The organism is Rhizomicrobium sp. (assembly GCA_037200045.1).
Taxonomy (GTDB): Bacteria; Pseudomonadota; Alphaproteobacteria; order Micropepsales; family Micropepsaceae; genus Rhizomicrobium.
Map to the genome: position 1 here is coordinate 2,424,639 of JBBCHM010000001.1, position 54,519 is coordinate 2,479,157.

The window sequence follows — 54,519 nt, forward strand, 5'->3', positions numbered from 1 at the left end:
TCCTGGGCCTGCGAGATGTGGACCGGGTCGATGGCCCCGAAATCGGACACATAGGGGCGGTCGATCTCGGCCGAACGATAACGGTAGTCGAGGAACAACTCGGTCTCGGGGCTGAGCTCGTAGTTCAGGCCGGCAATGCCTTGCCACATGAACTCGGTCTTCTGGCCGCGGATGACCTTGAGACCCGGGAACAGGCTGTCCTTGATGGACAGGTCGAGCGCGCCGGCGCCGACGCCACCGCCGAGCGAGAGGCTCCAATTGTCGCCGAGATTCCAGTCATAGATGAAGTTCACCAAGGCCGACTTGAGCTGGTTCGTGCCGCTCAGCGTGCCGGCGAAGGGCGGGTTGTGCTCGTGCTGGTCGTGCCAGGAATAGCCCGCTTCGAATTCGAGGCGAAGGCCGCTGGTCCACTTGTAGCCGAAAGAGCCGGCGACCAGGCCCGAGTCCTGCTGTCCGAGATTGGCATGGGCCGAAAGCGGCGGAGCCGTAACCGCATGGATCGGATCCATGTGATCGTAGCCAACGCCAAGGCCGAGATACCAGCCCTGCGTATCATTGGCCATCGCAGGGGCGACGCTGAGCGCCGCCAGTGCCACGCCCGTCAAGGCGATCGAACGAAGTTTCATTTCTATCCTCGCTTCAAATACCGACGGGCGGGGACCCCCCCACCTAAACGTTCGGACGACAACGGACTTATAACGACGGCAACAGCCGATGTCTCCCCTGAACGATTTGGTATTCGGCCGTTTTCGGGTCTCGAAGGCCCGTTTGCGCGCGGGCTGTGACCGCCCTGCAACACGACTTGCCCGATTTCGGTCATTTGCCGTCGGACGATACATTTCTCAAGGCGGGCCAACACTTAACACCCGGTGATGCCGCGCACAATGTCGCGCCTGGGGACGCATCCGGCATGCGGCTTGCTCGCGCGCGCAAATGACGCTCGATCGGCGAATGCCGCCCCGGCCGGCGGCGCGGATGGTGGCCGCCGAAGACCGGCGGAAGCCCTTGTTCAGAAATGAATTTCAGACCGGTCCGTGATCGGCCGACCAGAATCCGTCGCTCCGCCCGGCGGTCCAGACGAAGGCGTAGCGTCCCGTGAGCAGTTCGAGACTGCCTTTGCCGCTGCCGGCCTCGATGCTGCGCAGGAGTTCTTCGCGCGGCGCCACGTGGAAGAGCGAGAGCCAGAAGCGCAGCAGGCGTTCGCCGAGCCGGCCGAGCCCCTTCAGGTCCCCGAAATCGACGACGTGTATCTTTCCGCCCGGCGCGAGCGCCGCCTGCGCCGCGCTGAGCGCCTTGCGCCAGTCCGGAATCATCGACAGCGAATAGGAGAACACGATGGCGTCGAACGGCTCGCCCTCTCCGAACAGGCCCGGGCCGAGGTCTTCGGCATAGGCCTGGACGAGCTTGACCCGTCCGGTCAGGCCGGCGCGCGCGATCGCCTTGGCCGAGGTCTCCAGCATCTCGGCGGAAGCGTCGAGACCGTAAAGGACCGTGCCGGGATAGGCCTGCGCGATCTTGACGAGGTTGCGCGAGGTGCCGCACCCGACCTCGATCACCCGCGCCCCGGGCTTCAGCGCCAGTTCGCGGATCAGCCTGTCGCGCCCGAAAAGGTAGTATTTGCGCGTGGCATCGTAAATGTAGCGCTGGTGCCGGTAGACCCGGTCCATCAGCGCGGCATGTTCGGTCATCGCGGTATCACGACGGCTTGCGGCGCGCGTAAACATGAAAGCCGCCATAGATCGAGGACCGGTCCTTGGCGTGCCAGGCGCGGCTCTCCGCCTCCAGATAGGTCCAGGGCGCGAGCACGTCGGGCGGCAATTTGCGCGGCAGTGGCGATTCGGGCCCCGCGGTGCGGAAGATCACGCGGGCATCGCGGATGTCGGCGGTGCGGTCGATCTCGCGCCACAGCGCGGTGATCTGGTCCTGGTTCATCCAGTCCTGCGCGTCGAGCAGGACATAGCGGTGCAGCGACCCCGGCGCCTGGGCCTGCAGGAAATCGGTCAGCGAGGCGTGATGCACCTCCACCTTGTTCGCGCGGGTGCGGATGAAGTCGTAGGTCTCGCGCTGCAGATAGGCCGGCACCGCCTCGCGATGCTCGACGTCATAGCCGCGGCCGAACGCCTGCCAGGCGAAATAGTTCTCCTGGATCGGGAAGTCGCAGGCCAGCCGCTCGACGCGCTCGCGCAGCACCGAGACCGGATCGCCGGCCGCGACCAGCTCGTCATACTGCGCCGGCGGAATGCCCAGCGCGTAGAGCGACACCGGGCTCTTGGACAGCAACTTGATCGACTTGTAGTCGAACAGGGGCGCGATATCGCGCTCGAACAGGCGGCGCTGTTCCTCCGGCGTGCGCGCCGCCAGGATCGGCTCGAGCTTCTTGCCGTGCAGCTTGGCGACGGCATGCAGGATGCCGATGAAGCGTCCCAAAAGGCCGTAGCGGTAGAGGTTCTTGCCGAACATGTTGATGCGCCGGCCGCGCAGGGGGCGATCCTTCTCCCAATATTTCCGCGTCTCGGCGTCCAGCTTCGGGCGCAGATATTTGTCGTAGGCCGCGCGGTTGGCCTTGTCGTTCGCCTGGCCGAAGAAGCGGAAGAAGGCGTCGTGGCTGGGAAGGCTCTCCAGCGCGGCGAGCTTCAGCTTGGTCAGGGCGATGTGATTGGGGTTGAGGTCGACGGCGATGATCTTGGCCGGGTCGGCCGCTAGATAGTTCAGGACGTTGCAGCCGCCCGACGCGATGGTGATCACCCGATGGTCGGATTTGAGCGCCAGAGCGGCCAGGTCGACGACCGGGTCCTCCCAGATTTGGTTATAGACAAACCCTTGAAACATAAGGGTAAAGAGCCGCTCCAGGGCGCCTCTCTTGGTGGTCGCGGGCTTCTGATGGGCCGCCTTGTCGAGAAGCAGATTTGCCATGGATGTCCTTTGGAACCTCCCGCGTCGCGGGGCGCGTGAAGGGAGTGCCTAAGATTTATGACGGATTGAAGGAGGCAGGCAAAGAATTTCGGCGGCCGGGTCCGCCTTGCACGCCGCGCCGCCCGACTTTAAGGGGAGCGCCATGACCAAGCCCGCCAAGACCGCCATCGCCGAAGTCCTCGAACTGCTCGACCTGGAAAAGATCGAGGAGAACATCTACCGGGGCCAAAGCCCGGAAGACCGCATGCAGCGCGTGTTCGGCGGCCAGGTGCTGGGCCAGGCGCTGGTCGCGGCGAGCCGCACGGTCGAGGGCCGCGTCTGCCACTCCTTCCACGCCTATTTCCTGCGCGCCGGCGATCCGAAAGTTCCCATCCTGTACGAGGTCGACCGCGCCCGCGACGGCGCGAGCTTCACCTCGCGCCGCGTCGTCGCCATCCAGCACGGCAAGCAGATCTTCCATATGTCGGCCTCGTTCCAGGTTCCCGAGAAGGGGCTGGAGCACCAGTTCGACATGCCGTCGGTGCCGGACCCCGAAACGCTCATCGACGAGCACGAGGCGCGCAAGCAGTGGATGGACAAGATGCCGGAGGAGCAGAAGGCCTGGATGAGCCGTCCGCGCCCCATCGAATTGCGCCCCGTCATCCTCGACGATTGGATGAACCGCGCGCCGCGCGCCCCGTTCGACAATGTCTGGATCCGCGCCACGGGTCCGGTGCCCAACGACGTCGTCGTGCAGCAATCGGTCCTCGCCTATGCCTCCGACATGTCGCTGCTCGACACCGCGCTCCTGCCGCATGGCCGCTCGTGGCATTCGCCGATGCAGATGGCGAGCCTTGACCACGCCATGTGGTTCCACCACGCCTTCAAGATGGACGATTGGCTGCTCTACGCCCAGGATTCGCCGAGTTCCTCGGGCGCGCGCGGCTTCAACCGCGGCTCGATCTTCTCGCGCGAAGGCAAGCTGGTCGCCAGCGTCGTGCAGGAAGGGCTGATGCGGGTGCGCGAGGCGCGCAAGAAGGATTAGGGGCAGCTCGCCGGGGCGGTGATCGTCGTGCTGCGGCGCGGGCGCGCATAAAACGTCTCGGTCATGTTGATCGTGCCGGTGATGTAGTCGCTCACCGGCGAACTGTAGGGATAGCTCACTTCCGCCAGGATCACGCTGCCGCCGCTGGAGATGACGCCGGTCGGAACGGTGATCGCGCTGCCCGCGGTGCGCGGCGCTGTGTTCTGCGCGCAGCTCCAGGCGACCTTGGTGGTCGGATTGGGGCCCGTTGTCTGGGCGATGCTGGTGATCACGATCTTCAGCCCCGCCGCCGGATAGGGATAGACGATCGAGTTCACCGCCGCGAAGACGTTCGAGATGTCGCCGTTGGTGGCCTGGGTCTCCTGGGCCACGAGATCGGCGGCGGTCGACGCCATGCCGGTGACCTTCTGCTGGCAGTCGAGCGCGTCGCACAGCTCGATGCTGCCCAGGAACAGGGCGACCATCACCGGAGCCAGTATCGCGAACTCGACCGCCGCGATGCCGTCCTTGGCGCGGCGGAAGCGGGCGATGAGGTTCAGCATCCGGCCACCGCGACGTTGAAGGGCTCGTTGCGGAACGCCGCGGTCGCGCTGATCAGGTGATAGCCGCCGGTGATGTTGGTGAGAAACACCGAAAGCCCCGGCGTCATCACCTTCCAGGTGTAGAAGGCGCGCACCAGCACGACGTTGCAGGCGACGCCGGGCTGGTAGTTGCTCAGATTGGCCTTGAGATTGCCATTGGCGTCGATCGGCGCGGCGAAGGTCGCGCCGCCATAGCCGGCATAGGCGTCCAGGTCGATCTGCAGATTGCCGTCACAGGCGAGAAGCGGCGCGATGTCGTTGCAGATCCGCGTGCGGAACTGCGCCTGGGTCAGGTTCGCGGCCTGCGCCTGGCCGGTGCGCACATAGCGCGCGGCGTTGTCGGTCGCGTTCTGCAGGGTCGAGGCGGCGAAGAAGATCACGCCGTTCTCGATGATGCCCAGGAGCAGGATGAAGAACACCGGCGCGATGATGGCGAATTCGATCGCCGCGGAACCCTTGCGCGCATCGCCGCGCATGCGGCGCGCGCAGCGGCGCAGGCGCCCGGCGGTTCTTGCGAATAGGGAAGATACGCCTGTCACGGCACTCGGTCTTAAGCCTCTTGCCCCGGCCGTTCTTAGGCCGGCGCGCGAATGTTCCGAACAACAAGCCGCAACCATGCTCTCCAAACGCTTAAGGCAATGCCAACACGGCGTGTCGAATGGTTACGACCGGGCCCGGGCGTTCATACATCGCTAATCTTTCTTTATTTCGACGGGAATGTCCGCCCGATCGCTAACGATCGCCTAACCATGCCGCGCAATCGCAACTTCATTTTCATACCGCCGGGAGGATGATGCGGCGCCGTCGAAAGTTTCGAGATGACCGACATGTTCCTGGCCGAGACATTCCGCGATGCATGGAAGCGCGCCAGCGCCTTTCTCCGCAACCGCAGCGCCAATGTCGCGATGATCTTCGCGATATCGAGCATCCCGGTGGTCATCGCGGCCGGCGCCGGTCTCGACCTCACGCGCGCCATGATCGTGAAGTCGGCGCTGAGCGAGGCGCTCGACGCGGCGGCGCTGTCGGTCGGCAGCGCGCCGGGCCTGACCCAGGCGCAGATGCAGACCCAGGCGCAGAACTACTTCAACGCCAACTACAAGGTCGATGCCGCCTACGGCACGCCGGCCGCCGTCACCGTGGTGCCGAACGGCCAGTCGGTGACGGTCTCGACCTCGGTCCCGATGCCGACGACGCTGATGAGCGTCGCGGGAATCCACAGCGTGCCGGTCGACGCGTCGTCCACCGTGGTGTGGGGCCAGACCAAGCTGTGGGTCAGCCTCGTGCTCGACAACACCGGTTCGATGTGCGAATCCGACGCCAATCGCAACGCCAGCAGCCCGTGCCCGCATCCGTCTTCCGGCGCCAAGATCGTGGCGCTGAAATCCGCGACCCACAGCCTGCTGACCATGCTCCAGGGCGCATCGGCCAATCCGGGCGACGTCCAGGTCGCGCTGGTGCCCTTCGTCAAGGACGTCAATGTCGGCACCGGCTTCTCCAGCGCGTCCTGGATCGACTGGGGCTATTTCGGCTCGTGCAACATCTCGGGCATCACCTATCAGTCGAAATGCCAGACCACGCACGGCACATGGACCACCTGGAACGGCAACGGCACCTGCAGCATCTCGGGAAAAACCACGCAGAACAGCTGCCAGAATGCCACCGGCACCTGGACGGGAAACAGCCACAGCAACTGGAACGGCTGCGTCAACGATCGCGGCAACGACGGCGGTCCCGACACGAACAACAACTACGACGTCATGAAGACGTCGCCCTCCACCGGAACGGTATCGAGCCTGTTCGTGGCGGAAAACTACAGCTCCTGTCCGCAGGCGCTCATCGGCCTCGGCTACAATTGGAGCGCATTGAGCACCGAGGTCGACGCGATGGTGGCGGACGGAACCACCAACCAGTCCATCGGCCTGGTCTGGGGCTGGCATGCGCTGTCCACGGGCGCGCCGCTGAACGCACTGGCGCTCCCGGCCAACACGGCGCGCTACATCATCATCCTGAGCGACGGCCTCAACACCCAGAACCGCTGGTCCAGCTCGCAGTCCTCGGTCGACGCGCGCATGTCGCTGGTGTGCACCAATGCCAAGGCGGACCACATCATCATCTATGCCGTGTTCGTCGATATCGGCGGAACCCAGGGCAACTCGACCGTCCTGCAGAACTGCGCGACCGATGCGACCAAATATTTCGATCTGACCAGCACCACCCAGATCGCGGACACCTTCAACAATATCGGCCAGCAGATCACCAACCTGCGCGTCGCGCGGTGACGCGCAAGGCTATGGCGGCGTTCGTCCGAAGCCGCCGAAACCGGCGGGATCGATAAGGGAAAGGCGCTACTGCGCCGTCTTGGACCCGAGGTCGAGATGTTTCTCGAAGTCGCCCATCACGTCGGTGAAGTGCGCGTCGCCCGGAAGCGGCGCCGTCTCGCAGCGCGCGCTCGAACAGGCCAGCGTCGTCTGCGCCGCGCCCCGGTTCAGCGTGACCGTGGAGCCGCGCGTGCCCGACACGGTGACGGAGGTGTTGGAGATCTCGCGACCCTGCGAATCGAGCGCGATGACATTGGTCGTGCCGAACGACTTGCCGAGCACGAAGGCGTGCCGCGAGTCGATGACGTTCACGTCGGCGATCGACGGGTTGCCGACATAGACGGTGGTGACCGGCCTGCCGAAGGTGACGGTGCGCACCTCGTCCATCGGAACCGACACGCCGCCGGCGGCGAACGCGGCCGTGCCGGCAAGGCTGAAGGCGAGGGCGGCAAGAATGGCGCGGCGCATTTGGGTGATCCCGGATTTCGCTGTTCGCCAGGGTATCGCGCGCGGCGTAAAAGAGGGCTTAACTTTTCTTCCGCCTTAAGGCGCGCCGCCGTCCCGAAACTGGACAACGGCATAGCGGTCGGCATGGAGGCGGCGCCAGCCCGGCGTCGCATCGAGCTCCGCGACGACCGGCGAAGACGGGCTGAGGATCGACCAGCGTATGGCGTACCGGCGAAGGGTCGCGCGCAGCACATCGGGCCGGCCCAGCGCGGCGTAATTCTCGAGCGCCGCTTCGCCATAGAGTTCCGCGCGTGAATCGATGAAGGGCTTCACGCCCGAGAAGATGAGATAGCCGCCGAAGGCGTAATCGTTGAGCACGGGCAGGGTGCGCAGCCGCGCCGGCACGTCGGCCAGCGCGCTCGCCGGCGTGACCGGGGAATCGCCGCGCGTGACGGGCAGCGAGAGGCGCAGCGCGCAAAGGGCCAGCACGCCGATCAGCGCAAGCGCCGCCGGCCGCCGCGAAGCTGCTTCGCGGCGCTCGCCCAAGGCCCGTGCCAGCGGCTGCGCCAGCAGCAGCGGCGCCGCCACGGCGAACACGATCTGATGGCGCGCATGCAGGAAGGCGAGGGCGGCGAGCGCCAGCAGCAGACCCGCGCGCACCGGCGCGATGCGCACCCGCCGCGTCGCCAGGACATAGATCGTCGCGGCGACGACCGGCACGATCGGCTGGAAGAGCGTGAGCGGCGTCGCCTGCCACTCGCCGATCGCGGCCAGCGCCGGCATCGCCATCAGCGTCAAGGGAAAGATCACGCCCTGGGCGAAATGCGGATTGATCAGCGCCGCGCCCAGCATGCCCAGACCGAAAACACCCCACCTCCGCAGCGTATGCAGGCTCCGCTCTTCCCATAGCGCCTCGAGCGCCAGTCCGGCGGCGAGCGCGAAGCCGAGCAGGAAACTCGCATGGATATTGACCCAGATCGTCATCACCGGCAGCAGCATGAGGCTGGGGCTGCGTTTCTCGCTCCTGGCCGTCACGAGTTCCGCGGTCCAGATCGCCAGCAAGGGCAGCGCCAGAAGATGCGGGCGCGCCAGCAGGCTTCCCGTCATGCACGCCATGGCCAGCACGGTGACGATGGCTTGCGCCTTGGGGGCAAGCCAGCGGCCGAGCGTATCGCTCAGCACCGCGGCGGCCGCCGCCGCGGCGGCGGCGAACAGCACGAGCAGCCCGCTCCAGCCGCCGAGCTTGTAGGCGAGCGCCATCACGATCTCGGCCAGCCATTCATGCGCCTCCCACGGTGCGCCGGCGAAGGTGTAGGAGAACGGATCGCGCAACAGGATCGCGTGATCGCCGAGCATCCGGCTTCCCGCCGCGATGTGCAGATAGGTGTCGCCGTCGTTCAGCACCTGCGGCGCGAAAGCGGTCACCGCGAAGGCAAGGATCGCGGCGGCGCCGGTTACCGCGCCGCGGTCCTTCCAAGTCGCGGTCCGCCGCCGCGCGCCGGTCGAAAAGGCGATGGTCATCGCCCATCGGTAGCGCAAAGCGATGAGGGAATGATTGACCGCGGCAAGATGCGCCCGGCGAACGTCGCGCCAAGACGGAACCTGAAAGAACCGCCGCGTTTCGGGCGAGACAGTTAACAATCCGAAAATATTAATCTTAGCGCGTGTTCCGGAGCGGCCTGTCCGCTCAGCATTGGCACACAATGGCGATAGTGAAAATTGCGCACTTAATTAGCCGTTAAGCCCACCGGCCTAGGCTCACGTCTGTCCAGGTTGGTCTCTCTCGCAATTGATGCCGGCCGGACGTCCTAGGGTGTCACTTTGTGGAGGCTTTTATGAACAACCTTTTCGCTCGCTTCGTGCGCGACGAGTCCGGCGCGACGGCCATCGAGTATGGCCTCATCGCCGCGCTTATCGCCGTCGTTATCATCGGCGCCATTCAGGTCGTCGGTACCGATCTGTCGACCACGTTCAAGACCATTGGCGACAAGCTCGGTTAGTAAGCACTCGCGTGTTCGCGCGGATGTTTCGTGTGCGGCCGCTTCCTTAAGGGACGCGGCCGTTCGCACGCCTCTCCAATTGGGACGCCGATGACCGCCGAGCTTCTCGTCCTGATCGTGCTGCCCGCGCTTCTCGCGCTCGCGGCCGGCTGGGACCTTGCCAGCTTCACCATCCCCAACGCCCTGCAGATCGCCCTGATCGGCGCCTTCGCCGTGTTCGCGATCTCGGTGGGCCTGTCGCCGGCCGAGATCGGCGGCCATCTCCTGGCCGGCTTCGTCGGGCTCGCGATCGGCTTCACGCTGTTTGCCTTGGGCTATGTCGGCGGCGGCGACGCGAAGCTGTTCGCCTGCGTCCTTTTGTGGATCGGATTTCGCAATCTGCTCGACTACACGCTCGTCGCCGTGGTGATGGGCGGCGGATTGAGCGTTCTCATCCTGGCGATGCGGCGCGTACCGCTCCCGGCCTCGCTGGGATCGCAAGGCTGGATCGCGCGCCTGCACGACGCGAAGGGCGGCATCCCCTACGGCGTGGCGCTGGCCGCCGGCGCCGTCCTGATTCTTCCGCAGACGGAAATTTTCAAAATGGCGGCAACGATCTAGGGGCGCGCGGTTTTCTCGCGCCGTAGTTTCGGTTGCACAGCATTTTGTTAAGCAAATTCTAAAGGGTTCGTGGTCGGATCGGACCCAAAGGAGTTGGGTTCATGAACATGCCGCGCATGCTGGTTCTCGGTCTCGCCGTCGTCGCGGCGGCGGTCGCCGTGCTGATCGTGCGCGGCCTCATGGGCGGCGGCACGCCCCAGGTCGCGGCGATGCTGCCCAAGCCGCAGGTCGTGACCGGCGAAGTGCTCGTCGCGTCCGAGCCGTTGCAGCCCGGCCAGACGCTCGCCGCCTCGCTGGTGCGCTGGCAGGCGTGGCCGAAATCCAGCATCGATTCGAGCTTCATCACCCATGACGAGACGCCCAATCTCGACGCCGCGCTCGCCGGCACGGTGGTGCGCGCCCCGATGGTGGCGGGCGAGCCGCTGACGGCCGCGAAATTCGTGCGCAGCGACGCCGCCGGCTTCATGGCCGCGACGCTGCAGCCGGGCATGCGCGCGGTGTCCATTCCGATCACCACCGAATCCGGCGCCGGCGGCTTCATCCTGCCCAACGACCGCGTCGATCTTCTGATGACCGAGCAGATTTCCGAAACCCCGCGCCGCTTCCGCGCCCGCATCGTGCTCACCAACATCCGCGTGCTGGCGATGGACCAGACCTACAAGCAGGACAAGGACCAGAAGGTCGTGCTCGCCAAATCCGCGACGCTCGAATTGTCGTCCGACCAGGCGCGGATCGTGACCAAGGCGCAGGCCGGCGGGCCCTTGAGCCTGGCGCTGCGCGCGCTCGGCGACGAAACCAAGCCGGCGCCGATCGCGGCGAACCAGGCGAACCCGGCGAATGACGACGACGGGCCGGACGGCAGCGGCGTCACCGTCATCCGCTTCGGCGTGATGCCGAGCGGCGCGAACGGAAGGAAAGAGTAGCGATGCGCAGGATCCTTCTTGGGCTCGCAATGACCGCGCTCGGCCTCCTGGCCGGCAGCGCCGGCGCGGCCCCGCCGCCCGACGGCAACCTGCACGTCATCTCGATCTCGACGAGGAACGGCACCGTCACCCAGCGCCTGGTGCTGTCGACCAACAAGGCCGCCGTCGTGCAGCTCGACGCCGATGTGCGCGACGTGCTGGTCTCCAGCCCCGACATCGTCGACGCCGTGGTGCGCAATCCGCGCCGCATCTTCCTCCTGGCGCTGAAGACCGGCCAGACCAACGCCTTCTTCTTCGACGCCGCCGGCCATCAGCTCGCCTCGATCGATATCCGGGTCGAGAAGGACACCACCGATCTCGGCGCCATGTTCCATGCCGACATGCCCAAGGCGGACATCAAGGTCTCGTCGATGAACGACAATGTCGTGCTGACCGGCACGGTCGCGAGCACGCAGGAATCCGTGCGGGCCCAGGATCTGGCGGCGCGCTTCGCGGGCGATCCCACCAAGGTCGTCAACCTGCTTCGGGTCGCCGCCAGCGAGCAGGTGATGATCCGCGTGCGCATCTCGGAGATGCAGCGCAACATCGCCAAGCAGTTCGGCATCGACCTCGCCAGCGCCGCCATCGTCGCCGGCGTGCCGATGAGCGCCGCGTCCTCGCCGGCCTTCGGCCTCACCGGCCGCGCCTTGAACGATCTCACCGGCGGCCAGATCGGCCAGGTGTGCACGCCGACCGCCGGCGTCTGCTCCGGCGGTCCCAACAATCTCCAGGGCGCGCTTCAGGCCCTGGAGCAGGTCGGCCTGGTGCACACGCTGGCCGAGCCCAATCTGACCGCGGTGTCGGGCGAGACCGCCAAATTCCTCGCCGGCGGCGAATTCCCCGTTCCGGTCGCCAAGGACAACCAGGGCAACGTCACCGTCGAGTTCAAGCAGTTTGGTGTCGGCCTGTCCTTCACCCCCGTCGTGCTGAGCGCCGGCCGAATCTCGCTCCAGGTCTCCACCGAGGTCAGCGAGCTCACCAACACCGGCGCCTTCACGCTGCAGGGCACGACGCCGACCAACGGCCTGACGATTCCGGCGCTGTCGGTGCGCCGCGCCCAGACCACGGTCGAGCTGCCGTCGGGCGGCAGCTTCGCCATCGCCGGGCTGATGCAGCACAGCTCCAAGCAGGTGCTGCAGGCGCTGCCGGGCGTGAAGGACCTGCCGATCCTGGGCGCCCTGTTCCGCAGCCGCGACTTCCAGAACGACGAATCGGAGCTGGTGGTGGTGATCACCGCCTATCTCGTCACCCCGACCACGATGGCCAATCTCGCTCTGCCGACCGACGGCTTCGTCAGTCCGACCGACCCGGAGACGATCCTGCTCGGCCGGCTCAACGGCATCCACGACAACAGGCCGCCCGCCGCGAAGCCCACGGCTTCGTCCGGCGCCGGCTTCATCATCCAATAGAGAGGGCACAAGATGACGCCCAGCGCGAATGATTTCCTCAAGGCGATGGCCCTGCTCGCGGTGCTTGCCGCGGGAAGCTGCGCCAATCCGCTCAGCAGCTACGATCCGAACCTGACCGACGATCCGGCGATCAACCATCCGATCCTGGTGCAGCCGAACTACCACGCGATCCGGCTGCCCTTCTCGGCGCCGCAGGCCGGGCTGATGCCGGACGACACGCAGCATTTCGACGCCTTCGTCGCCGCCTATCTGCAGCACGGCAATGGCGCGATCTCGATCTCGGCGCCGGAGGGCGGCCAGTCCCAATACGCCATCTCCTATTTCGCCGAACGCCTGGCATCGGCCGGCGTGCCGCGCGAGCGCATCCTGGTCGGCACCGCCGCTTCGAACGACGGCAAGGTCGAGCTCGGCTATATCGGCTACGACGCCACGACCGCGCCGTGCGGCAATTTCCCGGACAATCTGGGCAACACCGCCGAGAACAAGATCTCGCCCAATCTGGGTTGCGCCATCCAGCACAACTTCGCGGCCCAGATCGCCGATCCGCGCGACCTCGTCGCGCCGGAGCCGATGGGCCCCGGCGATGCCGCGCGCCGCGCCACCGTCTACGGCAATTACAAGGACGGCAAGCCGACGGGCGCTGCGCTCACGCAAGACCAGTCGGGCGCCGTCGCCGACGTGAACAAGCAATAGGAACCGTCATGGTGAAACACGCGCCAGAACCGGAAGAGGCCTTCGGCGCCGCGCCCCATGAGCGGCCCGTGCCGCGCATCTCGATCGACGCCTTCGTCGAATTCCCCGACACCGGCGCGGCGCTGCAGCGCGCCGGCTCCGACCGCCGGCTCGCCAAGGCGCATATGAACGTCCAGCTCGGCGGCACCAATGCCGCGATCGAGCACTTCCAGGGCCAGGTCACGCCCAATCTCCTGATCGTCGAAACCCGCCTCAACGGCCAGGCCGCGCTCCAGGAGCTCGACCGGCTGGCCGAGGTCTGCGATCCCTCGACCAAGGTCATCGTGGTCGGCCGCGTCAACGACGTGGAACTCTATCGCGAGCTGATGCGCCGCGGCGCCTCGGAATATCTCGTCGCCCCGCTCAATCCGCTGCACCTGATCGAGGTGATCTCGGGCCTCTACACCGATCCGCAGGCCGCGCCGATCGGCCGCGTCGTGACCTTCGTCGGCGCGCGCGGCGGGGTGGGCTCCTCCTCGCTGTCGCACAATGTCGGCTGGTGCATCGCCGAGGAATTGCGCATCAACACCACCATCGTCGATCTCGACCTGCCGTTCGGCACCACGGGCCTGGACTTCAACGACGAGCCGAGCCAGGGCGTCGCCGACGCGCTGTCCGCGCCCGAGCGGCTGGACGACGTGCTGCTGGACCGGCTTCTGGTGAAGCGCGGCGATCATCTTTCGATCTTCTCCACCGCGGCGCAGATCGACCGCGACTACGAGGCCCCGGTCGACGCCTTCGAATCGGTGCTCGACGCGGTGCGCCAGTCGACGCCCTGCGTGATCGTCGATGTCCCGCATCTGTGGACGCCGTGGATCAAGGCGACGCTGATCGCCGCCGACGACATCGTGCTGGTCGCCACGCCCGATCTCGCCGCCCTGCGCAACACCAAGAACCTCGTCGAGATCCTGCGCCAGAACCGCCCCAACGATTCGCCGCCCCGCCTGGTGCTGAACCAGGTCGGCGTCGCCAAGCGCCCGGAGATCCCGGTCAAGGATTTCGCCGAGACCATCGGCATCGAGCCGGCGCTCGTCATGGCGTTCGAGCCCTATCTGTTCGGCCAGGCCGCCAATAACGGCCAGATGCTGAACGAGCTGGCGCCGAAATCGCCGGCCGCCGCCGGCATCCGGCGCCTTGCCGAACTCGTCACCGGCCGCGTGCCGCAGCCGCTGCAGAAGGCCTCACCGCTTCTTTCGTTTTTCGCCGGCAAGAAGAGAGCGTAGTTCATGTTCGGCAAGCGCAACGCCTCGACGGACGCCGTCGCGCGGACCTCGCCTCCCGCGCCGCCGCCGCTCACCGCCGGCGCGCCGCCCAAGGCCGCCGCGCCCGCCGCGGGCGTGCCGCCGAAGCCGGACGCCCAGGGCGGCAGCGTTCCGCAGCGCAGCGCGCCGCTGCTTGTCACGCCGTCGCCGAAAGCGGGCGCGCGCGCCGTCGCCGACACCCGCTCGGACGACTACTACCAGATCAAATCGACCATCTTCTCCGCGCTGATCGACACCATCGATCTCGCCCAGCTCGCCCAGCTCGACCCGGATTCGGCGCGCGAGGAAATCCGCGACATCGTCAACGAGATCATCTCGATCAAGTCGGTCGTGATGTCGATCGCCGAGCAGGAACACCTGCTGCAGGACATCTGCAACGACGTGCTCGGCTACGGCCCGCTCGAGCCCCTGCTGGCGCGCGACGACATCTCCGACATCATGGTCAACGGCGCCAACCGCGTCTTCATCGAAGTCGGCGGCAAGGTGCAGCTCACCAATATCCGCTTCCGCGACAACGCGCAGCTGATGAACATCTGCCAGCGCATCGTCAGCCAGGTCGGCCGCCGCGTCGACGAATCGTCGCCGATCTGCGACGCGCGCCTCCTGGACGGCTCCCGCGTCAACGTGATCGCGCCCCCGCTGGCGCTCGACGGGCCCACGCTCACCATCCGAAAGTTCAAGAAGGACAAGCTGACGCTCGACGATCTCGTCAAGTTCGGCTCCATCAGCCCGGCCGGCGCGCGCGTGCTCGCCGTGATCGGCCGCTGCCGCTGCAACGTCTTGATCTCGGGCGGCACCGGCTCGGGCAAGACCACGCTTCTGAACTGCATGACCGCCTATATCGACGCCGACGAGCGTGTCATCACCTGCGAGGACGCGGCCGAACTGCAATTGCAGCAGCCGCATGTCGTGCGCCTCGAAACCCGCCCGCCCAATCTCGAAGGCCAGGGCCAGATCACCATGCGCGATCTCGTCCGCAACTGCCTTCGTATGCGTCCCGAGCGCATCATCGTCGGCGAAGTGCGCGGACCCGAGGCGTTCGATTTGTTGCAGGCGATGAACACCGGCCATGACGGCTCGATGGGCACGCTGCACGCCAACTCGCCGCGCGAGGCCATGTCGCGCCTGGAATCGATGATCACCATGGGCGGCTTCCAGCTTCCCACCAAGACCATCCGCGAGATGATCGTCGGCTCGATCGACGTCATCCTGCAGGCCGAGCGCCTGCGCGACGGCTCGCGCCGCATCACCAAGGTCACCGAAGTGGTCGGCACCGAAGGCGAGGTCGTGATCACCCAGGACCTGATGAATTACGAGATCAACGGCGAGGACGAGACCGGCCGCCTCAAGGGCAAGCATGTCGGCACCGGCATCGTGCGTCCCAGCTTCTGGGAGCGCGCGCGCTACTACAATCTGGAGCGCGAACTGGCCGAGGCGCTCGACGCGCTGCAGCAGTGAGGCGCTGATGCTCTATCTCGTCGTCTTCCTGTTCCTGTCCCTGGCCTTGGTCGGCGGCTATTACGCCTTCGCCGGCGGCGACAGCCGCAACGCGCGCGTCAACGCCATCGCCAAGCCGCAGGCGTCCGGCCGCGGCGTCAAGGCGCCGGACACCGCCGCGCTCAAGCGCAAGAACGTCCAGGCCCTCCTCAAGGAGATCGAGAACAAGCAGGCCGAGAAGAAGCTCAAGGTCACGCTCACCCAGCGCCTGGAACAGGCGGGGCTGCCCAACGTCTCGGTGCGCACCTACTGGATCGCCTCGGGCGTGCTGGCTTTCGTCGCGGTGTTGTTCTGCTTCCTGGCCGGCCAGGGCCTGGTCGTCACCGCGCTGGTCGGCTTCGCCTTCCTGCTCGGCGTGCCGCGCTGGGTCCTGGGCTTCATGAAACGCCGGCGCGAGAAGGCCTTCACCAACGAATTCGCCGGCGCGATCGACGTCATCGTGCGCAGCGTCAAATCGGGCCTGCCGACCAACGAGGCGCTGCGCATCGTCGCGCGCGAAGTGCCCAACCCTTGCGGCTCGGAGTTCAACCGCATGGTCGAAAGCCTCAAGGTGGGCGTCACGCTCGAACAGGCCGTCAAGAAGATGTACGAAAGCATGCCGACGCCGGAAGTGAGCTTCTTCGGCATCGTCATGACCATCCAGCAGAAATCCGGCGGCAACCTGTCGGAGGCGCTGGGCAATCTGTCGTCGGTCTTGCGCGATCGCAAGCGCCTGGTCGGCAAGATCAAGGCGATGTCGTCCGAGGCCAAGGCCTCCGCCGCCATCATCGGTTCGCTGCCGCCCGGCGTGATGGGCATCGTCTATCTGACGACGCCGGACTACATCAAGCTGCTGTTCACCGAGCGCGTGGGAAACCTCATGCTGCTGGGCTGCGTGATCTGGATGGGGCTGGGCATCGCGGTGATGCACAAAATGATCAACTTCAAGAGCTAGCGCATGCTGAGCGTCGGCATCCTCGAAATCCTGTTCGACAAGACCTTCATCGCGACGGTCTGCGCGGCGATCTTCGCCTTCGCGACCATCGTGACGCTCGGCCTGCCGCTCGCCAACCGCGACGGGCTCGGCCAGCGCCTCAAAGCGGTGTCGCAGCGGCGCGAGGAACTGCGCGTCAAGCATCTGGCGGCGCTCAGCGCCCGGCGCGGCGCGCTGCGCAGCCAGCCGGTCGGCTACATGAAGCACACCCTCGACCGCTTCAAGCTCGGCAATCTGCTCGAATCGGAAGATACGCGCGGAAAGCTCGCCCGCGCCGGCTATCGCGGCCAGGGGCCGGTCGTGACCTTCATGTTCTTCCGCTTCGTGATGCCGTTCGCGGTGTTCCTGCTGTCGCTGCTCTATCTCTTCGCGATCTCCCACTTCCAGTGGACGGCGACGATGAAGATCACCGTCAGCGTCGGCATGGCGCTGCTCGGCTTCTATCTCCCCGATCTCTTCCTCAACAACAAGATCGCGCGGCGCCAGCAATCGATCATGCGCGCCTTTCCCGACGCGCTCGACCTGCTCCTGATCTGCGTCGAATCCGGCATGTCGGTGGAGGCCGCGTTCCAGCGCGTCGCCACCGAGATCGGCGCGCAGTCCGGCGAGCTGGCCGAGGAGTTCGGGCTGACGACCGCCGAACTCTCCTATCTGCCCGAGCGCCGCCAGGCGTTCGAGAACCTCGCCACGCGCTGCGGCCATGCCGGCGTCAAGCAGGTCGCGACCGCGCTCAACCAGGCGGAGAAATACGGCACGCCGATGGGCCAGGCGCTGCGCGTCGCGGCGCAGGAAAACCGCGAGCTGCGCATGTCGGAAGCCGAGCAGAAGGCGGCCTCGCTGCCCGCCAAGCTGACCGTTCCGATGATCATCTTCTTCCTGCCCTGCCTGTTCGTGGTGATCCTGGGCCCCGCCATCATGAAGATCATGCACGTCACGCACTGACGGATCGTCGTCCGCGCGCAGCGGCGGCGGCCGTGGCGCGCCGCAACCTGGTGGCGTGCAAAATCCCGATTGTCATGGTCCGCATTCGCGGGCCAGAACACCGATCTTTGGAATTTCGCCGAGTACAGGCCGTCGAGAGCCTTACGGCTTGCTCGCGTCCGCGGTCATGCGCAGGGCCGGGATGTGGTCCGCGGCGGGCTTCGGCTTTTTCGGGGGCTTCGGCGCGGCGTCGGCGACGCGCGGCGCCGGATGCGCCGCCGTCCTGGCGGTCTTCGCCGGCTTGGGCTTGGGCGCGGTCCTTGCGACCGGCCCGGCAAGCGGATCGACCGGGACTTCCTGCATGACGACCCGCGCGCCGTTCTGCGTGAGCGGCCTGGGCGCGCCGCTGGCACGGGCGTTCGCCGGCGCAAGCGGCGGCATCGCGGCGCGCGCCATGGGCATTGCCGAGGGCGGGGTCGTAAGAGCCGTCGCCGGCGCCGCGACGGGCGCGGTCGTGCCGAGCAGCGCGAGATTGCTCGCGATGCGCGGATCGGTGGAACCGCTCGCCTGCGCCTGCAGCATCAGGGTGCGCGCACCCGCCGTGTCGCCGGCCAGCATGCGCGACATCGCGTAATTGTTCAGGACCGCCGGCTCGCCCGGCTTCAGCGCCAGCGCCCGCTCATAGGCCTGGCGGGCATTCGCCGGATCGTTCTTCTGGTCATAGGCGACGCCGAGCGCCGAATAGGTCGTCCAGTCATTGGGCTGGAGCTGGATCGCGCGGTTCAGGAAGGCGACCGCGTCGGTGCTCGCCCGCTGCTGCACCAGAAGCTTGCCGTATTCGCCGACCACGCGGGCATCGTCGGGATTGACCAGCATGAGCTGGCTCATGATGCGCGTGGCGCCGGGGATGTCGCCGCCGAGGCGCAGCGCCTGCGCCTGCCGCACCGAGGTTTCCACGTCGGGGGCCATCGGCGAGACATCGGCGGCGGCGGGGTGCGCCGCCGCGGCGGTGGCATCGGTCCCGGCGCCGTCGGACCCGCCGAAGACGCCGCAGCCGCCGAGCGCGCCCGCGCCGAGCGCAATTGCCGCGATCCGAACAGCCATACGATGCATCGCAAGAATCCCTTTTGCCGAAGCGCGCTCCCCGGTTTCAGGATGGACGATGGGGGGTCAACAAACCCTTAAGTATGTTGCGGCATAACGAGATAAAGGCCCGGAACGCCGGGCGAATTGCGCTCCTTGCAAGGCCGCGGGACGGTTGCTTATTTCCGGACGCGTCCAAATCCTGACGCAAAAGGCGAGTTGGATCGGGTCGCCCATGAATTTGCGCCGAATCCTTGGTCTGTCGGCCGCCGGTCTTGCCGTGATCGGCGGCGCCCTGCTGCTCGCGGTGGAACTCGGCTCGGCCCAGGGGCTGGCGCCGCGCATCTCGTTTCAGATCCTGACCGGCTCGACCGGGGGAACCTATTTTCCCGTCGGCCAGCTCATCGCCGGCCTGCTCAGCCATCCGCCGGGCGTCGACCGCTGCGAGGCGGCGCCGGTCTGCGGCCCCGCCGGCCTGATCATCAGCGCCCGCACCTCGGAGGGCGCCGTCGCCAACGTCCTTGCGGTGAATGCCGGCCGCGCCGAGTCCGGGCTTGCCCAGGGCGACGTGATCGCCGAAGCGGTCAAGGGCGCCGGCGCCTTCCGCGGCAAGCAGCAGGCCGTGCGCGTCATCGCCGATCTCTTTCCGGAAGACGTGCACCTGCTGGTCGCCCGCACGTCGAAGATCCAGGGCGTCGCCGATCTGAAGGGCAAGCGCGTGTCGCTCGGCGCGCCGAATTCGGGAACCGGCGTCACCGTCCGCGCCATCCTTTCGGCCTACAACATTCCCGAACGGCGCCTGAAGGCGCGCCACGACACCAGCGATGTCGACGCCCAGCTTCTGCAGCAGGGCCAGCTCGACGCCTTCTTCTTCGTCGGCGGCCGCCCGGTCGATCTGGTGGACGATCTGATCGCCCATGGCGTGGCGCGGCTGGTTCCGATCGATGGCAAGGGCCGCGACAAGCTGATCAAGGCGGTGCCGTCGCTGTCGCCTGACGTCATTCCCGCCGGCACCTATCGCGGCACGCAAGCGGTGCAGACGGTCAGCGTCCGCGCGCTGTGGATCGCGAACGCGCAGGTCCCCGACAACATCGTCTACGGCCTGACCCGCGCGCTGTTCGATCCGGGCAACCGCGACGCGCTGAACGCCGGCCTGCGCTCGGCGTCGCTGATCCGGCTGGAGACCGCGACGCAGCACCTTCCCGCGCCGCTGCACCCCGGCGCCGCGCGCTTCTACCGCGAAGCCGTCCGCCGGCCGAACACCAAGGCGGGGAAGATCTAAGCCTCGCCGGCGTCGACTTCCGTCTGCGCCTCGGCGCCCCAGTCGCGCATCGCGGGCAGCGCCATCATCCGCCCCATATAGGCCTTCACCGGCGCCGGCACTTCGACATCGAAGGTCGTGAAGCGCGACACCACCGGCGCATACATGCAATCGGCGACCGAGAGGCCGCCGAACAGGAACCCGCCGTTGCGCCCGAACCGCGCCAGCGCCGACGACCAGGCATCGACGATGCGGCCGATCTGCGCCTGGGTCGCCTCGCGCAACACCGGCAGCGGCAGGCGCCGCACGAAGTCCATCGAAAGCTGGTCGCGCAGATCGGGAAAGCCCGAATGCATCTCGGCGGCATAGGACCGCGCCTCGGCCCGCACCAGCGGATCGGCCGGCCACAGCTTCGCCTCGGGATGGCGCTCCGCCAGGGTCTCGCAGATCGCCAGGCTGTCCCACACGATCGCCTCGCGCCCGTCCTCTTCGATCCGCAGGATCGGCACGCGGCCGGCCTTGGAGTATCGCTTGATCTCGTCGCCGGTCAGCGCCTGCCGGCGCAGCTTGATCTTGATCTCCGCGAACGGCGCCCCCGTCGCGCGCAGCGCCACATAGGGCCGCAGGCTCCAGCTCGACCACTCCTTGGTTCCCACGATCAGCGTGTAGCGTGCGGTCATCTCGTTCGTCCTCGACGGGCGCGCACTATCGCCCCATCGCCGCCGCGGCGGCAACATTGCGCGCAGGGACGCGCCGTCCTATCCATCGCCCGGCACGAAAGGAACCGTCCGATGCATTCGAGTCTCGTCAAGTCCGCGCGCAACGCCGTTCCCCTGCACGCCGTGACCAAGGCCGGGCTCAAGGCCTTTCTTGCGCGGCTCGCCAAGCGCGACGCGGCCATCCTGAAAAGCACCGGCTTCGCCGCCGGCGACGGCGAATTGCAGCTTCTCCCCGACGCCGATGGCGGGATCGGCGGTGCCGTGCTCGGTCTGGGCAAGGGCGAGGACAAGCTCGCGCTCGCGGTGTTCTCCGAGCAGCTTCCCGCCGGCACCTACCGCTTCGCCGACGTGCCGGAAAACGCCGGCGGCGCGAACGGCGCGCTGGCATGGATCCTCGGCACCTATCAGTTCACGCGCTACAAGAAGGGCAAGACGCTCGCCGCCAAGCTCGTCCTGCCCGACGGCGTCGACGGCGAAGAGGTTTCGCGCATCGGAGCCGGCGTCTTCCTCGGCCGCGATCTCATCAACACCCCGCCCAACGACATGGGGCCGGAGGAACTCGCCGCCGCCGCCCGCGACGTGGCGAAGAAGCACGGCGCGAAATTCGCCGTCGTGGTCGGCGAGGCGCTGCTCAAGCAGAACTATCCGCTTATCCATGCCGTCGGCAAAGGCTCGGCCCGCGCGCCGCGCATCGCCAGCTTCACCTGGGGCCGGCCCGGCGCGCCCAAGGTGTCGCTGGTCGGCAAGGGCATCGTCTTCGACACCGGCGGCTACGACCTCAAGCCCGCCTCCGGCATGCTGGCGATGAAGAAGGACATGGGCGGCGCGGCGACCGTGCTCGCCATCGCCGACATGGTGATGGGCGCCGGCCTCGACGTGCGGCTCTCGGTCTTCGTGCCGGCGGCGGAGAACTCGGTCTCCGGCAGTGCCTATCGCCCAAGCGACGTGTTCCCCTCGCGCAAGGGCCTGACGGTCGAGATCGGCAACACCGATGCGGAAGGACGCCTGGTACTCGCCGACGCGTTGGCGGAGGCCGACGCGGCGGCGCCCGATCTTCTGATCGACATCGCGACCCTGACCGGCGCGGCGCGCACCGCCACCGGCTTCGAGCTGCCGCCCTTCTTCACCGACGACGAGGCGCTGGCCGCCGACCTGGCGAAGCATGCCGCCCTGGCGAGCGATCCGATGTGGCGCCTGCCCTTGTGGCGCGGCTACGAATCCGCGCTCAACTCCGCCGTCGCCGACCTCACCAACAATCCCCATTACGGCTATGCCGGCGCGATCACCGCGGCGCTGTTCCTGAACCGCTTCGTGGAGAAGGCGAAAAGCTGGGTGCATCTCGACATCGCCGCCTGGGTCGATAGGCCCAAGCCCGGCCGCCGCACCGGCGCCGAGCCGACCGCGGCGCGCGCGATCTATTCGCTGCTCAAGGAACGTTACGGCCAGAAGGAAGCAGCTTGAACGATCCGCGCACCACGCCGGCGCGGCCCGATCTCGCCGCCGCGCATCTGAGGGGCCAGGTCGAGGCCGCGAGCTATGTCGAAGGCCGCGCCATGACCATCGCGCGCGGCCGCGCCGCGCTCCGCCACGCGCCGGCGCAGGATGCCCTGCAGGAGGACGAGCTGCTCTTCGGCGAGGCGTTCACCGTCTACGATTCGAAGGACGGCTGGGCCTGGGGCCAGTCGGCGGTCGACGGCTATGTCGGCTATGTCCACACCTTCGTCTGCGGCGATGCGATCGAGCCGACCCACCGCGTCACCGCCCTGACGACGCCGCTCCTGACCGGGCCGGACGTCAAGCGCGCGACGCGCGATCTGCTGCCGCTGAACGCCCGGGTGAAGGTGCTGGAAAGCAGCAAGGGTTTCGTGCGCATCGCGCCCGACGGCTTCGTCTTCGCCGGCCATATCGCGCTGCTGGACGTGTTCGCGCCCGATTGGGTGGCGACGGCGGAGCGTTTCGTCGGCACGGCCTATGTGTGGGGCGGCAAGAGCCATGCGGGCATCGACTGTTCGGGCCTGGTACAGACCGCCCTCGCCGCCGCCGGCATCGCGAGCCCGCGCGACACCGACCAGCAGGAGACGGCGCTCGGCCGGCCCGTGCCCTTCGCCGAGCGGCGGCGCGGCGATCTCGTCTTCTGGGACGGCCATGTCGGCATCATGCTGGATGCGACGCGGCTGCTGCACGCCAACGCCTTCCACATGCAGGTCGAGATCGAACCGGTGGAAGAGGCCGTTGCCCGCATCGCGCCGGTCGCCGGCCCGGTGACGTCGGTGAAACGGCTTTAATACCCCCGCGTCATATCCACGACGTTCTTCGGCGCCTCGCCGCGCTCCAGCGCCGCGATGCCGGCGAGGATCGACCGCGTCGCCGCCAGCGGCGACGTGATCGCGGCGATATGCGGCGTCGCGATGATCCTGGGATGTTTCCAGATCGGGCTCGCCTCCGGCAGCGGCTCGGTCTCGAACACGTCGAGCGTCGCGCCCGACAGATGACCCGAATCGAGCGCCGCGATCAGGTCCGGCTCGTTCACATGTCCGCCGCGCGCGATGTTGATGACATAGGCGCCGTTGGGCAGTTTCGCGAAGGTCTCGGCGCGCAGGATGTGCCGCGTGTCGGGCGTCAGCGGCAGCACGCAGATGAGAAAATCGCAGCCGCCGAGGAACGCATCCATCTCGTCCGCGCCGGCAAAGCTCGTCACGCCCGCCACCGTCTTGCGCGAGCGGCTCCAGCCGGTGACCGTGAAGCCCAGATCGCGCAGGCGCTCGGCGCATACCGTGCCGATCTCGCCCAGGCCCAGGATCCCGACGCGCGTGTCGGCGGTGGCGCGCGGCAGCATGCGCTGCCGCCATTTGCCCTCCGCCTGCGCCGCGGCGAAGAACGAGACGGTGCGGTGCTGCATCAGCACATGCAACACCGCGAACTGCGCCATCTCGCCCGACAAGGTCGGATCGACGAAGCGGATCAGCGGGATGTGCTTGGGAAAATCCGGATCGAGCAGGAACCCGTCGACCCCGGCGCCGAGCGAGAACACCGCTTTCAGGTTCGGCAGCGAGGCCAGCAAGCCCGGCGGCGGGCGGAAGCTCACCGCGTAGCGGATCTCCGCCGGATCGTAGGCGTCCACGCCATGGGCATGGACCTTCAATCCGCCGACCGACAGCGGCTGTTGCCACAGCCCGCCCCAGCCGGGCGGGACGAGCAGGAGGATCGATCCGTTCATGCCGCCACGCTCACGCCTTGGCGCGCGTCGCGCAAGCGTTACTTCTTCGTCGGCGTCGCGTCGGCGGCGGGCTTGGGCGGCGCGGGCGCCGGGATCGCCGGCGGGCTGTCGTTCTGCGTGCGCAGGAACGCGATCAGGTTGATGCGGTCGCTCGCGCTCTTGAGGCCCGCGAAGGTCATCTTGGTGCCCGGAACGTAGCTCTGCGGCGACTTGATGAACTTGAACAGGTTGTCATAGGTCCACGGATCGTGGCTGGCGCTCATCGCGCTCGAATAGGAGAAACCCGGATTGGTCGCGCGCGGCCGGCCGACCACGCCGTAGAGTTCCGGCCCGATCTTGTTCGGTCCGCCCTTGGCGATGTCGTGGCACTGCTCGCAGCGGGCGCTGATTGCCTTGCCGCCAGCGACGTCGGCGGTCGGCAGCACCGTGCCCCAATCGGGCAGGGCTTCCTCGACCGGCGCGGTCGCGGCGCCGCCGGCGGAGGCGGTCTCGGTCACGCCTTCGACGTGATAGGCCTCCTTGGCGGGCTTCTCCGGCTCGAACAAAGCTTCGGTCGCGAAATTGACCACGAGGACGAAGATCAGCGTGCCCAGGATCGCGCCGGCGATCTTGTTCCACTCCCAGGAATCCATAAGGTCACCGCTCCGCTAAGGCCGCCCGAATGCCGGGCGACATTACCCATGGGTTGGGAACCGTCATTGCGGCGAAGCGTCGCAGAATTCAAGGGAATTCAAGGGTTTCGATGAAACCGATCGTGCTTATCCCCGCCCGCATGGCGTCGAGCCGCCTGCCGGGCAAGCCGCTTGCCGACATCGCGGGCCTGCCGATGATCGTGCGCGTGTGGCGCCAGGCCGTCGCGGCCGGCATCGGCCCGGTCGCGGTCGCGGCGGCGGAAGGCGAGATCGTCGCGGCCATCGAAGCCGCGGGCGGCCGCGCCATCCTGACCGATCCCGACCTGCCGTCCGGTTCCGACCGCATCTTCCAGGCCCTGACGCGGCTCGATCCGGGCGGCGAACACGACGTCGTGGTCAACCTGCAGGGCGATCTGCCGACGCTCGATCCGGCGCAGATTCGCCTCGTCGCCGCCACCCTGTCCGAAAGCGGCGCCGACATCGCGACGCTGGCGGCCGAGATCGACGATCCGGCCGACTGCGACAATCCCGCCGTCGTGAAGCCGGTGGTCGCCTGGCAAGGGGCGCGCGGCCGCGCCCTCTATTTCACCCGCGCCCGGGCGCCGTCGGGCGACGGCCCGCTCGATCACCACATCGGCATCTACGCTTATACGCGCGGGGCGCTGGCGCGCTTCGTCGCCTTGCCGCCCTCGCCGCTCGAGATCCGCGAGAAGCTCGAACAGCTTCGCGCGCTGGAGGCGGGCATGCGCATTGCGGTGGCGCGCGTGGACAGCGTGCCGATCAGCGTCGATACTCCGGCCGATCTCGAAAAAGCGCGCGCATTGTTGAGCAAGAAGACATCGTCATGAGCGGATCGGCCATCTCCAAGGCCCGTCGCGTCGCCTTCCAGGGCGAACCCGGCGCCTATGCCAATCTCGCGGCGCGCGAGGCGCTGCCGCACGCGCAATACATTCCCTGCCCGACCTTCGACCAGGCGGTCGACGCGGTCCGGCGCGGCGACACCGATCTGTGCATCATCCCGGTCGAGAATTCGCTGATGGGCCGCATCGCGGACATCCATCACCTCCTGCCCGAGGCCGGCCTGCACATCGTCGGCGAGCATTTCCTGCGCATCCGCCACCAATTGCTCGGCATCCACGGCGCGACGCTTGGCGGCCTCAAGAGCGTCTACAGCCAGGGCCCGGCGCTGGCGCAATGCCTGAAGATCATCCGCGATTTGAACCTGAAGGCCGAGAACTGGCACGACACCGCCGGCTCCGCCAAGCACATCGCCGAGCTCAAGGATCCGACGGCGGCGGCGATCGCCTCGCGGATGGCGGGCGAGCTTTACGGCCTCGATGTGCTGAAACCCGATGTCGAGGACGAGCATCACAACCATACCCGCTTCCTCATCATGTCGCGCGAGTTCGACGTCGCGCCGAATGACGGGCGGCGGATCATCACGACTTTCGTGTTCCGGGTGAAGAACATCCCCGCCGCGCTCTACAAGGCGATGGGCGGCTTCGCGACCAACCAGGTGAACATGACCAAGCTGGAGAGCTATCAGCTCGGCGGCTCGTTCAACGCGACGCAGTTCTACGCCGACATCGAGGGCCACCCCGACGACGACAACGTCCACCGCGCGCTGGAAGAGCTCGCCTTCTTCACCTCGAAGCTGACGGTGCTGGGTGTGTATCCGGCGCACGAGTATCGCGACGACATGCCGTGACGCGTATTCGCTTCGTACAGAATTAATCCTGTCATGCCCGCGCAGGCGGGCATCCAGCGGCTGGGCGGGCGGCCAAACCTGGATTCCCGCTTTCGCGGGAATGACAATCTGGAACTTGGCGCATCAGAGACAATCTCTCTCAACGATCTGTGCGCAGCGCCCGCCACCGATAATACACCCGCGGTCCCGACCATCCCTCCTGCATGACCTCGTTCTCGCGCACGAAGCCCTCGCGCTCGTACCATGCGATGGCCTTGACGTTCGCGACGGCCGTGCGCAGAAGAATCTCGTCCGGCAGATGCTGCCGCGCGAATGCGAGCAGCCGCTTGCCGATGCCCTTGCCCTGGTGCTCGGGCGCGACGAATAACTGGTCGAGATAATTGTCGCGCGTGCGGAACGCCAGCATCGCCGCGATCGCGCCGTCCATCTCGGCCACGAACAATTGCCAGCCCTTGGCGATCTCGACCGGAATGCGCGCTCGCAAATCCGCCAGCGTCGCGTCCGATCCGGTCGCCAGTCCGGTCGAGACATGGCTCGCCATCCACACGCGCGCGGCCGCGTCGAACTCGTCCGCGCGCGCCGGCCGGATGACGATCCCGCTCATATCGTCAAACTCTCGCCGACGAAGGGCAGTCCCAGCTTGGCGATCACGCGCTGCGACGCGGCATTGTCGCGATGGGTCGAATAGAACAGCACCGGATGGCGCGGCAAAAGCGTGCTCCAGGCCGCCGTGACGGCCCCCGCCAGTCCACGCCCGCGATAGGCTTCGAGCGTGAAGACGCCGACATCCGCCGCCAGCAACCCCTTGCGCGCGGCGAAGGCGACGGACGCGACCTCGCCCTCGACCAGCACCGCGCACCACGGCTCCCACAAATGGCTGGGATCGGCGAAGCCGACATCGATCATGCCTTGCGGCATCCCCTCGCTTTGCAGCCGCGCCCGCAACGCCGCGCCGTCCGACGTGCCGCTGCGCACGATCGTCGCTTCGCCCGGCCATGGCGTGCCGCGCGGCAGCCGGTGGATCGGGCCGTAATTGTGCGCCGTCAGCAGCTCGTCCGTATCCACGATCTCGCGATAGGCGTCGGCGAAGCGCGGCACCGCGCCCGGCGCGCGGACCGGCGGCTCGCGCAGGACCAGTTCGTCGAAGGCCCGCGCCGCCGCTTCGTCGAAATCCTCGCGGAGATAGCCGATCCAGCCCTCCTCGCATCCCGACATGTAGAGACGCGGCGCGATCGCGCCGTCGGGATCGTTCTCGCCGGCGATCCGCCGGCCTTGCGTCAGGCGAAAGCGGGTCGCGGCATGCAAGGCAAGCAGCGCGCGCGTCACATCGCGCCTTCCGCGAACGCCTTGATCAAATGATGCGCGATGGCGACGGCGGGCGGCACCGAGATGTCGGGCAGCCGCTCGCCCGCGACCAAGCGCCTGGCCGTCTCGCGGTCGATCCACCGCGCATCGGCGATTTCCTCGCCGTCCGGCTTGAAGTCGCGGCTTTCGGCCTCCGCGAGACACCCGATCATCAGCGAGGACGGAAACGGCCAGGGCTGCGTCGCGTAATAGTGCACCTTGCCGACCTTGAGGTTCACCTCTTCCATCAGCTCGCGGCGCACCGCGTCCTCGATGGTCTCGCCCGGCTCCATGAAGCCCGCCAGCGCCGAATAGAAATTCCCCGGAAAGCGCTTGTTGCGCCCCACCAGGCAGGCGCCGTCATGCACCGCCAGCATGATCACCACCGGATCGGTGCGCGGGAAGTGCTCGGTATTGCAGGCGGGACAAAGGCGTTTCCACCCCGCATCGGCGAACGCGCTTTTGGCGCCGCAATTGGCGCAGAAGCCGTGGCGGTTGTGCCAGTCGATCATCGCCTTGGCCTCGCCCATGATCGCCGCGTCGGGAATCGGCAGCGTCGCCGCCGCGGCACGCGCGTCGCGGAAATGGCCGAGCCCCGCCAGCGGTCCCTCGGACGCCGGATCGCGCGCCGCCGAGATGTCGAGCGCGAAGATCGCGTGGTCCTTCTCCAGGCCGAGGAAGACGCAGGGCGCGTCCGGCGCCGCCAGCGAATCGGCGAGGCCGGGCTTGAGCAGGCCGAGCTCGACCGGCGCCGCCGCCTTCTCCGGGCCCGATGATGAAGGGCTGCAGCCGCCACATCGGCAGGATGAAGGACGACGCATCGCGCCGTCTGGCCGCGATCCAGTCGGCATCGGTGCGCTTGATGCTGGCCCGGTCGAGCGGGTTGCCGGCGAAGGGAATCATGGAACACCCGATAGCTGTTTGCGCCATGGTAGGGCGGGGCGGCGCCAAGGTGAAACCCGGATGGCGACTCGCAATTTTCCGGGTCTCGCCCTATATCCCGGCTCGGAAGTCGGTTGGACGGACCGCTCGCCAACCCGGTCAGGTCGGGAACGAAGCAGCCGTAACGAATCCGATCCGGGTCAGCCGGCTTCCACCTCCTTGCATTATGTAAAGGTCCCTTGACTCGTTTCACTTGGCCGCCCTATGTAAAGGATACTTTACAACGGAGGCCCCATGAGCACCCGATCCCTGGGCCGCGATCCCCGAAATGGACTTCAATTTTTCGCCGAGGCAATCGGCGCCCTTGTCGTGCTGGCAGCGGCAAAGTTCGCTTCGACGTACATCCCGGCAGCGGCCGGCACGCCGCTTCGCACGCTGCTCGATCTGCTTCCCGTGCCGGGCGTCTGGCTGCTTCTGTTCGTGATACTGCGCCACTATCGGCGCATCGACGAGTTCCAGCGCCTGCAATTCCTGAAAGCCGTTTCGCTGACCGGCGGGATCATGGCCGGCATTGCGTGGTCCTGGCCATCGCTCCACAAGGCGTTCGGCTTGGTCGTGGCGGATAGCGGCATGTGGGAGGTCACGTTCTCGATCCTCTTCGTCGTCATCACGACGGTTCTCGCCCGCCCGCCGCGTGCGCGATGAGAAACATCCTGAAGGAGCTGCGTGCCGAGCGCTCCATGACGCAGGTCGCGCTCGCCGAGGCGCTCAACGTGTCGCGCCAGACCGTGATCGCCATCGAAACCGGGCGCTACGACCCCAGCCTGCCGCTGGCCTTCGCCATCGCCGAGGTCTTCGGCCGCCGAATCGAGGAAATTTTCATCCACAAGGGGTGAAGATTCCGCGGGCGCCGGGCGCGGCCGGCTTGGTATAGTTCTCGCCTCATGGATGAAACCGACGAACCCACCCTCGGACTAGGCCTCGAACCCGCGCCCAAGGCGGAAGCCTATCGCGTCCTGGCGCGCAAATACCGCCCGCAGGATTTCTCAGGCCTGATCGGGCAGGAGGCGCTGGTCAGGACGCTGTCCAACGCCTTCGCGACGGGGCGCATCGCGCATGCCTTCATGCTCACCGGCGTGCGCGGCGTCGGCAAGACGACCACCGCCCGCATCATCGCCCGCGCCCTCAACTGCGTCGGCCCCGACGGCACGCGCAAGGAGCCGACCATCCATCCCTGCGGCGTGTGCGAGCCCTGCGTCGCGATCGCCGAATCGCGCCATGTCGACGTGCAGGAGATGGACGCCGCCAGCCACACCGGCATCGACGACATCCGCGAGATCATCGAGGGCGTGCGCTACGCCCCGGCCAGCGCGCGCTACAAGGTCTACATCATCGACGAAGTGCACATGCTGTCCAAGGCCGCGTTCAACGGCCTGCTGAAGACGCTGGAAGAGCCGCCGCCGCACGTGAAATTCGTCTTCGCGACGACCGAGATCCGCAAGGTTCCGGTCACCGTGCTGTCGCGCTGCCAGCGCTTCGATCTGCGCCGCATCGAGACCGGCGAGCTGGTCGGCCTGCTCGCGTCGATCTCCGAAAAGGAGAACGTGAAGATCAGCCGCGATGCGCTGGCGCTGATCGCCCGCGCCGCCGAGGGTTCGGCCCGCGACAGTCTCTCGCTGCTCGATCAGGCGATTGCCCATAGTGGGGAGAAAAGGGGCGACAGCGGCGAGATCCCGGCCGACGCGGTGCGCGACATGCTGGGCCTGGCCGATCGCGGCCGCGTGCTCGACCTGTTCGAGACGCTGATGGGCGGCAGGATCGCCGAGGCGCTGGGCGACCTCGGCGAACTCTACGACCACGGCGCCGATCCCCTGGCGGTGATGCAGGACCTGTTGGAGATCGTGCATTTCCTCACCCGCGTGAAAGTGGCGCCCGGCGCCGAGGGCTTCTTCGACGGCGGCTCGGGCGAGGCCAAGCGCGCCGCCGCGATGGCGGGCAGGCTCTCGGTGCCGTCGCTGACGCGGGCCTGGCAGGTGCTGCTCAAGGGCCTGCTCGAAGTGCGCGACGCGACGCGCCCGGTGGCCGCCTGCGAGATGGCGCTGATCCGCCTCGCCTACGCCGCCGACCTGCCGCCGACCGACAAGCTGGTGCGCGATCTTTTGGACAACCCTCCCGCTCCGAAACCCTCCCTCGCCCCCGCAGGGGTAGAGGGCCGGGGTGAGGGAGCGGCGCCACGCGCGATAGCGCCAGCCGGTCCGGCGACAAATGCGAAACGCGCGCCTGAACCCACGCTCTCCGCCGCGCCGCAAGTCCAACTGCGCTCGCTGCAGGATGTCATCGCGCTGCTCGAACCGACTTCGAGCCTCAAGGTGAACCTCGAGCACAACGTGCACCTGGTTCACATGGAGCAGGGCCGCATCGAAATCCGGCCCACGCCCAAGGCGCCGACGACGCTGGCGGGCGACCTTTCCCAGAAGCTGTTCGCGCTCACCGGCCAGCGCTGGTCGATCTCGATCTCGCGCGAGGCCGGCCAGCCGACGCTCGCCGAGCAGAAGCGCGACGCCAAGGCGGCCAAGTTCCAGAGCGTGACGCAGGAACCCCTGGTGCGGGCCGTGCTCGACCGTTTCCCCGGCGCCGAGATCAAGGAAGTCCGCCGCATCGCCGACGAAGACATCGCCGCGCCGACGCCGGAAGACGACGGCTAGGACGAATTTCACGTTCTGGAAATTCGTTGGAGGTGTCATGGCCCGCGCCTGCGGGCCACCCAGGTGACATAATTCCGCTCTTCGGAAAATTGCACGCGGAGGCGCGGAGTCCGCGGAGGACGACGAAGCCTCCGCGGACTCCGCGTCTCCGCGCGAACCACTTCAAGAGAGTACAGAACTCAACTGGGTGGCCCGCAGTCGCGGGCCATGACAGTGAGTGACAATAACGCCTGATGCGCCTCAAAGAAAATTGTTCGGCCAGATCATCGTGCGCCACATATGCGCCACCGGCGAATTGTCGAAGCCGAGGCCCTCTTCCGGCTGCTTGAAGTTCCGCCCGATCAGATCCTCGAACTCGCCGGGATCGACCGTCACCGTCTCGTCGAACGAATAGATGTCGTTCAGGCAGATGATCCGCGATGTCATGTACCAGCGATGGTTCCGCGCCGCCTCATAGGCCCGCCGCAGATAGTCCGGCACGATGTAATCCGGCCCGAAGAACCGGTCATAGGCCACCGGATATTCGTATCCCACGGCCGGATCGGGGAAGAACCGCAGCGCCTGGTGCTGCTGTATCGCCCAGCTCACCTCCTCGTCGACGTAAGGCGCGACCAGTTGCGCCCCCCAATAGCCGTGATCGCTGCGGATCAGGACGCCGTTGGCGATGTCGTGCAAAAGGCAGGTGAGGACGATCTTCTCCGGATGCCCGGCCTTGCGCGCCAGCATGGCGCTTTGCAGGAGGTGGTTGACGGTGATCTTGCCGAAGCGCAGGCGGAAGAAATCCAGCAGCGTCGGTCTGGCCGGCATTTTCGGCAGCTCGGGATTGTCGCCCTGCATCATCACGACGCCGGGCCTGAGCTGGGCGACCACGGCGCGCTCGGCGCCGCAGTCGCGGTCGGCGGCCGTGGCGATCGGCTGCGACAGAATAAGCCGGCGCGTGTCTGACATGGCGGTCTCCCGTTCGCCGCCGACCATGGCAAGATTCCGGCGGCCCTGCTAGATCGTCGCCATGACCAATTCCTCCATGGGGCCGCAGATCGAGCGGCTGATCCAGCTTCTCGCCAAGCTGCCGGGGCTGGGTCCGCGCTCGGCGCGCCGCGCGGCGCTGACCCTGCTCAAGAAGCGCGACCTTTTGCTCGAACCCCTGGCGCTCGCGATGCGCGACGCCGCCGCCGCGATCAAGACCTGCGAGATCTGCGGCAATCTCGACACCACCTCGCCCTGCTCGCTGTGCCGCGATCCGCGCCGCGATTCCCATGTGCTCTGCGTGGTGGAGGACGTCGCCGACCTGTGGGCGCTGGAGCGCGCCGGCGTGTTCCGCGGGCGCTATCACGTGCTGGGCGGCGCGCTCTCGGCGCTCGACGGCGTGACGCCCGAGCGCCTCAACGTCGCGAGCCTGATCGGCCGCGTGAAGGACGGCGTCGACGAGGTCATCCTGGCGATGAACGCGACGGTGGAGGGCCAGACGACGGCGCATTACCTGATGGACACGCTGGCGCCGACCGGCGTCACCGTCACCCGGCTGGCTCACGGCGTCCCGGTCGGCGGCGAACTCGATTATCTCGACGAAGGCACGCTGAGCGCCGCGTTCAAGGCGCGGCGCAGTCTTTAGACCGCCTCGCCGTCATCCTCCGCTTCGCTCTCCAGCGTCGCATCGTCGAGACCGAGCAGCGCCTGCGCGCCCGGAGAGGCTTCGACATTGCGCAGCGCCCGGTTCATCGCGCGCGTCCGCGTGCCCAGCTTGTCGATCGTGTTGGTCGCGGCATTGAGCTGGCGCTTGAGCGAATCCACCACCTTGCCGTGCGACAGGAACTCGGTGCGCACCGCCCCCAGCATCTGCCAAACCTCGCTGGAGCGTTTTTGGATCGCGAGCGAGCGGAAGCCCATCTGGAACGCGCTCAGCATGGAGGCCAGCGTGGTCGGTCCGGCCAATGTCACGCGACATTCGTTTTGCAGGTGCTCGAACAGCCCAGGCCGGCGCAGCGCCTCGGCGAGCAGGCTCTCGGTCGGCAGGAACAGGATCGCGAAATCGGTCGTGACCGGGGGATTGATGTATTTCTCCGACACGGTCTTGGCGAAGCTCTTGATCCGCGCTTCCAGCGCCGCCGAGGCCTCCTCCACCGCCACGATATCGGCGCGCTCGGTCGCCAGGACCAGCCTTTCATAGTCCTCCTGCGGAAACTTGGCGTCGATCGGCAGCAGCACCTCTTTCTCGTCGTCGCGGCCGGCGAAGCGGACCGCGTATTCGACGCGCTCCAGGCTATGCTCCTTGACCTGCGCGTTGCGCAGATATTGGTCGGGCGACAGGAACTGCTCGAGCAGCATGCCGAGTTGCACCTCGCCCCAGGTGCCGCGCGTCTTCACATTGCTGAGCACGCGTTTGAGATCGCCGACCCCGGTCGCCAGCGATTGCATTTCGCCCAGGCCGGAGTGCACGCGTTCGAGCTGTTCCTGCACCGTGCGGAACGATTCCGTCAGGCGCTGGTCCAGCGCCGTCTGCAGCTTCTCGTCCACCGTCTGCCGCATCTCGTCCAGCTTGGCCGCGTTCTCCTGCCGGATGGCATCGAGCCGGCCCTCGACGGCCGTGCGCAGCACCTCCTGCGCCGTCGCCTGCCGCTCCGACATGCCGGCAAGCTCCGCCGCGACCTTGTCGAGCCGTTCCTGCTGCTGCGTGCCGAGGTCCTTCGTCGTGGTCGAGAGCACCGCCGTGGTCCGCGCGAAGCTGTCGATCAGATCGGTCCTCAAATCGCGCGCCGCGTTCATCTGCCGGTCGCCGAACGCGTCCAGCTTGCCCTCGATCGTGGTGCGCAGGACTTCGCGCCCCTGTGCCGCGTCCTGTCCCATCTTCGCAATGTCGGCATCCAGCTTCTGGCCGATCTCGGCGACCGGCATGCGCACCGCTTCGATCCCGGCATCGAGCCGCTGCGCTAGCGAATCCTGAAAGCGCCGGATCGCTTCGCCGACTTCCTGGCGAATGCCGCGCGCCTGTTCGGCGCCATCGGCGCGGCTCCGGTCCGCCTCGGTGCGAACCGTATTCGCCAGGGCCTCCGCGCCGTTCGATGCCTCGCCGCCGCCTGGCTTGCGGCCGAAGCCCAGCAGCACCAGCAGCGCGAACAGGGCGGCCACGACGCTGAATCCCAGCGTGAGATAGGGGAGAATTTCAGGCATCGGTTGCTCCAGCCACCGAATATGGCTCGATTACCACAATGAAAGCAGTATCTTACCGTCGCTTGACCATGCCCGCCATCGCGACTATCTGAGCGTCATGGCCGTACGACCCATCCTTACCGCGCCCGATCCGCGCCTCAAAGCCGTCTCGCAATCCGTCGAGACGGTCGATGCCGCGACGCGCCGGCTGATCGACGACATGGTCGATTCGATGTACGCCGCCGACGGCATCGGCCTCGCCGCGGTCCAGATCGGCGCCGCCCAGCGCGTCATCGTGATGGACCTCGATCAGCGCGAGGGCCAGAAGAACCCGCGCCATTTCATCAACCCCGTCATCACCTGGCGGTCGGAGGACCTCGCGACCTTCGAGGAAGGCTGCCTCTCCGTCCCCGAGATCTGGGAGGACGTGGAGCGCGCCGCGCGCATCAAGGCGACCTATCTCGACCGCGACGGCAAGAGCCACGAATTGGAAGCCGACGGGCTTCTCGCGACCTGTCTGCAGCATGAGATGGACCATCTCGAAGGCGTGCTGTTCATCGATCACCTCTCCAAGCTCAAGCGCTCCATGGCGCTGCGCAAACTGCAAAAGGCGAAACGTCTGAAAGAGACGGGGTAGGGCGTGGCCCTCCGCCTGGCCTTTCTCGGCACGCCCGATTTCGCGGTGCCGACGCTCGCCGAACTGATCGCGCAGGGCCACGACATCGCCTGCGTCTATTCGCAGCCGCCCCGCCCCAAGGGCCGTGGGCTCGATACCGAGCCGTCGCCGGTGCACGCGCTGGCGCTCAAGCACAAGATCGCCGTCCGAACGCCCGCCTCGCTGAAGGATCCCGCGCAGCAGGAATTGTTCGCGGCGCTCGAGCTCGATGCCGCCGTGGTCGTGGCTTATGGCCTGATCCTGCCCAAGCCGATCCTGGATGCGCCGCGCCTCGGCTGCTTCAATCTGCACGGCTCGCTCCTGCCGCGCTGGCGCGGCGCCGCGCCGATCCAGCGCGCGATCATGGCGGGCGACGCGGAGACCGGCGTGATGACCATGCGGATGGAGGAAGGCCTCGACACCGGCCCGATCCTGATGGCCGAGCGCACGCCCATCGGCCGCAAGACCTATGGCGCGCTGCATGACGAGCTCGCCCGCCTCGGCGCCGACCTGATGGCCCGCACCCTGGGCGCGCTGGAACGCGGCACCATCGCGGAGACGCCGCAGCCTTCCGAAGGCGCGACCTATGCGAAGAAGATCGCCAAGGAGGAAGCCCGCATCGATTGGACCAGGCCGGCGCGCGACATCGATTGCCTGGTCCGCGGCCTCTCGCCCATGCCCGGCGCGTGGTGCGAGGCGAAGGGCGAGCGGCTGAAGATTCTCGATTGCGAACCGGCCAGCGGCAACGGCGCGCCCGGCGCGCTGCTGGACGACGCGCTGACCGTCGCCTGCGGCGACGGCGCGCTCCGCCTCATGCGGCTTCAACGTCCCGGCAAATCGGCGATGACCGCGAACGAACTCCTGCGCGGTTTCCCGCTGCCGCGCGGCGTCGTGCTCGCCTGACATGCCGCGCTATCGCCTGACGCTCGAATATGACGGCGCCGGCTTCGTCGGCTGGCAGCGGCAGGACAATGGCGCCTCGGTCCAGGGCACGCTGGAAGCGGCCATCGAGAGCCTCTCCGGCGAGCGCGTCACCGTGCACGGTGCCGGCCGTACCGATGCCGGCGTGCACGCGCTGGGTCAGGCGGCGCATTTCGATCTCGTGAAGGACTTCGCGCCCGACAAGGTGCGCGACGCGTTGAACCATCATGTCCGCCCCGCCGCCGTCGCGGTGCTGGAAGCCGCCGTCGCCGCGCCGGATTTCCATGCGCGGTTCTCCGCCACGGGACGGCACTATCTCTACCGCATCCTCACCCGCCGTCCGCCGCCGGTCCTCGACGCCGGCAAGGTCTGGCACGTGGTGCACGCGCTCGATGCTGAGGCGATGGATGTCGCGGCGCAGGCGCTGGTCGGCCGGCACGATTTCACGACGTTCCGCGCCGCCGAGTGCCAGGCGAAATCGCCGGTCAAGACGCTGGACAAGCTCACGGTCCGCCGCGCCGCCGACGAGATTCATATCGAGGCGTCCGCGCGCTCCTTCCTGCATCATCAGGTGCGCTCTATGGTCGGTTCGCTGAAGCTGGTCGGCGAAGGCAAATGGCGCGCCCGCGACCTGGCCGACGCGCTGGCCGCGCAAGACCGTTCCCGCTGCGGCCCGGTGGCGCCGGCGGAGGGGCTCTATCTGGTGCGCGTCGACTACACCTGAAAGATTCACGCGGAGGCGCGGAGCCGCGGAGATTCGGCGCGCGACGCGCGCCAATATTCCCTTCAAGCAAGGTCGAGCGAACCTTGCCCTCCGCGGCTCCGCGCCTCCGCGTGCTAATTCTGCAAGTCGATGAGTTCGACCGAACCGGGATCGATCGGCTGTCCCAGGAAAATCTCGCCTGCCCGCGCGAAGCGGTCGGGCGCGTCGGTGGCGAGGAATTTCAGCGTCGGCTCCCCACCTTCGCTCGCAAGCCCGCGTGCCGCGATCAGATCGGCCACCGCCTCCGCCGTCGTCGCCGCGCTATCGACCAGCGCGATCCCGTCTCCCGCCACGCGCGCGATCGCCGCCGTCAGCACCGGATAATGCGTGCAGCCGAGCAACAGGCATTTCGGCCTCGGCAGCGTCGCCAGCAGGGGATCGAGATAGCGCCGCACCGCCAATTCCACGATCGGCCCGTCGGTCAGCCCTTCCTCCGCCAACGGCACGAAGAGCGGGCAGGCCTGCTGCACGATCGGCACGTCGGAGCCCTCCGCCCGGATCGCCGCCCGATAGGCGCCGCCTCTCACCGTTCCCTCCGTCGCGATGACAGCAATAGGGCCCTCGGGCGCCGCCGCCAGCGCGGCCTTGGCGCCCGGCACGATCACGCCCAGGACCGGCAGCGGCGCCAGCGCTTCGGCGACCTGCGGCAGCGACACCGACGCGGTATTGCACGCGATCACCACCATCTTCACGCCGCGCGCCACCAGCGCCTTCGACGCCTGGATGGCATAGCGGCGCACCGTATCGGCGCTCTTGGTGCCGTAAGGCAGCCGCGCGGTATCGCCGAGATAGACGAAGCTCTCGCCCGGCAGCCGCGCCATCAGCGCGCGCATCACCGTCAGCCCGCCCATGCCGGAATCGAACACCCCGATGGGCGCGTTCATCGCGGCGGATCGGCGAAATAGGCGTCCAGCACGCGCGCATACAGCGCCGTCAGCGTCTCGATCTCGGCGACCGGCACGCATTCGTCGGCCTTGTGCATCGTGCCGCCGGGAAGGCCCATCTCCACGACCGGGCAGAAATCCTTGATGAAGCGCGCGTCGGAGGTGCCGCCCGTGGTCGACAGCTCCGGCATCCGCCCCGTCACTTCGTGAACCACTCTGCTCAGCATCGCCGTGAAGTCTCCGGGCGTCGTGAGGAACGGCTCGCCGCTCGCATGCGCGCTCACCGCGATCCCGATGCCGCGCGCCGTCGCGATCCGCGCCGCTTCGCTTTCGATATGCGCGATCAAACCGGCGCTTTTGTGGCGATCGTTGAAGCGGATGTTGAAACCCGCGCGCGCCTCGGCCGGAATGACGTTGGTCGCCGGATTGCCGACATCGACCGTGGTGAAGGCCAGCGTCGAGGGATCGAAATGATCCGTCCCGTCGTCGAGTTTCCAGCCGCTCAGCGCACTCACCAGTTCCGCCATCGCGGGAATCGGATTGTTCGCCTTCGCCGGATAGGCGGCATGGCCCTGCGTGCCGGTGACGGTCAGCCTCACGTTCATCGTGCCGCGCCGCCCGATCTTCAGCACGTCGCCGGTTGCCGCCGTCGCGGTCGGCTCGCCGACGATACAGTGATCGAGCGTCTCGCCCTGTTCCGCCAGCCACGCCAGCACGCGTTTGGTGCCGTTGACGTTGGTCGGGCCCTCCTCGTCGCCGGTGATGAGCAGGCTGATCGAGCCATAGGGCTTGCCGCTGCCAAGGAACCGCGCCGCCGCCGCCGCGAAGCAGGCCACCGCCGTCTTCATGTCGACCGCGCCGCGGCCATAGAGCGTGCCGCCCTCGATGGTCGCGGCGAACGGATCGTGCCGCCACAATTTGGCGTCGCCCGGCGGCACCACGTCGGTATGGCCGGCGAAGCAGAAATTCGGTCCCTGCGTGCCGATCCGCGCATAAAGGTTCTCGACCGGTGCCGTGCCGTCCGTCTGGAACCGCAGCCGCGTGCAGGTAAAGCCGAGCGGCGCCAGCGTCTCTTCCAGCACGCCCAGCGCGCCGCCGTCCTCCGGCGTGACGGAGCGGCAGCGGATCAGGGCCTGGGAAAGGGCGACGGGATCGGTCATCGGTTGCGATGTACGCGCACCCCTCGCTATGGTCAATCAAAGCGAAAAGGGAGGTTCTCATGGCCGGTCGTCTGGAAGGCAAGGTCGCCGTCGTCACCGGCGCGGCCAGCGGCATCGGCCGCGCCACGGTCGATCTCTTTGTCGCGGAAGGGGCATGCGTGATCGCCGCCGACATCCAGGACGACAAGGGCGCCCGCATCGAGGAGGACCATAAGGGCGTGGCGCACTACGTCCGCTGCGACGTGACGCAGGAGAAGGACATCGAGAAAGCCGTCACCGCGGCGAAGCGCCATTTCAGCCGCCTCGATATTCTCTTCAACAATGCCGGCACCGGCGGCGCCAACGATCCGGCCGACGCCGTCACGGCCGAGAGCTTCGACGCGGTGATGCACCTGCATGTCCGCGCCGCGCTGTTCGGGATCAAATACGCCGTGCCCCTGATGCGCGCGGCCGGCGGCGGATCGATCATTTCCACCGCTTCGGTCGCCGGCATCCGCACCGGCTACGGCCCGCTGCTCTATTCCACCGCCAAGGCGGCCATCGTGCACCTGACGCATATGGCAGCGGCGCAGCTCGGCGCCGAGAACATCCGCGTCAACTGCATCTGCCCCGGCGTGATCGCCACCAACATCTTCGCCCAGGCCATGGGCATCCCCAGCCAGATCGGCGAGACGCGGATCGAGGCCATCGCGGAGGCCGGCGCGACCTTGCAGCCCATCCCGCGCGGCGGCCGCGCCCGCGACATCGCCGAGGCCGCGCTCTACCTGGCGTCGGACGGCGCCGGCTTCGTCAACGGCCACGCCCTGGTGGTCGATGGCGGGCTGACGCTGGGGCCGACGGGCGCGGCACAGATGGCGGTCTACGCGCCCATCGTGCAGGCGCTCGGCATCGACCCCGAAGCGCTCGCCGCCGCGGTGCAGGCGCGCGGCTAGTGTCCTGAACCAGAAGTTCGCTATCTTTTGTCACGGCTTGGCCGGTGCGTTGTAGCGGCAGAACCTCTCGATAGAAGCGAGGATGTCGTCTGCGGACTTCGTCCACCGGAAGGGTTTTGGACTGGCGTTGTGTTTGTCGATGAAGGATGAGATGTCGGCGCGCAACGCTGCGACGCTTCGATAGACGCCACGCCTGATCTTGTTGCCGGTTATGAGAGCGAAGAAGCGCTCGACCTGATTGAGCCAAGATGCGCTTGTCGGTGTCAGATGCACATGCCAGCGCGGCCGTTTGGCGAACCATTTGCGCACCATCGGCGTCTTGTGGGTGGCGTAGTTGTCCATGACCAAGTGAACGTCGAGATCGGCCGGCACGGCGGCTTCGATCTCGTCGAGGAAGCTGCGGAACTCGGCTGCGCGGTGGCGGCTGTAGCATTTGCCGATGACATGGCCCGTGGCGATGTCCAGAGCCGCAAACAACGACGTGGTGCCGTGCCGCTTGTAGTCGTGGGTCCTTCGTGCCGGTTGGCCCGGCCGCATCGGCAGCATCGGCTGGCTGCGGTCGAGCGCCTGGATCTGGGACTTCTCGTCCACGCACAGCACGATGGCGTGCTGCGGCGGCGAGACATAGAGGCCCACCACGTCGCGCACCTTGGACACGAAGTTCGGGTCGGTCGAGAGCTTGAACGTCTCCATCCGGTGGGGCTGCAAGCCGAAGGCGCGCCAGATGCGCTGCACGCTGGAGACCGACACGTTGCTGGCCTTGGCCATGCCGCGCGAACTCCAATGCGTGGCATTGGCAGGCATGCTCTCCAGCGTCTTGACGATGACCGCTTCGATGCGCGCATCGTCAATGGAACGTGGCGCACCTGAGCGCGCCTCGTCGTGCAAGCCGTCTATGCCCTGCGCAAGGAAGCGGCGTCGCCACTTGCCGACCGTCGAGCGGTCCAGGCCCAGTGCTGCCGCGACCTGCTTGTCGTTCTGTCCGCTGTCCACGCAGGCCAGGACGATCCGCGCCCGCAGCGCCAAGGCTTGCGCCGTTTTGCGCCGCGAGGATAGCGACACAAGCTCCGAACGCTCTTCAGCGCTCAGCTCCAGCCCTGAAACTTGCCGACCCGCCATCCGTCCGCTCCCGCTTCGCTTCCAGAAAAGCATGAGGGCCAAGCACGAATCTAACGCGAATCTATGGTGGCGAACTTGTGACTCAGGACACTAGCTTCCGGCCAGCGGATCGGGTCCGAAGCGGTTGTCGCCCACTGTGCCGCGCAGGATGTAGAGCTCGACGAAGGCCCATAGTCCGATGATGGTCGCCGCGCCGCGCGCGATCAGGACCAGCGGCGGCTGGACCGGCTGGGGCGGCGGCGGCAGATGGTTCTGCGCCGCGTGGATCGCTGCGCCGATATTGGCGAGCAACTGCGGCATGATCATGAAAGTGGGTATCTGCAACACCGCCGGCAGCAGGAAGAACACGATCAGCCACCACGCGCTCTTGTTGCGGTCGTGCAGCCGCTTCGTCGCCACCGCGAGGCCGATGTAAAGACCGACCACGTACAGCACGCAGAAGACGATGCCGAACATGTGCCCCTGCGGCGATGCGGCGACGGCCGCCAGCGTCGTCTCCCCATGGGCCAGCGCGACGATGGTGTGGCCGCCGAGCGTGTAGGCGAAGACGACGCAGACCAGCGCGACATGAACCAGGCTCACCAGCAGCACGGCCCATTGCTTGGCGCGATTGATGCGGCCGGAAAAGCCGAAGAGATAATGACCCAGACCCATGGAAAGCCCCCGCCTTCGATGGACGAGTATCGCCCGCCGCGCCCTTCGCGTGAAGGGTTAATCCGTATTGCGACGCGTCAATCGCGTAGAAGCTCGTTGATCGAGGTCTTGGACCGCGTGCGCTCGTCCACCGTCTTGATGATGACGCCGCAATAGAGCGACGGCTTGCCCGGCCCGCCGCCCAGCGAGCCCGGCACCACCACCGAATAGGGCGGCACCCGCCCGGTCACGATCTCGCCGGTATGGCGGTCGACGATCTTGGTGGTCGAGGTCAGGAACGTGCCCATCGCCAGCACCGAGCCTTCGCCCACGATCACGCCCTCGGCGACTTCCGACCGCGCGCCGATGAAGCAATTGTCCTCGATGATGGTGGGCGCGGCCTGCAACGGCTCCAGGACGCCGCCCAGCCCCGCGCCGCCGGAGATGTGACAGTTGGCGCCGACCTGGGCGCAGGAGCCGACCGTCGCCCAGGTGTCGATCATCGTGTTCTCGCCGACATAAGCGCCGACATTGACGAAGCTCGGCATCAGCACGACGCCCCTGGCGATGAAGGCGGAGCGCCGCACGATGGCGCCGGGCACGGCGCGAAAGCCCGCCGCCTGGAATCGCTCCGCGTCCCAATATTCGAATTTCGAATCGACCTTGTCCCACCACGACGCGTCGCCCGGCGCGCCCTCGATCAGCTTCATCGCGTTCAGCCGGAAGGACAGCAGCACGGCCTTCTTCAGCCATTGATGCACGACCCATTCGCCCGCGTGCTTCTCGGCGACGCGCGCGCGGCCCGCGTCGAGTTCTGCGAGCGCGGTCTCGACCGCCTCGCGCACGTCGCCCCGGGTGTTCGCGTTCAGCGCGTCGCGATTGTCCCACGCCGCGTCGACGATGCGGGCGAGTTCCTGGGTCATGGCTTCAGATCCTGATCGAATGCAAGAAGCCGGCAAGATGATCGGTTTCGTGATCGATGTGAAGTTCAGGATTGTCGATCCGCCAATAGGACTGGCCCTTGCCGTCGTTGAACCACACCGTGGTCATGCCCAGCGCCCGGGCCGGCACGAGGTTTCGGGGCGAATCGTCGAACAAGGCGGCGCGGGCGGGATCGAATTTGCCGCGCGCCAGCAGCGCCTCATAGGCCGGCGGTTTGGGCTTGGGCACGAAGCCCATCGCCTTGGCGTCCACGATGGTGTCGAACAGATCGTCCACCCCCAGCCGCGTCAGCACCGCATGGGCGAAGCGGCCGCAATTGTTGGTGAAGACCAGCCGCCGCCCCGGCAGCCGCGCGAGCCCCGCGCGCAGGCCCGCGTCGGGCTGAAGGTCCAGCGCCTCGATATCGTTGATGTCGTCGTGATAGGCGTCGGGATCGATCTTCTGATGGACCATCAGCCCGGCCAGCGTGCTGCCATATTCCTTCAGGTAATGCTTCTGCATTTCCCAGGCGGCGTTGCGCGGCAGCGCGAAATGGCGCTGGACATAGCGGCAGATGCGCTCCTCCATCTCGGCGTGCTGGGCCTCGTTGAAGGTGTAGAGCGTATGGTCGAGGTCGAAGACCCAGGTCTCGACATGGGCGAAATCCGGCCCCTGGCGGTCGTCGTCGACGGCGGCTGCGCTACGCATGGCGGGACCTTGGGCGAAGCCGCCGTTTCAGGCAAGCATCGTAAGGCTTCCTCAACCACGTCTCTTAAACCAAGGTAAACCCGGGCCCCGGACAATCGCGGGATGGGACGGGAAGCGGCCAAGACGCCTTCCATGACGCGCGAGGAGGTCCTGGCGCGGCTGGAGGCGCGCACCCAGGCGGCGCAGAGCGAGCTGGCCTGCCGCGCCGATGCCGGGCCGAAGGTCCTGACCTATCTGGCCGAGAACGGCGCGCCCGCCACCCGCCGCGCCGTGGCCGCGAATATCGCGGCGCCGGCCCGGGCCAATCGCCGCCTGGCCGACGACGACGACGAGGATGTCCGCGCCGAGCTCGCCCGCAAGATCGCCCGGCTGATGCCGAGCCTCTCGGCCGAGGAAGGCGCCCATATCCATGCGCTGACCATCGAGACGCTGGAGCGCCTCGCCCGCGACCAGGTTTCGCGCGTCCGCGCCATCCTGGCGGACGGGATCAAGACGCTCGACTGCATCCCCAAATTCATCGTGCTCACCCTGGCGCGCGATCTCGACGCCATCGTGGCGGCGCCGATCCTGGAATATTCGCCGCTGCTCTCCGACACCGACCTGATGGAGATCATCGCCGCGGCGAAGGCCGAAGAGGTCCTCGCCGCCATCGCCCGGCGCGGCACGGTGAGCCCGGCGGTGTGCGATGCGCTGGTCAGCTCGCTCGACATCCCCGCGATCGCCGCGCTTCTTGCCAATCCCGATGCCAGGATTCGCGGCAAGACGCTCGACGACATCGCCGCCCAGGCCGAGAAGATCCAGTCCTGGCAGGTGCCGCTCGTGCTGCGCGCCGACCTCTCCAAGCGCGCCATCCTGCGCATCGCCACCTTCGTCGGTTCGAGCCTGATCGAGCAGCTCGTCACGCGTTATGGCCTGGACGGCGAGATCGAACATCAGTTGGCCAAGGAATTGCGCGCCCGGCTCGCCGAAGAGGGCAAGCCCGCTTCCTCCGCGACCGATCTGGCGCTGCGCGACGTGGCGGCGGCGCGCGCCGGCGGCAAGCTCGACGAGCCGTTCATCGAGCAGGCCGCCAATGCCGGCCAGCGCGACGTGGTCGTCCTGGCGCTGGCCGAGCTTGCCCGCGTGCCGGAGGCGACGGTGCGCAAGATTCTCGCCTCGCGCTCGGCCAAGCCGCTGACGGCGCTGGTGTGGCACGCCAGGCTCAGCATGCGGCTGGCCTTCAAGATCCAGAGCTTCGTGATGAAGCTCCCCGCCGGCGAGTTGCTGCCGGCCCGCGCCGGCGTGCATTTCCCTATGACCGAGGACGAGATGCGCTGGCATCTGAGCTATTTCGACGTCGCGGTGTGACGTCCAGCTTTGATTCGACAGAAACAAAAAAGACCGTCATTGCCCGGCTTGTCCGGGCAATCCATTTTTCCGCTCGGCCAAATTGGATCGCCCGCATGAAGCGGGCGATGACGATTTGTTCGTATAGCTGACCGCAAACCAGGCTCGCGTCACTTCCCCGGCCGGCGCGGCGGCGGCTTGATCAGGCCGGTCTCGCCGACATGCGCGGCGAAACCCATCAGGCCCTTCACCCGGTTCTCGGCGAAGCCCAGCTCGGTCAGGCCGCGGCCGGCGCAGCGGCCCCGGCCCTGGATGTCGAACTCGATATCGGCGACGCAGAACTTGTTCGGCCCGGTCACCAGCGGCGCCCCGCCGATCCGCTGCACGAAGAGATAGACCGAATCCACCGCGCTGAGATCGTCCATCACCTTGGCGCAGCTTCCCGCCGCGATCTTCCACCAGCCATGGCTGATCCAGTCGTTGCGCAGCTTCTGGCCGGTCGCCGCCGCCACCGCCTTGGCCGTGTCGTTGCACACCGCATAGCCCGCCGGCGTCGCGTTCTTCAGCGCTTCGGTCTCCAGCGCGTCGAACACATCGGCGACGCTGGCGGTCGGCGAGAGCCGCAGCTTCTTGCGGAAATCGGCCAGCGCCGCGTCGGTCGCCCGGTCGGGCGCGGCGTCGATCGCGCCGATGCGATAGCCGGCGTCGCGCAGGAGCCGCTTGAGGCCGGCGAGCTGGGCCTGCGGCAGGCTGGTAAGCTGCGGCGTTTCGCTGAACGTCGCGGTCCAGGATTTGAGATGATGGGTGTCGACCGTGGCGAAGGGCAGCCCGAAGAAATCGTCGGTCGCGCACTGCGCCGGGTTGATCGTGTCGCGATTGGTGAAATTGGTGTCCTTGACGCAGATATTCACGTTGCCGCCCCAGGCGCGCTGCGGCCCCGAATGGGCCTGCGACGAGCGGGCATAGAGGTAATAGGCCGGCGCGGTCAGATCGCCCGGCAGCACGGCCTCGCAGATCCCCGGCGCGACGCGCGACCAGCCCTGGGTGGCGACGCCGCCGTTCACCGTCGTCCCGGTCGCGGCATAGAGGACATAGGAGGTGCGGTTGCACAGCGTCAGCGCGGCGTGCGACGGGCTCGCGGCCAGCGACAGCCCGAGCGCGAGCAGAAGGGCTGGAAAGCAGCGCGCCAGCACGTTCATTCCGCGGTGATCAGCGTACCGGCGCCGTGCTCGGTGAAGAGTTCGAGCAGCAGGACATGCGGGATGCGCCCGTCCAGGATGACGGCGGCGTGCACGCCGCCCTCGACCGCGTCGATCGCGGTCTCGATCTTGGGGATCATGCCGCCCTTGATGGTGCCGCGCTTGATGAGCGCGCGGGCCTCCGTCACCGACAGGCGCGGGATCAGCTTCTTGTCCTGGTCCAGCACGCCCTCGACATCGGTGAGCAGGATCAGGCGCTCGGCCTTCATCGCGCCGGCGATGGCGCCCGCCACGGTGTCGGCGTTGATGTTGTAGGTCTCGCCGGCCTCGCCGACGCCGATCGGCGCGATGACCGGAATGATCTCCGAGCGCATCACGGTGTGCAGCACGTCGGGATTGACCTTCTCCGGCTCGCCGACGAAGCCGAGATCGACGCCGTTCTTGATGAGCTTGCGGGCCAGCATCAGCGTGGAATCCTTGCCCGACAGGCCGATGGCGCGGCCGCCGGCGGCATTGATGCTGGTGACGATCTGCTTGTTGATCGAACCGGTCAGCACCATCTCGACCACGTCGATCGCCGCCTGGTCGGTGACGCGCAAGCCGTCGACGAAGGTGGTGGGGATCTGCAGCTTGTTCAGCATCGCGCCGATCTGCGGCCCGCCGCCATGCACCACGACCGGATCGATGCCGGTCTGCTTCATCAAGACGATGTCCTGGGCGAAATCCGCCGCCGTGCCGCCGCCGGCCATGGCGTTGCCGCCGAATTTCACGACGATGGTCTTCTGGTCGTATTTCAGGATGTAGGGCAGCGCCTCGACCAGGACGCGCGCGGTCGAACGCCAGCGCGCCATCACGCGCAGATTGCGTTCCTGGCCGAACTCGTCGGTAAGCGCCATATGCCTAATCCACTGAAAGCGCGGGCCTTATAGCCCAAAGCTCAGGGCTGGGCCAACGCCGCAAGTTGCAACTTCAAGGGCTCCAGGCCAAGCCCCTCATGGGCCGAGGTGGCGCAGATCTGCGGAAACGCCGCCGTATGCTTGCGCGCGGCGGCATCGGCCGCCGCCACCGCCGCCGCCGCTTCCTCGGGCTTCAGCTTGTCGATCTTGGTTAGCACGACGCCATAGGACACCGCCGCCTCGTCCAGCAGCTTCATGACCTCCTGGTCCAGGTCCAGGACGCCGCGGCGGGCGTCGATCAGAAGGACGACGCGCCGCAGGCTCGCCCGGCCGCGCAGATAGGCGAAGATCAGCTTCTGCCATTCCGCCGTCATCGCCTTGGAGGCCTTGGCATAGCCATAGCCCGGCAGGTCGGCCAGCATCAGCCGGTCGGCGAGCTTGAAGAAATTGATCTCCCGCGTGCGCCCCGGCGTGTGGCTGACCCGGGCCAGGGTCTTGCGGTTGGTCAGCGCGTTGATCAGGCTCGACTTGCCGGCGTTGGAGCGGCCGACGAAAGCGATCTCCGGCAAGCCCGCCGGCGGCAGGCTGTTGATGTCGCCGGTACCCCACACGAAATCGCACGCGCCGGCGAAAAGCTTCACCGCCGCCGCAAGTTCCGCCGCGTCGTCCGCCGCGCTCACTTGTCGTTGGCGGCCTTCGGCGCGTCGACCTTCCCGCCCGTCAGCCGCTGGACCAGCGTGTCGAGCTTGAGGTTCTTGAACAGGTGCACTTCCACCCCCTGGCGGCGCATGATGTACCATTGCTGCGCCACGCCCAGGATGTTGTTCCAGGTGTAATAGATCACCAGGCCCGCCGGGAACGTCGCGAACATGAAGGTGAACATGATCGGCATCAGCCCGAACATGCGCGCCTGGATCGGATCGGCCGGCGCCGGGTTCAGCTTGGTCTGCACCCATTGGGTTATGCCCATCAGGATCGGCCAGATGCCGATGGAGAGGAATGCCGGGATGAAGCTCGGCGGATGGAAGGGCAGAAGACCGAACAGGTTGACGATCGAGGTCGGATCGGGCGCCGCCAGGTCGTGGACCCAGCCATAGAACGGCGCCTGGCGCATCTCGATGGTGACGAAGAACACCTTGTAGAGCGAGAAGAACACCGGAATGACCAGCAGTTGCGGCACGCAGCCGGTCACCGGGTTCACCTTCTCGCGGCGATAGAGCTCCATGATCGCCTGCTGCTGCTTGGCCGGATCGTCGGCGAAGCGCTCCTTGATCTTCTCCTGCTCGGGCTGGACCTTCTTCATCTTGGCCATCGTCTTGGCCGAGGCGTTGGCGATCGGGAAGGTCACCGCCTTGACGCAGACCGTGAGCAGCAGAATCGCGAGCCCGAAATTGCCGAGCAGCTTGTAGAAATAGTCCAGGATCCAGAACAGCGGCTGGGTGATCGGCCTGAACCAGCCCCAATCCACCGCCATCACGAAGTCCTGCACGCCGAGCGTGCTCTCATAATGGCGCAGCGTGTCGACCACCTTGGCGCCGGCGAACAGATGATGCGTCACGCTCGCCGTGCCGCCCGCCGCGATGTTGCGCGCGCCCAGCTGATAGCTCGCATAATAGGCCTTGGTGCCGGCGAAGCTGTCGGCGCGGAACGAGCCGTCATAGTTTTCATGCTGCGGCGGAATGACGGCGGCCATCCAGTATTTGTCGGTGATGCCGGCCCAGCCGCCGGTGGCCGAGAAGGTCTTGGGCGGCGTGCTGTCGTCCTTGAAATCGTCATAGCTCGCGTCCTTCAGCGAATCCGCCCAGGCGACGAAGCCCTCATGCAGCACCCAGTATTTCTGGCCCGGCGGCACGCCGTCGCGCGCGACCAGCGCGTAAGGATAAAGCGTCGTCACCGCCGCGCTTTTGTTCCGCACCCCGTCGGTGACGGTGAACATGAACTTGTCGTCGACCTCGATTTGCCGCGTGAAGATCAGGCCATGGCCGTTGTCCCAGGCGAGCGTCACCGGATGGCCCGGCGCCAGCGTCGATCCGCCGGTCAGTTTCCACACCGTGTCGTCATTGGGCAGCGGCTGGCGAACACCCTGCGCGTTGGTCCAGCCGAAATCGACGAAATAGGGATACTCGGTCCCCTTGGGCGCCAGGAGCACGATCTCCGGGCTCCTGGTGTCGGCGGTGTCGTGATATTTCTTCAGGCGCAGATCGTCGAACCGCGCGCCCTTGAGCTGCAGCGAGCCGTCGACATCGGGCGTGTCGATCTTGATCCGCGTGCCGCCCACCGCCAGCGCCTGGGTGCGCGAGATATGGACCGGCCCGCCGCCGCCCGCGACGCTGGGCACCCCGGCCGGCGTGCCCGCCGGTGTCGCCGGGTGTTTCTGCGACAACTCGGCCGCCGCGCGGCGCGCCTGCGCCGCTTTCTCCGCCGGCCCGCCGATGAAGAACTGCCAGCCCAGGAAGATCGCGACCGACAGAAGCGTCGCGATGATGAGATTGCGGTTGTTGCTGCTGTTCATCGACTGACCTATCGGGGCGGTACGGGATCGAAGCCCGACGAACCGCCGAGCCAGGAAATGGGATGGCAGCGCGCGAGCCGCCTGAGCGCGAGGCCGGCGCCCTTCAGCGCGCCATGCGTCTGGATGGCCTCGATCGCGTATTGCGAGCAGGTCGGCTGGAAGCGGCAGGCCGGCGGGAAGAACGGCGAGACGAAGGCGCGATAGAACCTTATGGGCGCGATCAGCACGCTTGCGGCCACGCCGCGCCTTTCCTGGACCGTGCTCACCGGGCGTCTCCTCGCGGCGCCAGCTTGAGATGGGCGGCGCGTAGCGCTTGGGCAAGGTCGGATTTGAGGCTTTCGAAGGGCCTCGTGGCCGTGTCCCGCCGCGCCACCAATACATAGTCGGTGGCCGGAAGGCCGCAAAGGGCAAGCACCTCGGCAGCGGCGGCCCGAAGGCGCCGCTTGGCCCGGTTGCGCACCACCGCGCCGCCGACCTTGCGGCTGGCGGTGAAGCCGACGCGGAGCGGGCCGCCCTCCGGATTGGGACAGATTTCGAGGGTGAGTCCGGGCGTCACGCGGCGGATGCCGCGCGCGGCGCGCAGGAATTCGTGGCGTTTTCGCAGGTGCTCCAGCGGCCGTCCCCGGTTCGGGGCCGTACCGTCAGGCGGAGAGCTTCGCGCGGCCATGGGCCCGGCGGCGGGCCAGCACCTTGCGGCCGCCCTTGGTGGCCATGCGCGCGCGGAAGCCATGGCGCCGCTTGCGGACGATCTTGCTGGGCTGATAGGGGCGCTTCATGGGCTTCTCGGGGCTGACGTCGAAAGAGCGGGGGTTCTATGGCCTCCGCTAGTGGGCTGTCAACCGCCGCGGGCAAAGCGGGCCCGCTGGCGGCCGGGCTAGGATTTGCCCCTTTCTTCGGGCTTTATGCCGGCCATGCAAGGCAGCCTCCGTGCCCGACTGGCCGACGCCTATGGGCTTGTCGCCCATAGTCTTTCCGGCCGCCTGCTGCTCCTGACGGTCGTCTACGTCATGGTGGCCGAGGTCCTGATCTTCGTGCCCTCGGTCGGCCGCTACCACCGCGAGCTGCTCGACAACCATATCGAGAGCGCCGAACTGGCCGTGCTACCCTTCACCGAGCCCGGCGGCCAGGGCCTGTCGGACGACGTCCGCGCCATCCTGCTCAAGCGGGCCGGCGCCATGCAGGTCCTGCTCACCTCCAAGGACATGCGCCAGCTCTTCCAGGTCGACGGCGAGGCCAGCCGGATCGACGCCACCATCGATTTGACCCATGCGGCGCCCGCCGCCGACATGATCGACGCGCTCGACAGCCTGTGGAACGGCGGCGACCGCATCCTGCACGTCATCGCGCCGACCAACATCCCGGGCGAGGATTCCATCGGCATCATCCTGTCGGAGGCGCCGATCCGCGCCCAGCTTGTCGCCTATGCCGAGCGGGTGATCGTCACCGGCCTTATCGTATCGCTGATCACCGCCTTCCTGGTTTTCGCCAGCCTCTATCTCGTCCTGGTGCGCCCGATGCGGCGGGTCACCGAGGCGATGGTCGCGTTCCGCGAAAATCCCGAGGACCCGGCGCGCATCGTCTCCGCCAGCGCCCGCCAGGACGAGATCGGCATCGCCGAGCGCGAGCTCGCCGCGATGCAGCGCGACCTCTACGGCTTCCTGCGGCAGAAGACCCGGCTGGCGGCGCTCGGCCAGGCGGTGGCGCGCATCCAGCACGATCTGCGCAACATCCTCGCCAACGCGCAGCTCGCCTCCGACCGCTTGAGCGCGGTCGACGATCCGGTGGTCAAGAAACTGGCGCCGCGCCTGGTCGCCTCGCTCGACCGCGCCGTGTCGCTCGCCACCAACACGCTGCGCTATGGCCGCGCCGACGAAAGGCCGCCCCAGCGCAAATTCGTGGCGCTGGCGCCGCTCGTCGCCGAAGCCGCCGACGCCGCGATCGAGGCGCGTATCGCGCCCATCGAGATCGCGCTCGACTGCCGGATCGACGCGGCGCTCGAGGTCGATGCCGACGGCGAACAGCTTTACCGGCTGGTGCTCAACCTGATCCGCAACGCGGTCGAGGCGCTGGTCGCGCAGGGCTGCCCCGGGCGCATCTGTGTGACGGCGCAGCGCCTGGGCCAGCGCGTCGCAATCGAGATCGCCGACAGCGGCCCCGGCATCCCGCCGAACCTGCATGGGCGCCTGTTCCAGCCCTTCGCGAGCACCGCGCGCGCCGGCGGCTCGGGCCTCGGCCTCGCCATCGCCCGCGACCTCGCGCGAGCCCATGGCGGCGACATCGTCCTGGTTTCGACGAACGAAAGCGGCACGGTGTTCCGAGTCGAAATTCCGGACAGGGAATTGCTCTGACAATCCCAATCGGTGTCATGGCCCGTAACCATCTCACGCTGTCATGGCCCGCGAATGCGGGCCACCCAGTTGAAGTTTCACCGGTGTTGCAGGAAATAGCTGTGAGAAGACCTTCGAAATCCGTGCCGGTGTCACCTGGGTGGCCCGCATTCGCGGGCCATGACAATGTGCGGACATCATGACCTGGAACCCCGCGATCTATCTCGCCCATGCCGACGAGCGCACGCGTCCCGCCGCCGATCTGCTCGCGCGCGTGCCCGACCCGTCGCCGGCGCGCGTCGTCGATCTCGGTTGCGGCCCGGGCAATTCCACCGCGCTGCTGCGCGCCCGCTGGCCGGATGCCCATATCGAGGGCCTGGATTCCTCGCCCGACATGCTGGCGCAGGCCAAGGCGTCGGGCATCGCCGCCGACTGGATCCTCGCCGATCTCGCGGCATGGACGGCGCCTTCGCCCTATGACGTGGTGTTCTCCAACGCGACGCTGCAATGGCTCGGCGATTACGCCGCGCTGCTGCCGCGCCTCATCGGCTTCGCCAGGCCCGGCGGCACCTTCGCCTTCCAGGTGCCGCACAACATGGACGCGCCGAGCCACGCCCTGATGCGCGAGACCGCCGCGAACGGCCCGTGGTCGGCGAAGCTGAGGAATGTGCGCGAGGTCGCCGCGCTCGCGCCGCAACGCTGTTACGACATCCTGGCGCCGCTGGCCGCGTCCGTGGACATTTGGGAGACCGAATATCTCCACGTGCTGAACGGCGAGGACGCCGTCTATCACTGGGTCAGCGCGACGGGCCTGCGCCCCTTCGTCCAGGCGCTGGACGGCGCCGAGCGCGAGGCGTTCATCGCGGACTTCAAGACGCGCATAAGCGGAGCTTACCCACGCCGCCCCGACGGCACGACGCTGTTCCCGTTCAAGCGGCTGTTCGTGGTGGCGCGGCGCACCGCCTAGAACACTTTCCAAGCCGGCTGACTCGGGCGGGGATTCCGTCGCGTCGCGAGTCCCTTCGCGTTGGCTCTGCGTGATCGAGCCTCATGCTCCACCCGTTCCGAGAGCCCGCTGGAATGCCTCTCGGCCGGCGCCGGCGAGCCATGACTGGAACGACTGCATCTCGGGGTTGATGGCGCGCAATGCATCCATATCGGCATGGCCGGCGAGCGGGCCGCCGTTCATGAGATCCGCCATCCGCGCCAGGAAGGGACTGGCCGCCAGGACCTGTTCCGGAAAGCGCGAATAGGTAATGGGGCGGCCCGCTGCCTCGGTGAAGAAGGTGGCGATATCCCGGGCTACAAACATGTCGCTGGCGATTTCCAGCGTCACGCCCTTGAAGCGAGTCCGATCGGCGAAGATCGCGGCGACGAACTTGCCGATGTCCTCGACCGCAATCACCTGAACGGACTGATCCGGCTCGGCGAACGAGACGTAATGCCCGGTGTCGAGGCCCAATCCCGGCCTCACCAGCATGTCCATGAAGCTGACAGGTCGAACGATGGTCGCGGTGATCGGCAGCGAGCGGATGTGGGATTCGATCCGTCCCTTGCTGTCGAAATATCCGATACCGACCGGCTGATCGCCCGCGGCCGATGCGGAGCTATAGACCAAATGGCCGATGCCAGCCTCCACGGCGGCATCGGCGACGGCCGTGCCGTAGCGCACCTCGTCATCGTCGGTGACGCCGTAGAGCGCACCTTGTCCGGAACTTGGCTGGACGCTGAAAACACCGTGCACGCCCGCCATGGCGGCGCGGATCGACTCGATGTCGTCCAAGCTCCCCTTCACGAGATCAACACCGGCCTCGCGGAGCGTGACGGACTTGGCGGAGGCCGGATCGCGAACCAGCGCGCGGACTTGCCAGCCGGCCTTCAGGAGAGCCGCCGTAACCGACCCACCTTGCTGGCCGGTCGAACCGAAAACCAGGATTGGGCCTTGCCGTTTCGTCATGGGAGCCACCTTCGTTGCGAGCGAAGGCTACTCATATACACTCACAAAACAGCGCTGGAAGACGGCACATTTGTGAACCCCATGCACAGGGATGATACCCTTGAATAATGCAATCGAAGGCGGGCCTCCGTCCGATATCGAGCAACGCCTTGGCTTTCGGCCGTGCGCACCGACCGGCCTTATTGCGCGGCTGGGTAACAAATGGACCGTGCTCGTTATCTCCCATTTGGCAGTCGCGCCAGATCATCGGGCTCGGTTCTCGACGCTCAAGAACAACATCGAGGGGATCACCCAGCGCATGCTGACACTGACCCTTCGCAATCTGGAGCGTGACGGACTGCTGTTGCGCCACTACTTTGCGGAAGTACCGCCCCGCGTCGAGTATGAACTCACCGATATGGGGGCAAGCATGCTGCCAATGCTGGAATGGTTTACCTCTTGGATTCGGGACAATCGGACTCGCATCGAAGCGTGTCGCCGCGCCTTTGATGACGCTCACGCATGACATGGACTTCCAGTCTAACTATCCGCCACGGCCGGCCTTCCGACGCGGTCGCTCGAAGCCGACCATCCATCGCGCGAAGCGCATTTCAATAAACCTCGCGCGGAGCCGCGGAGTACGCGGAGGATATCGGGTTCTCCGCGTACTCCGCGCGATTCATATTGGCGCGCCGATGCGCGCCTGACGGATGGGCGAATCGAGTCCGCCGCGATGCGAATGGCTAATCCCCCAACGCGACTCCATCGCGTCTCGGATCCGCCCCGCCGACATACCCGCCGGGCACGCGCGCGATGATGTGCGACCCGCTTTCCAGCGGATAGAGCACCACCGTATGGCCCATCGCGGTCAGCGGCGCCTGCAGCGCTTCGAGCGCCGTTCCCTTCTCCAGCACGGTCGGCCCGTTCGAATTGAACGGATGCGGCAGCGCCGCGGCCTCCTGCGGGGTCATATGCCCGTCGATCATCGCGATCAGCGATTGCGCGACATAGTCGATGATCGCCGGCCCGCCCGGCGATCCCGCCGCGATGGCGAAATCGCCTTTCGCGTCGAACACGATGGTCGGCGACATCGCGCTCATCGGCCGCTTGCCCGGCCCCGGCGCGTTGGCCACCGGCTTGCCGTTCAGCACCGGATCGAAGGAGAAATCGGTCAATTCGTTGTTCAGCACGAAGCCGTTCGCCATCGTCTCCGAGCCGAAGGCGAATTCGATGGTCGTGGTCATCGCCACCACCTGGCCGCGGTCGTCGACCACCGACAGATGCGAGGTG

General features: G+C 67.2%; 59 protein-coding genes and 1 other RNA gene (2 of these 60 running past the window's edge). 29 read left to right on the forward strand and 31 right to left on the reverse strand.

What is annotated here, in order from left to right; genetic code table 11:
• The 3 genes from WDM86_11745 to WDM86_11755 form a co-directional block, all read right to left on the reverse strand.
• Positions 1 to 626 carry the 5' portion of an OmpA family protein gene (locus WDM86_11745; GenBank protein MEI9990702.1) on the reverse strand. It extends 439 nt beyond the left edge of the window, so only the first 626 of its 1,065 coding nucleotides appear in the window; it begins with the start codon at positions 624 to 626; its stop codon lies beyond the left edge, outside the window.
• A 396-nt stretch (positions 627 to 1,022) separates the two neighbouring features.
• A complete protein-coding gene (locus tag WDM86_11750; GenBank protein MEI9990703.1) occupies positions 1,023 to 1,688 on the reverse strand; it encodes a class I SAM-dependent methyltransferase in 666 nt (221 codons plus the stop codon).
• A gap of 7 nt (positions 1,689 to 1,695) precedes the next feature.
• The gene (locus WDM86_11755) at positions 1,696 to 2,913 is read right to left on the reverse strand and encodes a DUF3419 family protein (GenBank protein ID MEI9990704.1); all 1,218 of its coding nucleotides are present in this window, start codon (positions 2,911 to 2,913) and stop codon (positions 1,696 to 1,698) included.
• Between the two features lie 142 nt (positions 2,914 to 3,055).
• On the opposite strand from WDM86_11755, the gene tesB reads away from it, so the two are divergent.
• Entirely contained in the window at positions 3,056 to 3,937 is an 882-nt protein-coding gene (gene tesB / locus WDM86_11760) for an acyl-CoA thioesterase II (protein MEI9990705.1), read from the forward strand.
• Here tesB and WDM86_11765 read toward each other — a convergent pair.
• Complete coding sequence (locus WDM86_11765) at positions 3,934 to 4,479, reverse strand: TadE/TadG family type IV pilus assembly protein (protein MEI9990706.1); 546 nt, start codon at positions 4,477 to 4,479, stop codon at positions 3,934 to 3,936. The two genes, tesB and WDM86_11765, sit on opposite strands and share 4 nt — an antisense overlap.
• Complete coding sequence (locus WDM86_11770; protein MEI9990707.1) at positions 4,473 to 4,994, reverse strand: TadE/TadG family type IV pilus assembly protein; 522 nt, start codon at positions 4,992 to 4,994, stop codon at positions 4,473 to 4,475. Before WDM86_11770 ends, WDM86_11765 begins: the two co-directional genes overlap by 7 nt.
• Before the next feature lie 342 nt (positions 4,995 to 5,336).
• Here WDM86_11770 and WDM86_11775 point away from each other — a divergent pair, with 342 nt between their 5' ends.
• The gene (locus tag WDM86_11775) at positions 5,337 to 6,797 is read left to right on the forward strand and encodes a TadE/TadG family type IV pilus assembly protein (protein ID MEI9990708.1); all 1,461 of its coding nucleotides are present in this window, start codon (positions 5,337 to 5,339) and stop codon (positions 6,795 to 6,797) included.
• Positions 6,798 to 6,863: 66 nt separating this feature from the next.
• Here WDM86_11775 and WDM86_11780 read toward each other — a convergent pair whose 3' ends face one another.
• Positions 6,864 to 7,304, reverse strand: coding sequence for a pilus assembly protein N-terminal domain-containing protein (locus WDM86_11780; protein ID MEI9990709.1), 441 nt, complete (start codon positions 7,302 to 7,304; stop codon positions 6,864 to 6,866).
• A gap of 75 nt (positions 7,305 to 7,379) precedes the next feature.
• A complete protein-coding gene (locus WDM86_11785) occupies positions 7,380 to 8,804 on the reverse strand; it encodes a hypothetical protein (protein ID MEI9990710.1) in 1,425 nt (474 codons plus the stop codon).
• Positions 8,805 to 9,118: 314 nt separating this feature from the next.
• Here WDM86_11785 and WDM86_11790 point away from each other — a divergent pair, with 314 nt between their 5' ends.
• The 9 genes from WDM86_11790 (at position 9,119) to WDM86_11830 (ending at position 17,660) form a co-directional block, all read left to right on the forward strand.
• Positions 9,119 to 9,283 (forward strand): Flp family type IVb pilin, encoded by a 165-nt coding sequence (locus tag WDM86_11790; protein MEI9990711.1) that lies wholly within the window; start codon positions 9,119 to 9,121, stop codon positions 9,281 to 9,283.
• Between the two features lie 90 nt (positions 9,284 to 9,373).
• The gene (locus WDM86_11795; GenBank protein ID MEI9990712.1) at positions 9,374 to 9,883 is read left to right on the forward strand and encodes a prepilin peptidase; all 510 of its coding nucleotides are present in this window, start codon (positions 9,374 to 9,376) and stop codon (positions 9,881 to 9,883) included.
• Positions 9,884 to 9,984: 101 nt separating this feature from the next.
• Complete coding sequence (gene cpaB / locus WDM86_11800; protein ID MEI9990713.1) at positions 9,985 to 10,806, forward strand: Flp pilus assembly protein CpaB; 822 nt, start codon at positions 9,985 to 9,987, stop codon at positions 10,804 to 10,806.
• A 2-nt stretch (positions 10,807 to 10,808) separates the two neighbouring features.
• The gene (locus tag WDM86_11805; GenBank protein MEI9990714.1) at positions 10,809 to 12,254 is read left to right on the forward strand and encodes a type II and III secretion system protein family protein; all 1,446 of its coding nucleotides are present in this window, start codon (positions 10,809 to 10,811) and stop codon (positions 12,252 to 12,254) included.
• A 12-nt stretch (positions 12,255 to 12,266) separates the two neighbouring features.
• The gene (locus tag WDM86_11810) at positions 12,267 to 12,947 is read left to right on the forward strand and encodes a CpaD family pilus assembly protein (GenBank protein ID MEI9990715.1); all 681 of its coding nucleotides are present in this window, start codon (positions 12,267 to 12,269) and stop codon (positions 12,945 to 12,947) included.
• 8 nt (positions 12,948 to 12,955) lie between these two features.
• On the forward strand, positions 12,956 to 14,209 hold the full coding sequence (locus WDM86_11815) for a pilus assembly protein CpaE (GenBank protein ID MEI9990716.1): 1,254 nt from the start codon (positions 12,956 to 12,958) through the stop codon (positions 14,207 to 14,209).
• A gap of 3 nt (positions 14,210 to 14,212) precedes the next feature.
• The gene (locus WDM86_11820; GenBank protein MEI9990717.1) at positions 14,213 to 15,706 is read left to right on the forward strand and encodes a CpaF family protein; all 1,494 of its coding nucleotides are present in this window, start codon (positions 14,213 to 14,215) and stop codon (positions 15,704 to 15,706) included.
• 7 nt (positions 15,707 to 15,713) lie between these two features.
• Positions 15,714 to 16,679, forward strand: a complete 966-nt coding sequence (locus WDM86_11825; protein ID MEI9990718.1) for a type II secretion system F family protein — start codon at positions 15,714 to 15,716, stop codon at positions 16,677 to 16,679.
• Positions 16,680 to 16,682: 3 nt separating this feature from the next.
• Complete coding sequence (locus tag WDM86_11830; protein ID MEI9990719.1) at positions 16,683 to 17,660, forward strand: type II secretion system F family protein; 978 nt, start codon at positions 16,683 to 16,685, stop codon at positions 17,658 to 17,660.
• A 141-nt stretch (positions 17,661 to 17,801) separates the two neighbouring features.
• Here WDM86_11830 and WDM86_11835 read toward each other — a convergent pair whose 3' ends face one another.
• Positions 17,802 to 18,743, reverse strand: a complete 942-nt coding sequence (locus WDM86_11835) for a tetratricopeptide repeat protein (GenBank protein ID MEI9990720.1) — start codon at positions 18,741 to 18,743, stop codon at positions 17,802 to 17,804.
• Positions 18,744 to 18,957: 214 nt separating this feature from the next.
• Between WDM86_11835 and WDM86_11840 the strand changes: the two genes are divergently transcribed.
• Positions 18,958 to 20,004, forward strand: a complete 1,047-nt coding sequence (locus tag WDM86_11840; protein ID MEI9990721.1) for a TAXI family TRAP transporter solute-binding subunit — start codon at positions 18,958 to 18,960, stop codon at positions 20,002 to 20,004.
• Here WDM86_11840 and WDM86_11845 read toward each other — a convergent pair.
• Positions 20,001 to 20,663, reverse strand: a complete 663-nt coding sequence (locus WDM86_11845) for a glutathione S-transferase (GenBank protein ID MEI9990722.1) — start codon at positions 20,661 to 20,663, stop codon at positions 20,001 to 20,003. The two genes, WDM86_11840 and WDM86_11845, sit on opposite strands and share 4 nt — an antisense overlap.
• A gap of 111 nt (positions 20,664 to 20,774) precedes the next feature.
• Here WDM86_11845 and WDM86_11850 point away from each other — a divergent pair, with 111 nt between their 5' ends.
• Positions 20,775 to 22,163 carry a leucyl aminopeptidase family protein gene (locus WDM86_11850; GenBank protein ID MEI9990723.1) on the forward strand — a complete coding sequence of 463 codons (1,389 nt, stop codon included), beginning with the start codon at positions 20,775 to 20,777 and terminating at the stop codon, positions 22,161 to 22,163.
• Positions 22,160 to 22,987, forward strand: a complete 828-nt coding sequence (locus tag WDM86_11855; GenBank protein ID MEI9990724.1) for a C40 family peptidase — start codon at positions 22,160 to 22,162, stop codon at positions 22,985 to 22,987. The genes WDM86_11850 and WDM86_11855 overlap by 4 nt, the downstream gene beginning before the upstream one ends.
• Here the strand turns inward: WDM86_11855 and WDM86_11860 are convergent.
• Together WDM86_11860 and WDM86_11865 are read right to left on the reverse strand one after the other, a co-directional pair.
• The gene (locus WDM86_11860) at positions 22,984 to 23,919 is read right to left on the reverse strand and encodes a glyoxylate/hydroxypyruvate reductase A (GenBank protein MEI9990725.1); all 936 of its coding nucleotides are present in this window, start codon (positions 23,917 to 23,919) and stop codon (positions 22,984 to 22,986) included. The two genes, WDM86_11855 and WDM86_11860, sit on opposite strands and share 4 nt — an antisense overlap.
• 38 nt (positions 23,920 to 23,957) lie before the next feature.
• A complete protein-coding gene (locus WDM86_11865) occupies positions 23,958 to 24,551 on the reverse strand; it encodes a cytochrome c family protein (GenBank protein ID MEI9990726.1) in 594 nt (197 codons plus the stop codon).
• Positions 24,552 to 24,661: 110 nt separating this feature from the next.
• Here WDM86_11865 and WDM86_11870 point away from each other — a divergent pair, with 110 nt between their 5' ends.
• Both WDM86_11870 and WDM86_11875 read left to right on the forward strand, forming a co-directional pair.
• Positions 24,662 to 25,399 carry a 3-deoxy-manno-octulosonate cytidylyltransferase gene (locus WDM86_11870; GenBank protein ID MEI9990727.1) on the forward strand — a complete coding sequence of 246 codons (738 nt, stop codon included), beginning with the start codon at positions 24,662 to 24,664 and terminating at the stop codon, positions 25,397 to 25,399.
• Positions 25,396 to 26,259 carry a prephenate dehydratase gene (locus WDM86_11875; protein MEI9990728.1) on the forward strand — a complete coding sequence of 288 codons (864 nt, stop codon included), beginning with the start codon at positions 25,396 to 25,398 and terminating at the stop codon, positions 26,257 to 26,259. The genes WDM86_11870 and WDM86_11875 overlap by 4 nt, the downstream gene beginning before the upstream one ends.
• A gap of 139 nt (positions 26,260 to 26,398) precedes the next feature.
• Here the strand turns inward: WDM86_11875 and WDM86_11880 are convergent, their stop codons facing one another.
• From WDM86_11880 to nudC, 3 genes are read right to left on the reverse strand one after another with little or no spacing between them, the layout of a single operon-like run.
• Positions 26,399 to 26,863, reverse strand: coding sequence for a GNAT family N-acetyltransferase (locus WDM86_11880; GenBank protein ID MEI9990729.1), 465 nt, complete (start codon positions 26,861 to 26,863; stop codon positions 26,399 to 26,401).
• Positions 26,860 to 27,585: a hypothetical protein gene (locus WDM86_11885; GenBank protein ID MEI9990730.1), complete on the reverse strand. Its 726-nt coding sequence runs from the start codon at positions 27,583 to 27,585 to the stop codon at positions 26,860 to 26,862. The genes WDM86_11880 and WDM86_11885 overlap by 4 nt, the downstream gene beginning before the upstream one ends.
• Positions 27,582 to 28,424 carry an NAD(+) diphosphatase gene (nudC, locus tag WDM86_11890; GenBank protein ID MEI9990731.1) on the reverse strand — a complete coding sequence of 281 codons (843 nt, stop codon included), beginning with the start codon at positions 28,422 to 28,424 and terminating at the stop codon, positions 27,582 to 27,584. Before nudC ends, WDM86_11885 begins: the two co-directional genes overlap by 4 nt.
• A gap of 184 nt (positions 28,425 to 28,608) precedes the next feature.
• Here nudC and ffs point away from each other — a divergent pair.
• The 4 genes from ffs (at position 28,609) to WDM86_11910 (ending at position 31,190) form a co-directional block, all read left to right on the forward strand.
• An RNA gene (gene ffs, locus WDM86_11895) (signal recognition particle sRNA small type) lies at positions 28,609 to 28,703 on the forward strand.
• 76 nt (positions 28,704 to 28,779) lie between these two features.
• Positions 28,780 to 29,190: a hypothetical protein gene (locus tag WDM86_11900; GenBank protein ID MEI9990732.1), complete on the forward strand. Its 411-nt coding sequence runs from the start codon at positions 28,780 to 28,782 to the stop codon at positions 29,188 to 29,190.
• On the forward strand, positions 29,187 to 29,381 hold the full coding sequence (locus WDM86_11905; protein MEI9990733.1) for a helix-turn-helix transcriptional regulator: 195 nt from the start codon (positions 29,187 to 29,189) through the stop codon (positions 29,379 to 29,381). Before WDM86_11900 ends, WDM86_11905 begins: the two co-directional genes overlap by 4 nt.
• Before the next feature lie 48 nt (positions 29,382 to 29,429).
• Entirely contained in the window at positions 29,430 to 31,190 is a 1,761-nt protein-coding gene (locus WDM86_11910; GenBank protein MEI9990734.1) for a DNA polymerase III subunit gamma/tau, read from the forward strand.
• A gap of 240 nt (positions 31,191 to 31,430) precedes the next feature.
• Here WDM86_11910 and WDM86_11915 read toward each other — a convergent pair whose 3' ends face one another.
• Entirely contained in the window at positions 31,431 to 32,138 is a 708-nt protein-coding gene (locus tag WDM86_11915; protein ID MEI9990735.1) for an HD domain-containing protein, read from the reverse strand.
• Between the two features lie 61 nt (positions 32,139 to 32,199).
• On the opposite strand from WDM86_11915, the gene recR reads away from it, so the two are divergent.
• Entirely contained in the window at positions 32,200 to 32,802 is a 603-nt protein-coding gene (gene recR, locus WDM86_11920; GenBank protein MEI9990736.1) for a recombination mediator RecR, read from the forward strand.
• Here the strand turns inward: recR and rmuC are convergent.
• Positions 32,799 to 34,358, reverse strand: coding sequence for a DNA recombination protein RmuC (gene rmuC / locus WDM86_11925; protein MEI9990737.1), 1,560 nt, complete (start codon positions 34,356 to 34,358; stop codon positions 32,799 to 32,801). The genes recR and rmuC overlap by 4 nt on opposite strands.
• A 97-nt stretch (positions 34,359 to 34,455) precedes the next feature.
• Here rmuC and def point away from each other — a divergent pair, with 97 nt between their 5' ends.
• From def to truA, 3 genes are read left to right on the forward strand one after another with little or no spacing between them, the layout of a single operon-like run.
• A complete protein-coding gene (def, locus tag WDM86_11930) occupies positions 34,456 to 34,974 on the forward strand; it encodes a peptide deformylase (GenBank protein MEI9990738.1) in 519 nt (172 codons plus the stop codon).
• A 3-nt stretch (positions 34,975 to 34,977) separates the two neighbouring features.
• Complete coding sequence (gene fmt / locus WDM86_11935) at positions 34,978 to 35,895, forward strand: methionyl-tRNA formyltransferase (GenBank protein MEI9990739.1); 918 nt, start codon at positions 34,978 to 34,980, stop codon at positions 35,893 to 35,895.
• 1 nt (position 35,896) lies between these two features.
• A complete protein-coding gene (gene truA / locus WDM86_11940) occupies positions 35,897 to 36,637 on the forward strand; it encodes a tRNA pseudouridine(38-40) synthase TruA (GenBank protein ID MEI9990740.1) in 741 nt (246 codons plus the stop codon).
• 113 nt (positions 36,638 to 36,750) lie between these two features.
• On the opposite strand, the gene murI is transcribed toward truA, so the two are convergent.
• The gene (gene murI, locus WDM86_11945) at positions 36,751 to 37,560 is read right to left on the reverse strand and encodes a glutamate racemase (GenBank protein ID MEI9990741.1); all 810 of its coding nucleotides are present in this window, start codon (positions 37,558 to 37,560) and stop codon (positions 36,751 to 36,753) included.
• On the reverse strand, positions 37,557 to 38,720 hold the full coding sequence (gene dapE / locus WDM86_11950; GenBank protein ID MEI9990742.1) for a succinyl-diaminopimelate desuccinylase: 1,164 nt from the start codon (positions 38,718 to 38,720) through the stop codon (positions 37,557 to 37,559). The genes murI and dapE overlap by 4 nt, the downstream gene beginning before the upstream one ends.
• Before the next feature lie 59 nt (positions 38,721 to 38,779).
• On the opposite strand from dapE, the gene WDM86_11955 reads away from it, so the two are divergent.
• Positions 38,780 to 39,652, forward strand: a complete 873-nt coding sequence (locus WDM86_11955; GenBank protein ID MEI9990743.1) for an SDR family oxidoreductase — start codon at positions 38,780 to 38,782, stop codon at positions 39,650 to 39,652.
• 30 nt (positions 39,653 to 39,682) lie between these two features.
• On the opposite strand, the gene WDM86_11960 is transcribed toward WDM86_11955, so the two are convergent.
• The 4 genes from WDM86_11960 to WDM86_11975 all read right to left on the reverse strand — a co-directional run bounded on the left by WDM86_11960 (position 39,683) and on the right by WDM86_11975 (position 43,033).
• Positions 39,683 to 40,771 carry an IS630 family transposase gene (locus WDM86_11960; protein ID MEI9990744.1) on the reverse strand — a complete coding sequence of 363 codons (1,089 nt, stop codon included), beginning with the start codon at positions 40,769 to 40,771 and terminating at the stop codon, positions 39,683 to 39,685.
• Positions 40,772 to 40,861: 90 nt separating this feature from the next.
• Positions 40,862 to 41,425 (reverse strand): DUF805 domain-containing protein, encoded by a 564-nt coding sequence (locus tag WDM86_11965; GenBank protein ID MEI9990745.1) that lies wholly within the window; start codon positions 41,423 to 41,425, stop codon positions 40,862 to 40,864.
• Positions 41,426 to 41,502: 77 nt separating this feature from the next.
• Positions 41,503 to 42,327 (reverse strand): 2,3,4,5-tetrahydropyridine-2,6-dicarboxylate N-succinyltransferase, encoded by an 825-nt coding sequence (dapD, locus tag WDM86_11970; protein ID MEI9990746.1) that lies wholly within the window; start codon positions 42,325 to 42,327, stop codon positions 41,503 to 41,505.
• A gap of 4 nt (positions 42,328 to 42,331) precedes the next feature.
• The gene (locus tag WDM86_11975; GenBank protein MEI9990747.1) at positions 42,332 to 43,033 is read right to left on the reverse strand and encodes a pyrimidine 5'-nucleotidase; all 702 of its coding nucleotides are present in this window, start codon (positions 43,031 to 43,033) and stop codon (positions 42,332 to 42,334) included.
• A gap of 132 nt (positions 43,034 to 43,165) precedes the next feature.
• On the opposite strand from WDM86_11975, the gene WDM86_11980 reads away from it, so the two are divergent.
• On the forward strand, positions 43,166 to 44,380 hold the full coding sequence (locus tag WDM86_11980) for a DUF2336 domain-containing protein (GenBank protein ID MEI9990748.1): 1,215 nt from the start codon (positions 43,166 to 43,168) through the stop codon (positions 44,378 to 44,380).
• A gap of 149 nt (positions 44,381 to 44,529) precedes the next feature.
• Here WDM86_11980 and WDM86_11985 read toward each other — a convergent pair whose 3' ends face one another.
• From WDM86_11985 to rpmH, 7 genes are read right to left on the reverse strand one after another with little or no spacing between them, the layout of a single operon-like run.
• On the reverse strand, positions 44,530 to 45,558 hold the full coding sequence (locus WDM86_11985; protein ID MEI9990749.1) for a DUF1036 domain-containing protein: 1,029 nt from the start codon (positions 45,556 to 45,558) through the stop codon (positions 44,530 to 44,532).
• Positions 45,555 to 46,454, reverse strand: a complete 900-nt coding sequence (gene argB / locus WDM86_11990) for an acetylglutamate kinase (GenBank protein MEI9990750.1) — start codon at positions 46,452 to 46,454, stop codon at positions 45,555 to 45,557. Before argB ends, WDM86_11985 begins: the two co-directional genes overlap by 4 nt.
• Positions 46,455 to 46,495: 41 nt before the next feature.
• Complete coding sequence (gene yihA, locus WDM86_11995) at positions 46,496 to 47,134, reverse strand: ribosome biogenesis GTP-binding protein YihA/YsxC (protein ID MEI9990751.1); 639 nt, start codon at positions 47,132 to 47,134, stop codon at positions 46,496 to 46,498.
• Positions 47,131 to 48,966: a membrane protein insertase YidC gene (gene yidC, locus WDM86_12000; GenBank protein ID MEI9990752.1), complete on the reverse strand. Its 1,836-nt coding sequence runs from the start codon at positions 48,964 to 48,966 to the stop codon at positions 47,131 to 47,133. Before yidC ends, yihA begins: the two co-directional genes overlap by 4 nt.
• An 8-nt stretch (positions 48,967 to 48,974) precedes the next feature.
• A complete protein-coding gene (gene yidD, locus WDM86_12005; GenBank protein MEI9990753.1) occupies positions 48,975 to 49,232 on the reverse strand; it encodes a membrane protein insertion efficiency factor YidD in 258 nt (85 codons plus the stop codon).
• Positions 49,229 to 49,633, reverse strand: a complete 405-nt coding sequence (gene rnpA / locus WDM86_12010) for a ribonuclease P protein component (protein ID MEI9990754.1) — start codon at positions 49,631 to 49,633, stop codon at positions 49,229 to 49,231. The genes yidD and rnpA overlap by 4 nt, the downstream gene beginning before the upstream one ends.
• Complete coding sequence (gene rpmH, locus WDM86_12015; GenBank protein MEI9990755.1) at positions 49,608 to 49,742, reverse strand: 50S ribosomal protein L34; 135 nt, start codon at positions 49,740 to 49,742, stop codon at positions 49,608 to 49,610. The genes rnpA and rpmH overlap by 26 nt, the downstream gene beginning before the upstream one ends.
• A gap of 135 nt (positions 49,743 to 49,877) precedes the next feature.
• Here rpmH and WDM86_12020 point away from each other — a divergent pair, with 135 nt between their 5' ends.
• Together WDM86_12020 and tam are read left to right on the forward strand one after the other, a co-directional pair.
• Positions 49,878 to 51,314: a HAMP domain-containing sensor histidine kinase gene (locus WDM86_12020; GenBank protein ID MEI9990756.1), complete on the forward strand. Its 1,437-nt coding sequence runs from the start codon at positions 49,878 to 49,880 to the stop codon at positions 51,312 to 51,314.
• A gap of 178 nt (positions 51,315 to 51,492) precedes the next feature.
• Positions 51,493 to 52,260 (forward strand): trans-aconitate 2-methyltransferase, encoded by a 768-nt coding sequence (gene tam, locus WDM86_12025; protein ID MEI9990757.1) that lies wholly within the window; start codon positions 51,493 to 51,495, stop codon positions 52,258 to 52,260.
• Between the two features lie 81 nt (positions 52,261 to 52,341).
• Here the strand turns inward: tam and WDM86_12030 are convergent, their stop codons facing one another.
• Positions 52,342 to 53,250, reverse strand: coding sequence for an NmrA/HSCARG family protein (locus tag WDM86_12030; protein MEI9990758.1), 909 nt, complete (start codon positions 53,248 to 53,250; stop codon positions 52,342 to 52,344).
• Between the two features lie 100 nt (positions 53,251 to 53,350).
• On the opposite strand from WDM86_12030, the gene WDM86_12035 reads away from it, so the two are divergent.
• Complete coding sequence (locus tag WDM86_12035) at positions 53,351 to 53,755, forward strand: helix-turn-helix domain-containing protein (GenBank protein MEI9990759.1); 405 nt, start codon at positions 53,351 to 53,353, stop codon at positions 53,753 to 53,755.
• Between the two features lie 217 nt (positions 53,756 to 53,972).
• On the opposite strand, the gene ggt is transcribed toward WDM86_12035, so the two are convergent.
• Positions 53,973 to 54,519, reverse strand: partial view of a gamma-glutamyltransferase gene (gene ggt, locus WDM86_12040; protein ID MEI9990760.1) — the 3' portion only. Its footprint extends 1,151 nt past the window's final position; only the last 547 of its 1,698 coding nucleotides appear in the window; the start codon falls outside the window, past its right edge; it ends in the stop codon at positions 53,973 to 53,975.

Coding starts and splice junctions, on each gene's coding strand:
- WDM86_11750 (MEI9990703.1), bottom strand. CDS start 1,688: ATGACCGAACATGCCGCGCTGATGGACCGGGTCTACCGGCACCAGCGC.
- WDM86_11755 (MEI9990704.1), bottom strand. CDS start 2,913: ATGGCAAATCTGCTTCTCGACAAGGCGGCCCATCAGAAGCCCGCGACC.
- tesB (MEI9990705.1), top strand. CDS start 3,056: ATGACCAAGCCCGCCAAGACCGCCATCGCCGAAGTCCTCGAACTGCTC.
- WDM86_11765 (MEI9990706.1), bottom strand. CDS start 4,479: ATGCTGAACCTCATCGCCCGCTTCCGCCGCGCCAAGGACGGCATCGCG.
- WDM86_11770 (MEI9990707.1), bottom strand. CDS start 4,994: ATGCGCGGCGATGCGCGCAAGGGTTCCGCGGCGATCGAATTCGCCATC.
- WDM86_11775 (MEI9990708.1), top strand. CDS start 5,337: ATGACCGACATGTTCCTGGCCGAGACATTCCGCGATGCATGGAAGCGC.
- WDM86_11780 (MEI9990709.1), bottom strand. CDS start 7,304: ATGCGCCGCGCCATTCTTGCCGCCCTCGCCTTCAGCCTTGCCGGCACG.
- WDM86_11785 (MEI9990710.1), bottom strand. CDS start 8,804: ATGACCATCGCCTTTTCGACCGGCGCGCGGCGGCGGACCGCGACTTGG.
- WDM86_11790 (MEI9990711.1), top strand. CDS start 9,119: ATGAACAACCTTTTCGCTCGCTTCGTGCGCGACGAGTCCGGCGCGACG.
- WDM86_11795 (MEI9990712.1), top strand. CDS start 9,374: ATGACCGCCGAGCTTCTCGTCCTGATCGTGCTGCCCGCGCTTCTCGCG.
- cpaB (MEI9990713.1), top strand. CDS start 9,985: ATGAACATGCCGCGCATGCTGGTTCTCGGTCTCGCCGTCGTCGCGGCG.
- WDM86_11805 (MEI9990714.1), top strand. CDS start 10,809: ATGCGCAGGATCCTTCTTGGGCTCGCAATGACCGCGCTCGGCCTCCTG.
- WDM86_11810 (MEI9990715.1), top strand. CDS start 12,267: ATGACGCCCAGCGCGAATGATTTCCTCAAGGCGATGGCCCTGCTCGCG.
- WDM86_11815 (MEI9990716.1), top strand. CDS start 12,956: ATGGTGAAACACGCGCCAGAACCGGAAGAGGCCTTCGGCGCCGCGCCC.
- WDM86_11820 (MEI9990717.1), top strand. CDS start 14,213: ATGTTCGGCAAGCGCAACGCCTCGACGGACGCCGTCGCGCGGACCTCG.
- WDM86_11825 (MEI9990718.1), top strand. CDS start 15,714: ATGCTCTATCTCGTCGTCTTCCTGTTCCTGTCCCTGGCCTTGGTCGGC.
- WDM86_11830 (MEI9990719.1), top strand. CDS start 16,683: ATGCTGAGCGTCGGCATCCTCGAAATCCTGTTCGACAAGACCTTCATC.
- WDM86_11835 (MEI9990720.1), bottom strand. CDS start 18,743: ATGGCTGTTCGGATCGCGGCAATTGCGCTCGGCGCGGGCGCGCTCGGC.
- WDM86_11840 (MEI9990721.1), top strand. CDS start 18,958: ATGAATTTGCGCCGAATCCTTGGTCTGTCGGCCGCCGGTCTTGCCGTG.
- WDM86_11845 (MEI9990722.1), bottom strand. CDS start 20,663: ATGACCGCACGCTACACGCTGATCGTGGGAACCAAGGAGTGGTCGAGC.
- WDM86_11850 (MEI9990723.1), top strand. CDS start 20,775: ATGCATTCGAGTCTCGTCAAGTCCGCGCGCAACGCCGTTCCCCTGCAC.
- WDM86_11860 (MEI9990725.1), bottom strand. CDS start 23,919: ATGAACGGATCGATCCTCCTGCTCGTCCCGCCCGGCTGGGGCGGGCTG.
- WDM86_11865 (MEI9990726.1), bottom strand. CDS start 24,551: ATGGATTCCTGGGAGTGGAACAAGATCGCCGGCGCGATCCTGGGCACG.
- WDM86_11870 (MEI9990727.1), top strand. CDS start 24,662: ATGAAACCGATCGTGCTTATCCCCGCCCGCATGGCGTCGAGCCGCCTG.
- WDM86_11875 (MEI9990728.1), top strand. CDS start 25,396: ATGAGCGGATCGGCCATCTCCAAGGCCCGTCGCGTCGCCTTCCAGGGC.
- WDM86_11880 (MEI9990729.1), bottom strand. CDS start 26,863: ATGAGCGGGATCGTCATCCGGCCGGCGCGCGCGGACGAGTTCGACGCG.
- nudC (MEI9990731.1), bottom strand. CDS start 28,424: ATGCGTCGTCCTTCATCCTGCCGATGTGGCGGCTGCAGCCCTTCATCA.
- WDM86_11900 (MEI9990732.1), top strand. CDS start 28,780: ATGAGCACCCGATCCCTGGGCCGCGATCCCCGAAATGGACTTCAATTT.
- WDM86_11905 (MEI9990733.1), top strand. CDS start 29,187: ATGAGAAACATCCTGAAGGAGCTGCGTGCCGAGCGCTCCATGACGCAG.
- WDM86_11910 (MEI9990734.1), top strand. CDS start 29,430: ATGGATGAAACCGACGAACCCACCCTCGGACTAGGCCTCGAACCCGCG.
- WDM86_11915 (MEI9990735.1), bottom strand. CDS start 32,138: ATGTCAGACACGCGCCGGCTTATTCTGTCGCAGCCGATCGCCACGGCC.
- recR (MEI9990736.1), top strand. CDS start 32,200: ATGACCAATTCCTCCATGGGGCCGCAGATCGAGCGGCTGATCCAGCTT.
- rmuC (MEI9990737.1), bottom strand. CDS start 34,358: ATGCCTGAAATTCTCCCCTATCTCACGCTGGGATTCAGCGTCGTGGCC.
- def (MEI9990738.1), top strand. CDS start 34,456: ATGGCCGTACGACCCATCCTTACCGCGCCCGATCCGCGCCTCAAAGCC.
- truA (MEI9990740.1), top strand. CDS start 35,897: ATGCCGCGCTATCGCCTGACGCTCGAATATGACGGCGCCGGCTTCGTC.
- murI (MEI9990741.1), bottom strand. CDS start 37,560: ATGAACGCGCCCATCGGGGTGTTCGATTCCGGCATGGGCGGGCTGACG.
- dapE (MEI9990742.1), bottom strand. CDS start 38,720: ATGACCGATCCCGTCGCCCTTTCCCAGGCCCTGATCCGCTGCCGCTCC.
- WDM86_11955 (MEI9990743.1), top strand. CDS start 38,780: ATGGCCGGTCGTCTGGAAGGCAAGGTCGCCGTCGTCACCGGCGCGGCC.
- WDM86_11960 (MEI9990744.1), bottom strand. CDS start 40,771: ATGGCGGGTCGGCAAGTTTCAGGGCTGGAGCTGAGCGCTGAAGAGCGT.
- WDM86_11965 (MEI9990745.1), bottom strand. CDS start 41,425: ATGGGTCTGGGTCATTATCTCTTCGGCTTTTCCGGCCGCATCAATCGC.
- dapD (MEI9990746.1), bottom strand. CDS start 42,327: ATGACCCAGGAACTCGCCCGCATCGTCGACGCGGCGTGGGACAATCGC.
- WDM86_11975 (MEI9990747.1), bottom strand. CDS start 43,033: ATGCGTAGCGCAGCCGCCGTCGACGACGACCGCCAGGGGCCGGATTTC.
- WDM86_11980 (MEI9990748.1), top strand. CDS start 43,166: ATGACGCGCGAGGAGGTCCTGGCGCGGCTGGAGGCGCGCACCCAGGCG.
- WDM86_11985 (MEI9990749.1), bottom strand. CDS start 45,558: ATGAACGTGCTGGCGCGCTGCTTTCCAGCCCTTCTGCTCGCGCTCGGG.
- argB (MEI9990750.1), bottom strand. CDS start 46,454: ATGGCGCTTACCGACGAGTTCGGCCAGGAACGCAATCTGCGCGTGATG.
- yidC (MEI9990752.1), bottom strand. CDS start 48,966: ATGAACAGCAGCAACAACCGCAATCTCATCATCGCGACGCTTCTGTCG.
- rnpA (MEI9990754.1), bottom strand. CDS start 49,633: ATGGCCGCGCGAAGCTCTCCGCCTGACGGTACGGCCCCGAACCGGGGA.
- rpmH (MEI9990755.1), bottom strand. CDS start 49,742: ATGAAGCGCCCCTATCAGCCCAGCAAGATCGTCCGCAAGCGGCGCCAT.
- WDM86_12020 (MEI9990756.1), top strand. CDS start 49,878: ATGCAAGGCAGCCTCCGTGCCCGACTGGCCGACGCCTATGGGCTTGTC.
- tam (MEI9990757.1), top strand. CDS start 51,493: ATGACCTGGAACCCCGCGATCTATCTCGCCCATGCCGACGAGCGCACG.
- WDM86_12030 (MEI9990758.1), bottom strand. CDS start 53,250: ATGACGAAACGGCAAGGCCCAATCCTGGTTTTCGGTTCGACCGGCCAG.